Origin of the sequence: Bacillus sp. AR13-1 (assembly GCF_008042285.1) — a bacterium.
GTDB classification, from domain to species: domain Bacteria; phylum Bacillota; class Bacilli; order Bacillales; family Bacillaceae_G; genus Bacillus_A; species Bacillus_A mycoides.
The window spans coordinates 1-57,671 of record NZ_QNUA01000062.1; the positions used below are offsets into that span (position 1 = coordinate 1).

A 57,671-nucleotide genomic window follows, 5' to 3' on the forward strand; every position below is an offset into this window, starting at 1 on the left:
ATAACCAATGTATCTCATGATTTACGCACACCGTTAACATCTATTATTGGCTATATAGATTTATTAAAAAGAGGGCAATACAACAGTAAAACACAATTACAGGAATACCTTGAAACCACGTATTCAAAGTCACAGAGACTGAAATATTTAATTGATGAGTTGTTTGAATATACTCGTTTATCAGGCATAGATGCTAAGTTAAATCTTAATGAAGTTGATTTATCAAGTTTGTTGGAGCAAATAGTTGGAGCAAATAGTTGGAAAGCTTAATCGTTCAAAAATCAATCACACAAGAAACAATACCTATCTTCATAGATGTAGAAAAAATGGTACGTGTATATGAAAATCTCTTTATGAATGCGATAAAGTACAGCATAAAACCATCCGAATTATCCGTATGTCTTGAATTAATGGATAACAAAGCAATTTTGAAAGTGTCAAATACAGTCGAGAAACCGCCTGTTAGCGATCCAAATAAATTGTTTGAAAGGTTTTTCAGGGGGGACAAGGCAAGAAAAGATGACCAGGGAAATGGTCTGGGGCTTGCTATCTCAAAAAGAATCGTTGAGCTTCATAATGGTAATATACATGCAGAATATAAAGACGACTGGATGTCCTTTATTGTTGAACATCCAATTAAATAGAATGGCTTATGGAATTATAGGTTCCATAAGCTTTTTTTATAAAACTTAAGAATTCTTAAGAATTTTACGGGGTGTTTCCTAATTTTCATAGTTTATCATGTATGTATTGAAAGCGATGAGGAGAGTGAAGAAATTAAAAAAGAAAATTTTCTTTGTAGCTTTCAGGTGGATACATAGTGACAATCTCATTGAAAAGGTGATAAATAGATGAAGAAGAAAAATAAAGTGTTAATTACTAGTGTAGTAGCAATTGGAATTGCTGCTGGATCATATTTTGCATTTGCTGGCGGCGGTTCGGAAGTAGCAATGGAATATAGCGGTTATAAAGTTATAGAAAAACAAATTGAAAATGCACAAAAATTTGGCGGTGAAGTTATTCCAAATGGAATTGAAACAATTTCATTCGATCCAACAAAAGGTACGTATGAATCAGCTGTTAAAAAAGGCGATGAAGTGAAAAAAGGTCAGCTTCTGTTTAAATATAATGCCCCTACTGCTAAACAAGGTGTAACGGAAGCAGAAATGCAAAAGAAAATCGCACAAAAAGAAGTAACATTGTATCAAAAACAACTTGATGCAGCGAAACAAAAATTACAAAAAGATAAAAATGCTGGTCTTCCTCAGGAAGCATTAAAAGCATCGGAAATCGAAGTGCAACAATTAGAATCACAACTTGAAATGAAAAAATTTGAAGTTGAAAAATCTGATGAAATGATTAAAGAAGCAAAAGAGAAAGTAAACACACTTTCTGTAACGAGTCCTGCTGATGGTGTAATTGATGATATCGTAAAAACTGCTGATGAAAAAACAGGTATGAGTGGCATTACACTTCGTCACGCTGGTCCATTTAAAGTAAAAGGTCAACTTTCTGAACATGAACTTGCTAGCATGAAAGTTGGGCAAGAAGTAACTGTCTCATCAAAAACTGTCACTGGTAAGAATTGGATAGGAAAAGTAACAGAAATCGGTTCTACACCATTAAAGAGTATGGACGAAAATAAAACTGTTTCTAATTATCAATTCACTGTCACATTAGATAATAGTGAAGAATTACAAAACGGCTTCCATGTATACGTAACGAGTAAATCTGGCGAAGCAACTGGTACGATTGTTCCGAAAAGCAGCATTGTGAAAAAAGGTGACAAAAATGTTGTCTTCGTTGTAAAAGACAGTAAAGCGAAAGAACAAGCGATTACTGTTGAATTCGAGACAGATAGCGAAGCAAAAGTTTCTGGAGTGAAAAAAGGAGAACAAATTATCTCTAAACCTGAAAAAGATTTAAAAGATGGTATGGAGGTTGTCGTTGAATGATTAATTTAAAAGGCATCACGAAATCCTTCCAAAATGGTGCAGAAGCCGTTCAAATATTACACGGAATTGACGTAACTCTGAACCAAGGAGAATTCACTTCTATTATGGGACCGTCTGGTTCTGGTAAATCAACATTAATGAACATTATCGGTTGCTTAGATAAACCAACGACAGGTACGTACGAACTAGCTGGTCAAAATATTTCAAACATGTCTGAAACAGAACTTGCACATGTTCGTAATAAAGAAATCGGATTCGTATTCCAAAACTTCATGTTACTACCAAGACTTACAGCACTACAAAATATTGAATTACCTCTTATTTACGCTGGAGTCGATAAAAAAGAAAGACGTGAGCGCTCATTAGCTGCTTTAACAAAAGTAAGTTTAGCTGATCGTGCTACTCACCTGCCAAATGAATTATCAGGTGGACAAAAACAGCGTGTTGCGGTTGCTCGTGCAATCGTAAATAACCCGAAATTTATTTTAGCCGATGAACCGACAGGTGCACTTGATACGAAAACAAGTACACAAATTATGGACCTCTTTTATGAATTAAACAAGCAAGGCTCAACAATCATTATGATTACCCACGATCGTGAAATCGGTGAAGCGGCTGCCCGCCAAATTGTAATTCGTGACGGAAATATCGTCCAAGATTGGAGAGGTTAATTTTGAACACGAGTGAAACTATACGCATGGCCCTTTCCTCTATCTTTGCTCATAAAATGCGTTCTATCTTAACGATGCTAGGAATTATTATCAGTATTAGCGCCATCATTACCATCATTTCAATGGGTGATGGTACAAACGCAAAGTTTAAAAAAGAATTAGGGCAAGGAAAAGATACGGAAGTAACCATTTACTATAACAACCCCGATTATGGAACAGATAGTGCCAAAATCACAACTGATATGCTCAAACGTCTTCAAACTGTGCCAGGCGTTAAAGATGTTGATCCAGATGTGAGTATGAAAGTAAAAGCATCTTCTGGTTCAAAAGATGTCTCTCTTAATCTAAAAGGTGGAACAGTCGCCTTTATGACAGATGCGAAAATAAAATTAGTTCACGGTCGGGAATTAAACGATAGTGAACTAAAACAAGCAATCTCTGCAGTTATTTTAAATGAAGAAACTTTCAACAAATTATTTAATGGTTGGGAACCAAATCTATATACAGACATAAAAGGAAAACCGTATAAAGTAGTCGGTGTTTATGAAGCAAAAAATGATTCCGGAATGGCTATGTCAGCAGGTTATACATCACTTGAAAATGCTCCTGTCATTTCAGGAGTAACTGAGTATGACTCTGTAAAATTAACACTAACTTCACCAACAGAACGTAAAAGTGTAGAAAAACAAGCTGTTTCTATTTTGAACGAGATGAAAGCTCCTAAATTTGAGCATAAATTTAAAGCTCAAGATATGGGTGAATTTACGAAGCAATTAGACGAATCAATCGGTATGATGAAAATGGTATTCGGTGGTATCGCTGCTATCTCCTTACTTGTTGGTGGTATCGGTGTAATGAATATTATGCTTGTATCCGTAACAGAACGTACACGTGAGATCGGTATTCGTAAAGCACTTGGTGCAACACGCGGTAAAGTATTAACACAATTCTTAATTGAATCTTGTATTTTGACTGGACTAGGTGGTTTCATCGGATTCATGCTCGGTATTTTCTTCGCTTGGATCGTCTCAATCTTTGCCGGATGGCCTCTCGTTGTCTCAACAGAACTTGGACTTCTTGCAGTAGGCATTTCAATGCTAATCGGTATTGCATTTGGTTTACTACCAGCTAACAAAGCTGCAAAACTTGATCCAATTGAATGTTTACGATATGAGTAAAAAAACGTAGGAGTGTAAACTCCTGCATTTTTTCTGTTGAAGCCGAGAAATTTTAACAGTTTTTTTAAATCTTAAGGATTCTTAAGGATTTTCACTCCAGTTTCTTCATGTTTGGATTTTAAACTATGGTTGTAAAGTTAATCTATTGGAGTGACTAAATATGAAGCATTTGTCTTTTTTATCTCAATGTATAACTAATCCAAGAAACGTTGGTGCAGTACTTCCAAGTTCAAAGTTTCTCGCAGAAAAAATGATGGAAAACATTAATTTTGAGAACGCTAAATATATTATTGAATATGGGCCAGGTACGGGTGTATTCACTGAGAAATTACTTAAAAAACGAAATTCGAATACCACTCTTATGCTAGTGGAAAATAATAGAGAGTTTTATTTAATGTTGAAAGAAAAATTTAAAAAAGAGAAAAATTTATTCATTGTATGGGGGTCTGCGGAAAATATCGACAAGTATCTAAAAAACTTCTCTATTCCTTATGCAGACTATATTGTTTCTGGTCTTCCTTTTGCTAGTTTGCCCCAAAATGTTTCAGATGAAATTTTATTAACTACCACAAAAATTTTAAAGAAAGATGGGGTATTTATTACTTTTCAATATACAAAATTTAAAAAGAAGTTCCTTAATCAGTTTTTTGATACAATAGATGAGAAATGGGAGCTTAGAAACGTACCACCTGCTTTTGTTTTTAGCTGTTCAACACCAAAAAATAAGGGAGAAAAATATGGAAGCTAAAATTCTTATTGTTGATGATGATAAAGAAATCAGAAATCTTATTTCTATTTATTTGGAAAATGAAGGTTTGCAAACTCAAAAGGTTGAAGATGCTATTGAGGCCTTAAAACAGTTGGAAGAAAAAGAGTTTGATCTCATTATTTTGGATATTATGATGCCTAACATGGATGGAATTAAAGCATGTATGAAGATTAGGGAAGAACGAACTATTCCCATTATCATGCTTTCTGCAAAATCCGAAGATATGGATAAAATTCAGGGGCTTACTTCTGGTGCCGATGATTATTTGTCAAAACCGTTTAACCCATTAGAATTAATTGCTAGAGTAAAATCTCAATTAAGAAGATATACAAAATATAATACTGAAACGAACAAGAATAAAAATATTATTGAAATTGGTAATTTGACCTTGAATACAGATGCACGTCAAGTATGGGTAAGGGGAAAGGAAACCAGGCTTACTCCTAAAGAATTCGATATACTTGAACTTCTTGCTCGTAACAAAGGGATGGTCTTAAGCATTGAAAAAATATATGAAGCTGTTTGGAAGGAGAATTTTTACAAATCGGATAATAATGTAATGGTACACATTACAAGAATTAGAGATAAAATAGAAGAAGATTCCAAACATCCCATCTACATTAAAACAGTATGGGGAGTAGGATATAAAATATGAGGATGTTTAAACTTAGAAATAAGTTAGTTGCAAAACTTCTTATTGCGGTAGCAATTAGTTTTTTTGTTTCACTTGGTGCGATATTTCTCTTCAGTAAATTGCTTTATCATCTATCCGTAAAAAATTATCTGCCCGAAGTTACTCTAGTTACAGGTTATATTTATACGCTAATTTTGTTTTCAATCATAATCTTTATCTTTATTGCAGTATTTTTGTTAATGGTGCGGAAAAAATTATTATATTTGAAACTTATTACCGAGAGCGTTCACCATATTGCTAATGGAAAACTTGGTTTAACAATCAGAATAGAAAGTAGGGACGAATTGACCCAACTTGCTCAAAATATTAATTATATGTCCAAGGAATTGGAGAATACATTTGAACAGGAAAGACGATTAGAACGTACAAAAAATGAACTCATTACCAACGTATCTCATGACTTACGCACACCGTTGACATCTATTATCGGATATGTAGATTTATTAAAAAGAGGGCAATACGACAGTAAAACACAATTACAGGAATACCTCGAAACCACTTATTTAAAATCACAGAGACTGAAATATCTAATTGATGAACTGTTTGAATATACCCGTTTATCAGACCTCGATGCTAAGTTAAACCTTAATGAAGTTGATTTATCAGGTTTGTTGGAGCAAATAGTTGGAGAATACATACCTATATTTGAAAAGGAAGGTTTAATCGTTCAAAAATCAATAACGGAAGAAACAATACCTATTTTCATGGATGTAGAAAAAATGGTACGTGTTTATGAAAACCTGTTTATGAATGCGATAAAGTACAGCATGAAACCATCCGAATTATCAATAAGTCTTGAACTAATAGGTAACAAAGCAATTTTAAAAGTATCAAATAAAGTCGAGAAGCCACCTGTTAGCGATCCAAATAAATTGTTTGAAAGGTTTTTCAGGGGAGATAAGGCAAGAAAAGATGACCAGGGAAATGGTCTAGGACTTGCTATCTCAAAAAGAATTGTTGAACTTCATCATGGTAATATACATGCAGAGTATAAAGACGGCTGGATGTCCTTTATTGTTGAACATCCGATCATATAGAATGGCTTATGGAATGAAAGGTTCCATAAGCTTTTTTTTTATAAAATCTTAAGAATTCTTAAGGTTTTTACGGGGTGTTTTCTAATTTTCATAGTTTATCATGTATATATTGAAAGCGATGAGGTGAGTGAAGTAGATAAAGAAGAAAGTTTTCATTTTAGCTTTAAGGTGGATGCAACATGAAAATTTTATTAAAAGCAAATAAGAATAGCAGCTTATTTTAAAGAAATGAAAAAACAAACGTAGGAGGATATATATGACAAAACCAGTTGTAGATGTGAAAAACGTCCAAAAAGTGTACGGTAAAAAAGGTGAGAATCACTCACACGCGTTAAAAGGTGTTTCATTCTCAATTCAAGAGGGTGAGTTTGTCGGAATTATGGGACCTTCTGGTTCTGGTAAAACGACATTATTAAATGTAATTTCAACGTTAGATAAAGCAACGGGCGGCGTTGTTGAAATTGCAGGAATAGATATTACGAAAATGAAACAAGGTGAGCTTTCCGATTTCCGTTCACAAATGTTAGGATTCATTTTCCAAGACCTTAACTTATTGGAGAATTTATCTATTTACGAAAACATCGCTCTTCCACTTTCCCTTCAAGGTGTTTCATCACGAAATATCGGATCAAAAGTAGAAAAGGTAGCTGATATGTTAGGCATTTCAGCAATACTTCAAAAGTATCCATCTGAAGTATCTGGTGGACAGAAGCAACGTTCAGCAGCAGCACGTGCGTTAGTTCATGAACCAGCAATTATTTTAGGGGACGAGCCAACTGGAGCTCTTGATTCTAAAAATGCAACGAGTTTACTGGATGCGATGACAAACTTAAATAAAGAGCAAGGGGTATCTATTATGATGGTTACTCATGATCCATATAGTGCAAGTTACTGTCAGCGTATTTTATTCATTCAAGATGGTGAGCTATATAAAGAAATTTATTGCGGTGGTACACGTGAAGAGTTCTATAAAGAAATTTTAGACGTGCTTGCAAACTTAGGTACACAAAAAGCGTAAGGAAGGAAGTTCAATCATGTTATTTAAGCTTTCCATGTCAGGCCTAAAAAGTAAGTTGCAAGATTACATTGTCTTACTTGTTGGTCTTATTGTCTCTATTTCAACTTTTTATATGTTTCAAACATTAGCACTCAATAAGGCGTTCCTTGAATCTAACTCTTCTATTAGGGATATTGTGTCTGTATTTAAAATTGGGTCCTTTTTGTTAGCGTTTATCACATTTTTTTATATTTTATATGCAAACTCTTTCTTATCATCTCTTCGCCAAAAAGAATTTGGTATGTATATGATGTTAGGAGCAAAAAAGAATAAAGTTACCTTACTTATGTTTATCGAAACAATTATATTAGGTGCCGCATCTCTTGTGATTGGAATTACAGTTGGTGTAGGGCTCGCAGAAGGTATCGGTCAGTTACTAATGAAACAATTAGGACTTCCTATTAGTGGTTATCAAGCATTTTACATGCCATCTATGACGGTTACTTGCATCTTTTTCTTTGCATTATTTGTACTATCAGCAAGTATAAGTAGTATTAAGCTAGCGCGTTTTTCTGTATTACAACTTGTACATGCAGATACACAAACAGAACGTGTCGCCATAAAAGGAAAAATGACAGTTGTAGTTGCAATCCTTGGTGTGATTTTATTGGGTATTGGTTATGCATCACTAATCTATATGAAATATGCAAACCCGCTAATTGGTCTGGGATTAATGGCCGTTGGATTAATCACAGCAACCGTTGGTACTTACATGTTATTTGGATCACTTCTCCCAGTTATGATTAACAAGTTAAAGAGTAATAAAAAACGTAGTGAAAAAGGCCTCAATGCTTTTACTTTTGCACAATTAAATTTCCGCATTAATGGCCTAACAAATGTGCTTGCAACAGTAGCAATCTTAGTAGCTCTTGGTGCTGGTGGAATTGCTTGTGGTATGGCATTTAAAAACAACATCCTAAAAATGACAGATCAAATGCGAATTTACGATTCAGTCATTCATAATCCAACAGCGGAAGAAAAGAAAATTTTGGGTGGTATCTTATTTCAAGAAAAACTTGAATATCATTACAAAGTTGATGATAGGTATGTTTATTATCTTAAAGAAGATTTAGAAAAAAATCGCCCTTTCTTGCAAGGTATGAAAACAGAAAAAGTTTCAGAGGGATTACCCATTGGTGCATTTTCAATAAAATGGGTTAAAGGAGAGACCGACACAAAACAATGGATCCAGGCTTTCAGAACGATCCAGCCAAATTATTTATATCCTGATTATGAAATGAAAATTGTAGATCAAAACATATACGATGGGTTGAAGGGTAAAGAAAGTACTGTGTTTATGGGGAAAACAGATGATTTTGGATCATACATAAAAGAATGGAAAAAACTTGATGAATTACAGATATCAAAATATAAAAATGTGAAAGCGGAAGAATTGGATAGTAAGTATCAAGCGTATATTGTGAGTCATGATTTTGCCAGCGGACTAATGTTTATGGGTTTTTTCGTTGGAGTTGCATTTTTAGCAATGATGGCAAGCTGCTTAATGTTTAAAATTCTATCCGGTGCATCCAAAGATAGTACACGTTATCAAATGCTTCGTAAAATCGGTGTTCGCCGAGAGTTATTAGCACAATTAATTTATAAGGAGTTATTCTTTGTATTCTTAGTCCCAGCAATTGTGGGTATTGTTCACGTATTAGTTGGTATGAACATGTTCAGAGTTCTTTTGCCTGATCCGTACAATCGTATTTGGGTACCAATTATTATTTTCGTAGTGATTTACTCGATTTACTATTTTATTACAGTTCAATTGTATAAAAGAATTGTACTTCCGAAAGAAAATTAATGTAATGATATTATTTATACGAAATATCAACATAATCTGCCCCATTTATTGATCATTCTAAATGGGTTTGGAAATAATAAATGGACTAGCACTACAATCCATAAACGGTGTTTAATGTTCCGTATGATACTGTGTTTTTAGTAATGAGTTTTGGAATTTCCGGAAAGTATTGTTGATAGTGCCATTAGAGAAGTTAAAGAGGAAACTGATCTTGAAGTTAGCAACCTTGTTTATAAAGGACTTTATGAATATGTTAATCCGATCGTCAAAGACGGATATATGATATTTAACTATTTTACAAAAGACTTTAAGGGGGATTTACTAAAAGATTAACCAGAAGGAAAAGCTGTTTGGGTGAATATCAATGAAGCTTACAATCTTCCTATGTAGAAATCCATTCGTAGAAGATTCCCTTTGTTCTTTGAAGAAGTAACATTCGAAATTTAAGTGGAATGGGATCACGAAAAAAATCAAGAGGGACTAGTTACTATAAAGAGAACATAGACAAAACAATGCTGGCCTACACATATTAGTAATATCTAATATGTGTAGGCCTTTTAATTTTAAGCATTTATTAATTTAGGTCTTGATAATATACGAAATTCGCGTTTTGTTGCCGTACTCCCTTATGATAAGGATTCTTTTTGTATCAAAAATCCACAAATAAAAAAAGATAGGGAGTTAGATTGTCAAAAAAAATTAGAGATTATCCTAAACTTGCAAAGGATATTTTAGAAGCTGTCGGCGGAGAAACGAATGTTATTAATGCTACACGATGTGCTACAAGGCTTAGGTTGGTACTTAAGAGATCTAATCCAAAAGCCAAAGAAAAAGTTGCAAGTTTACCCGGGATTATTGCGGCTGTAGAAAATGGTGGGCAATTTCAAGTTATTATTGGGCAACATGTAGGAGAAGTCTATGAAGAATTTGCAGGTTTAATAAACACCGATATTCCTAGTGAAACAAAAGCAGAAAAAAGAATAGTGTTAAACCGTATAATCGTAACCATTTCAGCGGTTTTTGCCCCATTTGTTTATATTTTAGCCGCAGCTGGCATTTTACAAGGTTTACTAATATTAATAAAATTACTCTCTGATAACTTTGTAGAAACTGGAACTTATCAAGTTCTAAACTTTATTTCTTGGGCGCCATTTACTTTTTTACCGATTTTTATCGCAATTACAGCATCAAAGCACTTTAAAACAAACATGTACATAGCAGTGGCGTGTTGTGCTGCATTAGTAAGTCCCTTATGGACAGAAATGGCGGCGCAAATTGTATTACTTTTTTAGGTATTTCCTTAACTGAAACAGTGTATACATCTTCAGTGTTACCACCACTATTTTTAGTGTGGACTTTGTCCTATCTTGAAAGATTTTTAAATAAGCGAATCAATGAGGTAATTAGGCCGTTATTTGTACCGCTTTTATGTATGGTAATAATGGTTCCGCTTACATTGTTGCTGATTGGACCTCTTACAACAATGGGAGCAACAGGAATTGCAAATGGTTATAATTTCTTAGCGGAAAATGTACCCGCATTAGCTGGAGCTATTATAGGAGGGTTCTGGCAAGTAATAGTTATTTTCGGTATTCATTGGGGGACTACTCCTATGGTGTTAGCAAATTTTGATTTGTATGGTAGAGATTCATTCCAAGCCTATCAAACAATTGCAGTGGTTGCACAAGTTGGTGCCGTACTGGGTGTTGTTTTAAAAGGGAAAAGTCAAGAAGTGCGCAAAGTTGGAGTTTCAGCGGGTATTACTGGACTTTTTGGTATTACAGAACCATCTATTTATGGCGTGAATTTAAGATTTAAAAAGCCATTTATATTCGGATGTATTTCAGGCACTATAGGTGCAATTACAGCTAGCTTTTTTAATCCATACTACTTTGCCTATGCGGGGTTACCAGGTCCATTAACGATTGTAAATGGTATAAATGCTGACTACCCAATGTCTATCTGGGGAATTTTATTAGGTTCTGGGGTTGCGATTATTTTACCTATCATTTTAGTTCAAATATTTGGATTCGGTGAAGATACAGCAGAAAAAATAGAAGGTGAAAACTTAACAGCAAAACAAGAACGCGAGACAAATATCCAACAGAATAATGAAGAAACAATCGGTGCTCCATTTAGTGGTAATGTTATCACACTTTCAAAAGTACCTGATGAAGTATTTAGCTCAGGTGCTATGGGGACAGGTTTAGCTGTAGATCCGTCAGATCATAAATTATATGCCCCATTTGATGGAGCAGTTGTCATGATTGCACCTACCAAACATGCGATTGGGTTACGCTCAGAATCTGATATTGAATTGCTTGTACATATTGGTTTAGATACAGTTAAATTAGCTGGAAAGCCTTTCACTATACATGTAGAAGATGGTAGAAAAATCAAAAAAGGGGATTTATTAATTGAATTTGATAAAGAATTAATTCAAACACATGGGTTAAAAACAATTACACCTATTATCATAACAAATTTGAATACTTATAAAGAAATTATTGTAGAAGATATTTCTGAAACCAAACTATATCAGAAATTATTTACAGTAGTAAAATAAGGAGGAATAAACAATGAAAACAATGCCAAAGAAATTCTTATGGGGTGGTGCTTTAGCTGCCCACCAATTCGAAGGTGGATGGAATCAAGGGAATAAAGGACCTAGTGTAGTTGATGTACTAACTGCAGGTGAACATGGAGTGCCAAGACAAATAACAGATACAGTTGAACCTAATACGTTTTATCCTAACCATGAAGCAATTGATTTTTATCATAGATATAAAGAAGATATCGCTTTATTTGGTGAAATGGGATTAAAGTGTTTAAGAACTTCTATCGGATGGAGCAGAATCTTTCCAAATGGTGATGAAACAGAGCCTAACGAAGAAGGACTACAATTCTATGATAATGTATTTGATGAATTACTTAAATATGGTATTGAGCCTATCATCACATTATCTCATTTTGAAATGCCATTGCATCTAGCCAAAGAATATGGTGGATTTAGAAACCGAAAAGTAATAGACTTCTTTGTAAAATTTGCTGAAGTTTGTTTTAAACGATATAAAAATAAAGTGAAATACTGGATGACTTTTAATGAAATCAATAACCAAATGGATGTAAATAACCCTCTATTTTTATGGACAAACTCAGGAGTGGTTGTAAAAGAAGGAGAAAATGCTAAAGAAGTAATGTATCAAGTAGGACATCATGAATTAATTGCAAGTGCATTAGCTGTAGCAAAAGGAAAAGAAATTAATTCTGATTTCCAAATTGGGGCAATGATTTCGTATATACCTATTTACCCTTATTCATCAAACCCGGAAGATGTTATGCTAGCCGAAGAATCACTAAGACTAAAATACTTCTTCCCTGATGTTCAAATTCGTGGTTACTATCCTAAATATGCGTTGAAAGAATTTGAAAGGGAAGGGTACGTTATTAATTTCGAAGAAGGTGATGAAGAGACATTAAAAAATGGTACAGTAGATTACCTAGGATTTAGTTATTATATGTCCACGACAGTAAAAAATGATGTGGAAATTAGTAGTGCAAAAGATATTGTAAACGGTGGTTTAGCTAAAAGTGTGGAAAATCCATATATTAAATCTACTGATTGGGGATGGGCAATTGATCCAACTGGATTAAGATATACATTAAATCGATTGTATGACAGATATCAAATTCCATTATTTATCGTAGAGAATGGATTTGGAGATGCGGATATTCTAGAAAAAGATGGGGCAATCCATGACCAGAAGAGAATAGAATATTTAAAATCACATATTGAAGCATTAGAAAAAGCAGTAACCTACGATGGTGTCGATTTAATTGGTTATACACCTTGGGGAATTATAGATATTGTCTCATTTACTACAGGCGAAATGAAAAAACGCTATGGGATGATTTATGTGGATCGTGATAATGAAGGTAATGGATCCATGAAACGATACAAAAAAGATTCGTTTCATTGGTATAAATATGTAATTCAAACGAATGGTGAAATTAATGTTCGATAAAAATTATTTTAGACTATTAAAGGTTCTTTTGTAAGCGTTGCTTTTTCAACGTACAATGAATTACTGCAATTACTTACAATTGCATAAAATTTAAATATACTTCCCCTAGCTTTCTATCTGATTAAAGAAATTATGGGTTTGGATTATTTGAGCAGTGTTGTTTATAATGATATGTAGTTGTATATTTGATTATTTACAAAAGATTCGAGACCGAAGAGATGAGGGGAAATAGTTATTGGAAAATATAAGAACTTAATTATAAGATTTCCCGTTCTCGTGAAAAAACACTAGTAAATTCAATTTTGAAGTTTGTTAAGCTATCATTGCTTTTCATTGATGTATAAGTTGCGAGATATAATTAATTTCTTTACGTAAAGAGCAAAACCACTCGCTGTGCCTCGTGAGTGGTTTTGTTTTATTTGGGATTTATATAAAAAAGGGGGTTGTATATTGATAGTCGCCGAGATTGTGATTTTAAGGTAATTATCTTTTCCGTAATGTATAATCCACTGTTAAGTTGAATTTTAAACCACAGCAAAAAAGCATTGATTGGATTATTTAAGGAAGAATAAAAATGAAAACTACTGGTATAAATCGTAAAATTGATGAATTAGGATTTCAGTTCCAACAATAAAAATTGGTGACTATGTACAATTTTCAAATCGTAAGAATCCTTCTTTAAAATTAAATGGTTATGTAGTAAATATTTTAACTAACACAATTATCGTAGATGTTTCAGAAACTATCCAAAATAAGGGTTATAAAGAATTAGACGTTCGTCATGTTGTAAAACATGGTCGCTATAAAAAAATTCGTTCTTATAAAAAACAGGCTTCCTAAAAACTTAAACAATTGCTAATGGAAGTGTGAATCTCATGAAAGAATACATGAGCAATCATAAAAATAGAGTCCTAATAATAAGGGACTCTATTTCTTATGTATATCTTATATCTGTTATATAATTTACTTTTAGGGGTAGCACCACATCGCTATCAAGCTAATATTTTAAAGTACCTCCAAAACGAAAAAACGGTATTCTTTCTATCTAAGATGTAGGAGGAGTATCGTTTATTTTTATAAATGTAAAAAACTTTTGACATTTATAACAGAATTATATAAACTAAGAATGTAAAAAGTTTTTGACAAAATCAGGGGTGATGTTCATAAAAATGGAGAACATAATTCGTATTTTACGTAAAGAGAAAAAGCTTTCCCAAGACGATTTAGCTAAATTATGTCATGTTTCAAGACAAACGATTAATGCGATTGAGAATAACAAATATGATCCTACATTGGAACTTGCTTTTAATTTAGCTAAATCCCTTGGTGTAACGGTTGATCAATTATTTATTTATAAAATCTAGATATGGAGTAGAGGCAAATGAAAAATGGAATTAATATCTTATTTACTTGTTTATACATTGTGATTATGGGGTTACTTGCTTTTGAATGGTATGAGAAACAACAGATTTCTATAACCTCGTTATTTGTAGCAACAATCATTTTGCAATCATTATTTATGAAGAGAATTTTGAAAGGTAAAAAAGAGGGCGAAAATTTTATTGATGAAATGTTTTTACATATCAGACAGAAAAGCTTATCAATTTGTTGTTTTGTAATGTATGTATTAACTTTAGGTACTTTATTTTTATCAGAAGGAACATGGAATTTTAGCCATATGCATAATAAACCGTTAATTTTTCTGGTTTTCTTATATCCTATCGTTTACCAAATAAGTCATATATTCGTTTCAAGAAACAACTCTTAATAGACTATTTAAAAGTGGGGAAAAACGCTATTCTTTCGGTATAAGTTCAAAACGAGAGGATGGCGTTTTTGTATGTCTATTTCTGTATCAGATGAATTACAACTATTTGCTCAAGAAATTCAAAATTTCTTATCTCCAAATTTCTTACGAAATCTTGCTAGAGATGTTGGTTTTGTACAACGAACCAGTAAGTATCAAGCACAAGATTTAGTAGCTTTATGTGTATGGATTAGTCAAAATGTTGCTAAAACCTCTTTAACTCAGTTATGTAGCTGTTTAGAAGCGTCAACGGAAGTGCTCATCAGTCCTGAAGGACTGAATCAACGATTTAATGCCACAGCTGTGCAATTTCTACAACAAGTGTTAGCCGAACTTCTCAACCAAAAGTTATTTTCAACTAAGCTGCCCTCTTCTCCATACACTTCTATGTTCAAGCGTATTCGTAACCTAGATTCAACTGCGTTTCAAATTCCCGATGTATTTTCATCTGTTTATCCAGGTGCAGGAGGATGCAGTCATACAGCAGGGTTGAAGATTCAGCTTGAATATGATCTATTAAGTGGACAGTTCCTACATATCCATACAGGTCCAGGTAAACAACATGATCGAACCTATGGTTCTCTGTGTGTCCCGACTGTGAAAGCGAATGATTTATGTATTCGAGATTTAGGTTATTTTCACTTGAAAGATCTTCAACATATACAAGATAAAAAGGCTTACTATATCTCTCGTATTAAATCAAATACACGTATTTATTAAAAAAATCCCACCCCTGATTATTTTCAAGATGGAAGGATCAAGAAAGGTACAGAGTATATACAGATAGATCTGGAGGTCTTAATGAACTCTCTTCAACCAGGACAAACATGTGAAATATCCGACGCTTATGTAGGAATGACTGATAAAGTACCAACTCGTGTAATTGTTCATCGGTTAACAAAAGAACAACAACAAAAACGATTACAAGATCAAGCTGTAAGAGAAAAAAAGAAAGGAATGAAGTATTCTCCACGTAGTAAACGACTCAGTGGCATCAATGTATATATGACAAACACCCCCTACAGATATTGTCCCAATGGGACAGGTACATGACTGGTATTCTTTGCGTTGGCAAATCGAAATTTTATTTAAAACGTGGAAGTCATTCTTTCAAATTCATCATTGTAAAAAGATAAAACCAGAACGATTGGAGTGCCATTTATATGTTCAATTGATTGCCATTCTACTCTGTTTTTCTATCATGTTTCAAATGCGCCAATTGCTCCTCATGAAGAAAAAAAGAGAGCTTAGTGAGTATAAAGCCATATATATGATTAAAGACTATTTTCTTCTTTTATTCCAAACTATACAAAAAAACGCCCAAGAGCTATCAAAGGTGTTACTTCGCTTGTTCAAACTCCTACAGCAAAACGGGCGGAAATCTCATCGATATGAGAAAAAAACGGTCTTTGATATACTAGGTGTCATTTACAATTGTACCATGTCAGATAATCAAGCCGCTTAATTCAAAAAAGTGAAACTCGTTAGGGTTTATTTCGTATGCAAATCTTTCAATCAACTACACTTGCCCTTTAGAAAAAAGAAACAATCTCGCCTAAAATTGACTTTGCATAAGCTTACCTTGATAGCGATGGGGTAGCACCACATGCCCATCAACTTAAGAATTTTATAACGCCCCAAAAACAAAAAAATTGTACATTTTCACCTAAAGATGCCAATTTTCTCGTTTTAGAGTATTTGTTTTTTTGGGGGGTTGATGGGCATGGGGGATAACAACGATTCGTTCTTTTTCGGACCACTTGTAAAAAACTTTGAAAGGTATGATAAAACAATGACTTTAAGGTAATTAAATTTGAAGTTTTCAAGAAGATTTTCTTTAAATGTATTCCGTCCACTTATTTTCCAGCAATATTTACAGGTGTTCTGTAAACAAATTTTGTTAAATTCATTCCAAAAGTTAACGGAACTCTAATTCTGTTACTTAAAATAATGAGTGGCCCAAAAAATAGTAATCGTTGCCGTGCCCCGAATACGGAAAAATGATTATATCTTGAGTACCATCTACACAATATTTTCCTTTCGGGCCCTTTTTATTGCTTCTTCGCGGTTGTTGACGCTGAGCTTAGAGTAGAGAGTCGAGCAATAATTGCGGATCGTTCCCTCCGATAAAAATAATTTGGCGGCGATCGACTTATAACGCAGTCCACCTGACAGATGCTCCAGAATCTCCATTTCACGTTTCGTAAGCCCGTACGGGAAGTTTTCCTGACTTGAACCGATCTTCTCCAATTGCTCGCGTTGACTTTTCATCTCTTCGAAAATTCGCGTAGCGACCGATTGATCGATCCAGATTCCTCCGTTATAAATTAGTTTCAAGGCTTCCTTCATCTCTCGCGGATGAATCGACTTCAGCATGTAGCCCTCCGCCCCGTGCTCCAATGCAGTTGCTGCCTGCAAGGAATCCTCAAACGTTGTCATGAACACAACCTTCATATCAGGCCATCGTTGTTTCATCTCAAGTAAAGTTTCAATCCCGCTCATTCCCTGCATACTAATATCCATTAGCACGATATCCGGTTGGGACCGCTCACAATGTTCTAATGCTTCGCCACCGTCCCTGGCTGTACCAACTACGTTAAAATCAGTATGCTGATCCAAAATTTGCTTCAAACTGTCGGTAATGATCACCTGGTCGTTAACGAGCAGCAGGCGGATTGTATCATGTGCAGGCTCTGTCTGCAACGGAATATTACATATGACGAAAGTTCCTTGTTCTGGCTCGGAATGCACGGACACCGTGCCGTGAAATAGCTTAAGTCGTTCCTTCATCCCATTAAGTTCAAATCCAAATTGGATTTCTTCCATTCCGATGCCGTTATCTTCGATCTGTAACCTGAGCTGCTGACTCTCGAAATACAACTGAACGGATATCAAGCTCGCCGAACCGTGCCGAACCGCGTTGTTCAGAGACTCTTGAAGGCAACGATATAGACAAAAGTTTATTTTTTGCATAACGAGAGTCTCGCTGCCGATCACACGGAATTTGACCATTATACCTGTTGACTTCATAAAATCTTCGGTAAATTGCCGTAGAGATTCACTTAACGAATGGTTCAATGGAGTATGAGAGAGCTGATGCAGATGTTTTCGGATATCAACCAGACTGTGTTGGGCGATTCCGACAAGCGAATCGATCCTCTCTATCTGTGAATTCGGTACGGACGATCGCAGCGATTCGACGCCGACGATGAGTGAGGTAAGCGTATGGCCAATCGTGTCATGCAGCTCATGTGACAGCCGGCTGCGCTCCTCCATCAGCGTAAGTTCCTCAATCCGCTCAATATGCTGCTCCAGCAATAGCTTTTGCTCATGAATAATTAGGGCTTGCTTATGGGACTGAATTAATATATTAAACGTGAAGCCGATGGCGAATCCAAAACCGTTGCTAACGATAAATTCATACGGGAGACGACCAGCGATCCAACCGTTCAATGCCGGCAATATGATTCCACAGAGGATACCTGTCCATACATAGGTTCTTCGATTGCTGGCCAAGCCGATATTCATCACAAGTAAAACGAAAGACCAAAGTAACTCCGGTGCTGTATAGGCTAAATAAAGATGAAAACCCCCCGCTGCCATGACGTCGACTGCAAGATACCAATCTGCATTTCTACACCAGGCGATTAATGGAACGAGATAAACGACGAAAGCAAAAGAAAATAAGACCCAAAAAGAAGCATCGATTAATGACGGTTTGATAAAACTAGCGCTTATGATAATGACCATCCAAAGCGTTCGTATGGCCACAAATATCCAATCATACCAGAACCGTTTTTTTATTATAGAGAACACGGATTATGCACACCTACTTGTATTTTTTAAAATAAATTCTGAATAAATCAAACCTATCATGCACCATAAACTTCTGATCCGTCAAGCGAAAAAGAGGGTAAACAGTTAGAATTTACTGTAACAAGCACGTCACATGAGATATTTGACAGTTTGTCATATGGTATATGTGACAAGTCCAATTCCGAGTGTCAACAAAAGTTTGGCGGTTTCATCACTATCCGATTTAACAATTTTGGGGATAAGGTGAGGATGTAAAGCAACACAACATTCCAAAATAATAGGAGCGATACGTTATGAAATTACTCAAGATTCAAAAAGGAGCTGTACTTGCATTAACAGCTATATCGGCGAGTACACTGGTATTTTCTGCTTATGGGTCTGTAAACCCGGTACAGATTGAAGGCGCGGTACAAGTGGAGACAGAGAAGGAAAAGAAAAGCAAGCATCGGGATGAAGTCAAACGCGTCATTGATGAGGTGGTAACCATCAAAGGAGTCCCAAGTGTCATAGCTGGCGGGTTACAGAACGGGAAACGCTGGTCTTACGCTACAGGTACAGCCAGTTATGAAGTACCACACACGGTGGAGTCCAATTTTTCATTCCGGATTGGAAGTATTTCAAAGACTTTCACAGCGTCCGTTGTATTACAGTTGGCTGACGAGAAAAAATTGAATCTGGATGATTCGATTGAAAAATGGCTGCCAGGTGTCATAAAAGGTGAAGGGTATGATGGCAACAAAATTACGATCCGTCAGTTATTGAATCATACAAGTGGGCTTGCTAGCTATACAGATTTGGATTTCCGAGATATTACTTTGCCTCAAAATCCATACCGTTACTATTCCGTCGATGAGCTTATCGACCTTGGACTTTCAAAGCCACCTGTATTTGCACCAGGGAAGGGCTGGAATTATTCCAATATGAATACTGTACTAGCCGGTCAAATTATTCAAAAGGTAACAGGAGAAACGTATGCGGAGCAGATCAGGAAACGGTTTATCATACCGCTTGGAATGAAAGGGACATTTGTGATGGGAAATAGTCACGAAATTCCGGGTAAGCATGCCACAGGATATAATATGGATAGATCGGGTCATTTGTATGATTTAACAGAAATGAATCAATCATGGGCAAATGCGGCGGGAGATATAGTCTCAACAGTTAATGATTTGACTACCTTCTTCAGTGCGTTGTTGGGCGGGAAGCTTCTGACTCAAGAGATGATGGACCAGATGCACACAACAGTAGATGGACCTTTTGGTAAAGTCGGACTAGGGATTTATGAATTTAAAACAGCGGACGGGCAATCTTACTGGGGGCATGCCGGAGGTACTTTCGGATATGAATCGAGAGCCGTCGGATCTCTAGACGGGAAGCATATTCTGGTAACGTGCATCAACTCGGTAGGTCCACAAGTAGCGCCAGCTCACGATAAAATAATCAATAAGGAATTTAGCCATTACGCAAGTCTAAACAGACAGTGAATTATATATGTTTGACCTGCTTGGAAAACGAAAACATACCGATCTATACATGGTTACGAGTGCCGGATCATATCTATCACTCCTCATGGGATTTATACACAAAAGGACCGTCAAGATGTTTTCCTAGCGGTTTTTCTTATGAGATGGATGTATATTGTATTCATAGAAGTTAACATAAAGTCCTATTATGGGTAGAAAGAAAAAGGTGGATCCCTACTTTCACAAGGGAACCTCCTTTTTTTGTTCTACGGATCTATGCATTTTTTTATACATTCCTATCCTGGCGCGGTTTTAGGGTTCTTGTTTGTTACTGGATTAGCCGAAAAACTGTATAAAACCTTGCATGCTCTTAGCATGGTTTTTTTCCGAAATGCTGGCGGTGGCCAAGCGCTAAATAATCTGCGAATCAGCACAATTTCTCCTAAATGGTAGGAGTTGTGAGATGCAATATTGCGTAGCACACCGCCCGGGGTTTCACCAGGCCATTCCTCCAATGTTTTGTTCAATTGAACAGTTTGGGCAATCGTGCATGCCTGTTCAATCCCCTAAAGAAAATACTGAATAATCTGTTTCCACTTGAATAGGTTTTGCTTTTCCATACTAATCACGTCCTTTTTTAGAGTACTAGTATCAGTATGTCCAAGTTTCAGAGATTAGTTACATAAGTCATATAGTTTTTGCACCAGAACCATAAAAGTAAGTCTATGACCTATTTTTACACGTATCTCGGCTGTTCCCTATAAGAGGCCAAGTAAATAGAAGACAAAAAAGCGACCAATTTCAATTAGTTGCTTTTTTGTCTGTATTGTTCCACCAATCCCTATTCTTCAATTCGATTGGATCAGTGTAAAATATTCCTATTTTATCATCAGTATGTTTTGTTTCAACCTTCAAACGATAAATGCTAGGAGTTACAATCTGTCCAAATATCAAAATCTTTATAATTGTTAACTGAAAAATTTGAATGATATCATTTTTTTATTATTAGCCTAATAGAGATGTGGTGGTATTCCTATTAAATGATTTTCACAGCAGAACTGGATTTGAAATACATTTACCTGAAAAATCAGATAAATAATGATAAATAGAAAGAACATTTAATTATAGATATAGTTTTTCAGTGAGTGAAATATAATTTGTGTTATCAAATATTTACATAGGAGGCAAATATATGAATTAAAATCCCCCCTTAAGTTTTATTAAAAAATAAAATAATAGTTATTATTCTAGTTGTTATAGAAAGGACGAAGAGAATGTCAATAGTTCAGCGTTATACAACGACTACAAATGGTGCGATGACGTTTACAGGTAATACGCTAGGATTTGGTTCGAATAATCCTAGCTATAATGACATTGGAGCATTCATTACGTTGGATCTTACCCAACAAGTCCCAAGTTATCCAATAGGTAGTACATTGAATTGGAAATTGAATGCTTCTCAAGCATTTCTGAAATTTCCTGTAGCTAGTGAAGTGCTGTATGCAGAGTTGATTTGGGGAGGTACCTCAAAATTTAATGCAGTGGATGTTACAGGAGATATTAACGTTCCCATTTCCTTAACTAACCCACAAGGTTCAATACAAACAATATCTCCTGATGCTACAACGGCCCAAGTAGTAGTGCATGAAAATCACACATTTTATATTCGTACAGCTGATGTTACTAAACTAATAAAGGCGAGTGGGGCAGGTTCTTATACTGTAAGTGGGGTACCAGCCACAATCCAACGGCCAAGTAAAAGTAATGCAGCAGGATGGACGCTTGCTGTTATATATAAAAATCCTTCTTTACCTTCACGAAATATGAACTTATATGTTGGTGTGGCATCTGTTGAAAGAGGGAATGTAGTGGATCAAAAAATTAAAGGTTTTGGGACACCTGAATCCAAACCGTTTCAGGCAAGAGCTTTATTGAATGCTATCGAAGGCGATAGTTTCATTTCTAAGGACCAATTTTTATTTGGTCCATCCCCAGGCCAATTACAAGCCATTTCTGGACCGAATAACTTAGTGGATAACTTTTTCGCTTCACAGATTAATGATGATGGTGGAAATTTAGATACTAGTGGGACAGCGGGAAATAGTAATGTAACCCCAGGGCAAAAACAGTCTACACAGCGCTATGGCTGGGATATTACGAATGTGGATATTTCAAACGCCATGGAAATCTCACAAACTGAAGCGATTGCTCGGTTCAAAACAGATATGGATGGATTCATCCTTTCTGGATTAGGGATTCAAATTGATGTGAATAGTCCGGAACTTAAGATAGACAAACAAGTGGATAAAGATATAGCAATAGTCGGAGACGAGTTAACTTACACAATTTTAGTAGAAAATAGTGGACTAGTAGAAGCACAGAATTCCATTTTTAAAGATATTCTTCCAGATGAGTTAGAATTTGTGCAGAACAGCTTAACTATCGATGGGCAAGCCAAACCCGGAGAAAATCCAGCTAAAGGAGTCAATATCGGATCTGTAAGCATAGAAGGACCAGTCGAGATCATATTTAAAGTGAAAGTGATTGCAGTCCCTACAGATGGAAAGGTGACTAATACGGGTGAGCTGGATTACGAGTTCCAAAGTGCAGCGGGTTTACCTCTCACATCAGGATCTAGTAGCTCAAATGAAGTAAATACTATCATTAAGCATGTACAAGTCGATCTCGTGAAAAGTGAAGATCGTTCGGTTTACGATAAAAGGGGAGGTATTATCACCTACACGCTCGATATTACCAATAATGGAGATACTTCAGTAAATGCACTTTCTATTAAAGATGTCATACCTACAGGAACGGTACTCGTTCCAGGGAGTTTAAAAGTAAATGGTGCACCGGTGCTTGATGATTTAACAACAGGAATTCCTCTTGGTACATTAATTCCTGACCAAACAGCTGTGATTACATTTCAAGTAGCGTTACAAAGTCCGTTGCCAGTGAAAGTAGATAACCAAGCAGAGGCAATTTATCAATTTCAGCTGAAACCAGGTAGCAATGTGCGTGAGGAAATAGTAACAAGTAACCTAATTACGGCGTGGTTGGAGACCGATTGTCAAAAAGCACAAAATCAGATTTTTGAATCAGTAGCACAACAAGAGCTCGGTTTGATGAAAATCCTTCAAGCAGAAAGTGTAAAGGTACAAGAAGCGGTAAAGGCATTTGAAGAAGGAAGAATCTCTGCCCAAGAACTTGCTAGGATTAATCAGAGTGTCGAAAAAGTAGTCCAAAAAGCTACACAGTTGGAGAAATTATTAAAAGATAAATTAGAAATTGCTAAGCAGATTTGTTGTTAGTAGATTAATGAGAAAGAAGCACAAGAATTTATAGCTTTATTTAGATTGAAAAGGGGGAAGAATATGCCATTTATTCATCGTTTCACCCAAACAACCAATGGTGCGATTACATTCACAGGAAATACATTAGGTTATGCAGATGGAAGTACAGATATCGGGGCTTTTTTGACAACAGATAGTTCTAAACAAGTGTCAGGCTATCCAGCTGGAAGTACAATGAACTGGCAAGAAAATTCCTCTTTGGCTATGCTGAGAATCCCTGCAGACAGTGAAATATTGTATGCCGAGTTGATCTGGGGTGGATCGACTAAAGATCAATATACTGATGTTCGTTCAGCTATCAATACTTCGATTACTTTTACCACCCCAGCTGCTACTGTATCCATCGCACCAGATGCCTTCACTGCACGAGAAGAGTCCGTCTTTGGCGGTCAAGTTTTCTATGTTCGCTCTGCGAATGTAACTGAATTTGTACAAAAAGGTGGAGCTGGAACTTATATAGTAGGTGGTATTCCCGGAACGGTAAGAGATTGTACTTTTTTTCTAGCTTCTACCAATACAGTGGGATGGACGTTGGCTGTCGCTTATAAACATCCATTACTTAAAATTCGAAATATGAATATTTATGTTGGGTCTCAAGTGATTTCTATGTCTAATCCTCCAGTGGATGAGTTGATTTATAATTTTAAAACCCCAGAAGGTGGGGATATCCAGGGACGTGTCATGCTTACGGCACTGGAAGGAAACTCTAATCTTCCTGGCGATCGCTTTGAATTTGGTCCCAATCGTTCGTCGCTTTCGGTGATATCTGGGCCGAATAATCCTGGAAATAATTTTTTTGCGTCGCAGATTAACGATGATCTAGGAAATTTAGATACTAGTGGAACTGCTGGAACGCTCAATAAGCCTCTTGGATCAGACGGATTTGGCGTACGATCGGGTTGGGATATCACGAATGTAGATATTTCTCACACGTTGCATCATAGTCAAACCGAGGCAATCGCCCGTATTGCGACGGCGCAAGATACCTATTTGGTGAGTGGATATGGAGTACAGATTGACGCCAATAGCCCAATCGTAAAAATGAATAAGTCGGGGGATAAAAAACAAGCTGTAGTAGGTGAAATAGTAACTTACACTTTGGAAGTAAAAAATGATGGCTATGTAGATGCGACTAATGTGATTTTTCAGGACTACTTAGATCCAGAACTTGAATATTTACCAGATAGTTTACGAATCAGAGGTGCGGCATGGCCAGGACAAGATATTGCTAAGGGTGTGAACATTGGTACTTTGGATGTAGGAGAAACAGTCCTCATCACGTATCAAGCGAAAATCATGAAAGAGCCTGATGATAAAGTGGTGCATAATCAAGCATCGATGATCTTTGATTTTCAGAGTAGACCAGATTTACCTATTTCGACAGCGACGAGTATTAGTAACAAACCTGGGATTGAAGTGATTGAGCCACCTACCTGTGAAGAAGGGAAAAATCAGATTATCCAAACGATTGCTGAGGCGGAACAAAGCATTGCTAGGATTATGCGGGCAGAAGCAGAAAAAATTGAAGTAGCTGCTCGTGCGTTTGGAGATAAGAAAATAGGAGTCCAAGATCTCATCGCTGTCAATGAAAGTGTGGAGGATATGTTAGACAGCCTAATCGTACTAGAATCAGTGCTTAAAGATAAACTCGCTGTTACCCAAGAAATTTGTGATTTTTGCTCATAACATCCATATATAATTTGATTCGATGATGGAAAGGGTGATGAAATATGTCTCAAAGTCGGGGGTATGTAAATATGAAAACTGAGGCGAATAGATTAATGGAGGATAGTCTGAAGATGGAAATAAATAAAAAAGTAAACAAAAATGAGGCAAAAGTAAAAGATATTTTGACTTATACCGTTCTTGTAACAAATATGGATCCGGTTGACGCACAAAACACTCTTTTGAAAGATATCCTTCCAAAAGAGTTGAAGTTTGTTCCAGGTAGTGTTTTTGTGGATGGTGTGCCTCAACCTAGTGTGAATGTAAATAATGGGATTAAGCTAGGAATGGTAGGAACAGGAGAACTGATTGAAGTGACATTTCAAGCGAAAGTAATCAATATTCCTCCAGATGAGCTAGTGAAAAATAAAGCCACCTTAAATTATGAATTTGAAAGTGCTTCTGGATCGCCTATCAAAAAAGGAGAAGCAGCCAGTAATATAACAGAGACAAAAGTGATTGTGCGTCCTCCTACTAACTGTGAGAACAATCAAAGTACCATTGAATTTTCAATTAAACAGGAAGAGAAGGCCATTCAGGAGTTACTGGATGCAGAAGCAGAAAAAATAAAGACGGCAAATCAAGCCTTTAATAGTGGCAGGATTACAAAAAATGAACAGAATTTGATTATTCAGAGTGAAAATAGTGTTTCTCAAACATTATCTACATTGAAACAAGAACTACAGAACAAGAGAAATACGATTCAGGATTTATGTAGTGGTTGTAAGTAGAGAAGAAGAGGATGTCTTACTTTTCCTCAGATGCTTTTGAAAAATAGGGAATCTGATTCATCACTAATAAGGTATGAATTACAGAAAAGAAAGGGAGAGGCACATGTCTAATTTTCCGAAAGTGAGTATAGAAAAGGAAGTAGACAAAATTGATGCGGTGGTAGGAGATATTCTAACATATACGTTTACCATTTCCAATGATAGTCTAATTGATGTTACTAATTGTCATTTTAAGGATTTTCTATCAGAAGAGGTGCAGTTTGTCCCGAATAGTGTGGAAATTGACGGTGAATCAAAACCTGGTGAAGATCCAACGAAAACGATTGTACTTGATAGACTATCCATTGAAGGGCCTATCATCATTACATTTAAAGTTGAAGTGATTAAACCCCATCCTAGTGGAGTGATTAGGAATAAAGCTTACATGGGCTCTCAGTATTCAGGTGGTTATGTAGATGCGGTCAGTAACGAAGTACAAACCAATGTGCCAGCAGGACGAACAACCTGTGAATGGTCACGTGACTTAATCATTCATTCCATCGCACAAGAGGAAAAAGGCCTAGCCACGATTCTTTACATGGAAGGCGAAAAGATTCAAGCAGCAATTAATTCATTCCGAGGTGGCCGGATTAAAGTGACGGATTTGCTAGCAATTAACAAGAGTGCAAAGGAAGCAGTTCAGCAAATTGCTAATCTGGAAAAAGAGTTGAAGAAAAAGTTAGATCAAGTTAAAGACCTATGTTGTGGTTGTAAGTAGGGATAGGAATAGATAAATAGAGAAAGGGTGAGAATCATGGCGTTTATTCAGCGATATTCAACCACGACTAACGGGGCGGTTACTTTTACTGGCAACACACTGGGTCTAAGTAATATAAATATCAGTTATACAGATATTGGTGCATTTATCACATTAGATTTGTCTAAGCAGGTACCAGGATATCCTGCAGGTACCACACTAGATTGGAAAGAAAATGCTTCTGCTGCACAGCTTCGCTTACCAACGGGAAGCATAGTATTATATGCAGAGCTAATTTGGGGTGGATCAACAAAAACGAGTACCGAGGATGTGACGAGTGAAATAGATCGGGCCATAACGTTAATCTCACCAAAAGGGAGCACCCTCATTACGCCAGATCCGACTACGAGTCAGCAAGTAGCTCAGGCGAACCAAATATTTTATGTTCGCTCTGCCAATGTTACTAGTTTTATAGATGCAGGTGGGGCTGGTAATTATACTGTCAGTGGTGTACCAGCGACAGTACAAAGATATAAAGGGAACAACGTGGGGGGATGGACTTTATCTGTGGTTTATAAAGATCCTACACTGCCTCTTCGAAATATGAACATTCATGTCGGAACTGCATCGATTGAGAAAACGGGATCAGTAAGCCAGAAAATTTCTGGCTTCTCTACGCCTGAACTTGGTGATGTCAAAGCAAGATTGTTGCTAACCGCAATGGAAGGAGATTCAAAGATTCCAGGAGATCAGTTACTTTTTGGAAAAGATGCCTCTTCTTTAAAGCCCATTTCAGGTCCCAATAATCCGATTGACAACTTCTTTGCTTCACAAATTAATGATGATGCAGGGAATCTAGATACGAGTGGTACCTATGGGAATGTAAATGTCATACCAGGAAGTGCCGGACCAGCAGTTCGTTATAATTGGGATATTACCAATGTGGACGCTTCTACAGCTATGGAGAATTCACAAACGGAGGCATTAGTTCAACTGACTTCGAAATCAGATGGTTATATAGTGACAGGTCTGGGTGTCCAAATTGATGTGAATAGTCCAGAAATCAAAATTAATAAAGAAGTAGATAAAGAAGCAGCTATCGTGGGTGAAATCCTTACTTACACTCTATTAATTGAAAACAGTGGAATGACCGAAGCACAAAAAACTATTTTAAAAGACACTCTTCCACCAGAATTAAAGTTTGTTGAAGACAGCTTACAGATCGATGGCGTTCCTATACCTGGTGGAGATCCGACAAAAGGAGTAGACATTGGTTCCATATCTATCGAAGGCCCGACGGAAGTTACCTTTCAAACCTTAGTATTAAAAGTGCCACCAGACAATAGAGCGGTGAATAAAGCTACTGTCGTGTATGATTTCCAAAGTGCCCCAGGCTTACCGGTCTCTTCAGGTACAGCAGATAGTAATGAAGCCATTACGGTCATTCGAAAAGTAGAGGTAGAGGTAGTGAAACGGCAAGACATGTCAGTTTATGTCAAGGCAGGTAACATTATAACCTATACCATTGAAGTTGCTAATACAGGTGATACACAACTGACCGATGTCGTAATTGAGGATCAAATTCCAAATGGAACGAAGTTGGTTCCAGGCAGTTTGCAGATAGATGGGCGCCCTCTCTCAGGCAATATAGAAAGTGGCGTGAATATTGGTACGGTAGAGCCCGGGACGACGACAAGAGTCACCTTCCAAGTGTTGATTGATAACCCAGTGCCTAAGAAAGTGACAAACAAAGCAAAAGTTGATTATAAATATAAGCTTATTCCTGATGGACAAATTTATCGTAAAGTAGAAATGACGAATGAAGTGACAGCTATTCACGAAAGCAATTGTAAAGAAGCACAGAAGAAAATCGTGACAGGTATTGGAGAAGCTGAGTTAGCGGCTGCAGGAGTAATCGTAGCAGAAAAATTAAAAATACAAGATGCAATTCGGGCCTTCAACGAAGGGAAGCAGAGTGCAGAAGAATTACTCAATGAGAATGAACAGTTGACCCACAAACTAACAAAAACAATTTTAGACGAAAAATTGCAACAAGATACATTGCAAAAAGCAAAAATACTTTGTTGCGATGGTATTGAAGGGATTGACTACAGTGGTGTCTATATCATCAAAAATAAAGGAAGTCAAAAAGTATTAGATATATCTAGCGCCTCAAAGGATAATGGTGTAAACGTCCAACAATGGGATTATAACGGCGGAGATCATCAAAAATGGGAACTAGAGAAGATGGCAGATGGGTATTATAAAATCAAAGCAGTTCATAGTGGAAAATTGCTTACTGTGTCCGGAGCTTCAAACAGTGATGGTGCGAATGTAGAACAATGGGAAGACATTGGTGGAGATCATCAAAAATGGAAAATCGAAAAAAATTCGGATGGAACGCTTAAATTGATAGCTAAGCATAGCGGCCAATTACTTGATCTGAAGAGTAGTATACAAAACAATGGTGCTAATATTCAACAATGGCCAGACAATGGTACAGATGCTCAATGTTGGGAATTGACAAAATTAAAATAATACTTTTTATAAAATAAAGTATGTGTTTCGATATAGTAGCACAAAGTAGAAGTATTTGCTTTTAATAAAAACGGTAGAATAAACTTTAAAAAGAAAAGACATGAGTCATTGAGAAGTATAGACTCATGTCTTTTTTGTGTTATGGTGTAAAAAAATATTTAATAGAAGCAATTGAAAATACATTTGATGAGGTAATCTTTTTAAAAGACGGAAATATTGTATTACATGAAAACGTAGAGGAAATTCGTTTTCATCAAGGTAAAGCAGTACATGAGTTGTTTAGGGAGGTTTTTGAGTAATGAATTCACTTTTATAGAGGTATCGTGGATTCTTTAGATGTATGAAAATAAAAACTGTTCGAAAATGTATTAATAATGGAATGTAAAGCCAATCATCCCTAAAGTGATTCCAAAAGAAAAACTTAAGACTATTCAAATTCCAACCCTCTTATTGATGGGCGTAATGATTGGTACCATGATACCTCAAACCGGATTATATATCATTGTAATACTATTAATGATATTGTTTACAACCACTTGGGTTACCATGAATCGACAAATTCACAGTCAACCTATAGAGTAGAATCTGCTCCCTTATTTTTGGGTGTGAGGTAAAGCATGGAGAGCAGAGTATTTCCTAAAAAAGTGCTCCTAGATAAATCTAGGGGTACTTTTTTGGATGTAGTTACTGGTTTTATTGGATGGTGAACACCAGCAGTTAGATAATAACTTATGAATGTGAACTACTCACCACTTAGCAAAGTTTGAAGAGGGAGCTTCTTAGTTCCACGACGAAAGTAACCTTTCGTCTCCCTGAGCTTTACTTCGAGGTGTTCCACCCCTAGATGTCCAACGCTTGAGGAAGGAGAATTCTTTCGGGGAATTCGTTAAAACATACTCCAGCCTTCTTGTGCGGAAAGTAGTTCTAGCATTTTAAAACCAGCTATACTATTTCCGTTAGCATCTAAAGCGGGTCCAAAAATACCAATTCCCATTTCTCCTTTTACGCATCCGAATATCCCACCGGCAACCCCACTCTTGGCGGGTATTCCGACGCGAATTGCAAATTCACCAGATTCGTTGTACATGCCGCATGTGACCATAAATGTTTTACAAATTTTTGTTATATGTTCCGGAACGATTTGTTTTTTTCTATATGGATCATATCCATCCATTGCAAAAATCAAACCAATCCGTGCTAAATCAATGCAGTTTACCTCAATTGCACATTGACGTGTGTATAAGTCCATTAACGCCTCTACATCGCCATTGATAATGTCATTTTGTTTCATATAGTAGCAAAGAGAACGATTTAAGTAAGCTGTTTCTAATTCAGAGCCGGCTACTTTTGAAGAGTAATTAATTGTAGGATTGACCGTAATATCACGCACAAAGGAAAGAATCCGTTCCATCTTCTCGTCATTACTATCCCCTGTTAATATACTTGTAATCGCTAGTGCTCCTGCGTTAATCATTGGATTGAGTGGTTTAGAAGGGTTAGCTGTTTCTAGTTTAATAATAGAATTAAATGGGTCACCAGTTGGCTCCATTCCAACTTTAGAAAATACATACTCTTCGCCACGCTCTAAAAGTGCAAGTGCAAGCGTAATTACTTTTGAAATACTTTGAAGGGTCAAAAGCGTTTGGGAGTTCCCGGCATGGATATAATCTGTTTCTTTATGATAAATTGCAATCCCTAAATCATCTGGATTTGCATTTCTTAGTTCTGGGATATAAGTAGCCAGTTTACCTTTTTTTGTATATGATTGTACTTGGTCTAGTAACTGTTCTAGGTTATTTGTTTGAATACAGTGCATAACTAATACGTCCTTTTCCTTTTTATCTTTTTCCGCCAGAAGACTTCCTCCTCAATTTGTGTGAAGGTGTGATAGCACTAGCAGATAGGTGGCAGATGAATGTCGGATGGCGTAAGTCAAAATGTTTGCTAGCATATACTTGTACAGATTGCTCTTTGAAAACTGAAGAAATGAGGTTGGTTGCAGAAAAATCGTTGCAATCGTAAAATCTTCAACGTTCCATCGTCCCACGCTTGCTGAAGTTGCGAAAACCAAGCTAAAGTAGGAAGCGTGATGAGTCAACGTACAAGACACTTCAGTTCTTACCGTAGGAACTACGGGCAGAGCCTGCTAAGATAACTGGTGGATACATCGGTGTTCGCAGGAATCCCCCACTTCAAACATCTCGTAAGAGTGTTAAGTGGGGGGAGTTCAAAGAAGCTAACATAATGTTATTACCAGGAAAAATCCAATCCCGATACTATTTTCGTTTATATATTTTCTTTTTGTACACGAATCAGACGCCCCTTTAGAGTTACATTGTTCCAATGATTACAATTGCCTTAATGATTTTACGTAGTAGAACACTGTTTAGTTCTTCCTGAAATCATCAAACCAATCAAACTGCCAAGTAAGGCTATTAAAATCCATCCCATTCCTTCGTTATATAGAGGAACGTATTGCATGAAAGTAAGCAACGAGTCACTAGCAAGTTCTGCTGTTTCTAATCCTTGTACTATACTAATCAGTAATGCTCCTAAAACTGATCCAACATAGACAGCCTGCTTATCTTTTATAAATCGATCAAAAAAAGCGAGGATAATTAGCACAATTGCTACAGGATAGATAACAATTAGGATAGGTAGGGAAAGTTTAATTAGCATAGACAAACCAAGGTTTGATACTCCAAAGCTAAATAAGCAAATAATTAAAATGATTTTGTTATAAGAAATCTTTGGAAATAGTGTTGTGAAAAATCTCCCACATGCTGAAACGAGTCCTACAGATGTAGTTAAACATGCGAATAACATTGTAATTCCTAATAAGGAAAGACCATATTGCCCAAATAAATGTTGTACTAAATTTGTTAATAACACACTTCCGTTTTCAAATGTGCCAAATGTTTGAGAAGTAGCTCCAATATAAGCAAGTGATATATATATGATAGATAATCCAAGTGCGGCTATAAGCCCTGCTACTATAGTAGATTTAGCAATGGATTTTTTATTTGTAACACCTTTTTCTTTTATAGCGTTAATTACGATAATTCCAAATACGAGAGCAGCAAGGGCATCCATTGTTAAAAACCCTTCAATAAATCCTTTGAAAAAAGGAGCTTCCTGATATGAATCAGAGGGTGTTGAAATAGATCCAACTGGTGAAGAAATTGCTTTAACAATAATAATACTAATCATGATTAGTAACAGCGGGGTTAAATATTTTCCAATTCTATCTACTAATTTAGAGGGATTTAAAGATAGATAATACGTTATAGCGAAATATGCAAATGTGTATAGGAGTAATATATACCATTGATTTTGCATGGTGTTACTTAAAAAGGGGGCAACTGCCATTTCATATGAAACAGTGCCTGTACGAGGAATGGCGAAAAAAGGGCCAATTGCTAAATAAATGATAAGAGGGATAATAACACCACAGGCGGGGTGAATCCTACTAGCAAGGGTACTAACATTTCCACCAAAAAGGGAAATAGCAGCGATGGCTAGTAATGGAAGTCCAATACTACTCACAACAAATCCCGAAATCGATATCCAAATATTCGTTCCAGATGAATATCCTAATAATGGAGGGAATATCATATTACCTGCACCGAAAAATATTGCAAACAGCATAAGTCCAATAGGGATTGTTTCTTTAAAAGTTAACGATTGTTTCATAGAGCACTCTCCTTTTTTGACGAAAAATGTCGAAATTTAAGTTTTTTTCATTATAACATATGAAATTAGAAAATACAGAAAAATAAAAATGAAAAAAATCCCTTATTTTACTTGAAATACTATTTGAAATAAATAAAATGATATAAATACTCAAATTTATTGTGCTGTCTTACTCTAAATATAGAAATATCTTTATACCAAAAATTATTATATTGAAATTTAAAAGAGAATGAAGGGATCAGCAGCTATTTGTATAAGCGTCTCTTGATTAATTATTATGAATTGATTTTGCTGCGAAGTGTAATTTATTTTAGTTTTTATAATGAGGTTCACCATATCAATTAAATAGACCCGGTATAAATTCAATCGTAAATAAGTCATCCTTTCCTATGATTCTACAGATAGTAGAATCAAAGAAAAAAGAAAAGGGACATGAACAGGAACAGGCACCGATGGAACGTGCTGTTTATTGGTGTCCGTGAGAAAACAGACCTGTTTTGAATAAGTTAATTTTATTTCGAATATATAATTACTATAGATAAATATTTGAATTCAAATAACGGACATAATTTCCCCATATTCACTGCATAAAATTTTGTTAAACTCTGAAATTCAAGAGGTAAATTATTCTTTATCATTGTAGTTCTTTTTTTATAGGCTACTCTAAAATGCGTGTAATTATTAGAAATATGAATATCATGTGGTTAAACATCAAAATTGGAGCGGGAAAATTTGTCCATCAAAAATGATTAAAAGAGATGCTTGGAATGATTTCTTAGTTGGTACAAAAAACTATTATAACGCTAACAATAAAGATGATATTACCGGTGGTTGGTATGAAAAAGATATTCGTGAATTAGCATCGCAAGGGATTATGGTAGGAGATGGACAAGGTTCATATTGGCCGGATCGTCTTGTTACTCGAGCAGAATTTGCAACATTTATTACTAGAGCCTTAAAGTTGCCTGAGGGCACTTCAAAATTTACTGATCTTAATACGGCACACCCCTCATTAATAGATGGGATTAATCGTGCAGCAGCAGCTGGAATCATTAGTGGTAGGGGAGATAATATTTTTGCTCCAAATGACACAATTAAGCGTGATGAAGTGGTCATTATGATTGATCGAGCGTTACAGTATAAAAATATTATTGGAAAGCTAGTAGACTTGCCTTTTACTGATCAGAACTTAGCGTATGATAAACAGGCTGTACAACGTGTTTATGGACTAGGGATTGTAAAAGGAAATGAAAAAAACGAATTTATGCCCAAAGGTACAGCCACTCGCGGAGAAGCTGCTGCCTTTCTGAATAGAATGCTACATGTATTAAATAATGATAACAATAATTCAATAGGTGTTGTTACCATAACTGGTTCTGGTGTAAATCTGCGCAAGGGACCTGGGACGACTTATGAAGTAATTCGTAAACTAAATAAAAATGAATCATATTCTGTATATAAGGAACAAAATGGATGGTTAAGTATTGGTGATAATCAATGGTTATTTTATGACCCTAGTTATATCTTTTTTAATAAAAATAAATAAATACTAGAAAAATCGTGTAAAACAGAAAGCATTTTTGTTAGCAAGAATGCTTTCTACTTTTTTATATTTAAATTTCAAATATTTCGAGAGATTTATATAAGGAAATCTATAAATCATTTCATTTGTATAAATCTTGTTTGAAATAAAATACAGTGAACCACTCGCCATTTAGCAATGCTTGAAGTGGAAGCTTCTCAGTTCCACGAAGAAAGCAATCATTCATCTCCGACCTACCGTTGGGCTAGCGCCCTTCACACGCTTGAGGAAGGAGCATTCTTTCGGATAATACGTTAAATATTTTATTTTTACACCATTCTTCAATTATAAAGCGTCAGGACACGTGTAATAATAAAAAAAATTAATTTAATAGTTTATAGTTTAGAAAATTTAGCGCATAAATTGTAAAGTTCGTTGTATAAATATAAATCAGTATACAGCTGTTTATATCTATGAGTTGGGAATGGTATGATATCAAAAAATGAAGAAATAAGTTTTATTATTACTTGACAAGCTCAAAAATAGTGGATATGCTTTAACACGAAACGAATAAAAAATTTAAAATATTTATAACCTGTTAGGTGAGGCTCCTATACAAACACAGGCTATTGCCCAAAAATATCGAAAGATGCCAATGGGTAGAACAGGAATTGTCGGATTAAGGCTCTTCTTAAGATAGCTAAGTGATGAAAGATTCATCCTTTACGTTGTATAGTGCCAAAACTCAACTAGGGGGAATGAGCTTTATTTAGCTATGTCTTTTTTAAATCAACCTCCTTTAGTTGAATCACTAGGGGAGGTTTTTTATATGCAAAATTTTATTTGTAATAAATCTCTTATAAAAGGGGGGGAAATTAATGATTGATGATATTGATCCCATATTTATTAAGAAATTTGTTTTCCCAGAAGTGGGAAAATGATAACAAGTGCCATTGTCCTTAAGGAGGAATTACGATGAAAAAATGTTTGCAACAATTATTAAAGACACAAGACATACATTTAGTGCGAGAGCTTATAAAAAATCAATCCTATGATATTGCAATGGAAATGAAAGATTTTCATCATAAAGATCAGATATCTTTAATGAAATATTTTCCTACTGAAAAAGGTGCGAAAATTCTTAGTTACCTTACTCCAGAGGAGCAATATAATATTTGTACCAATTTGCCTTTGGATAAAGGTGAAGAGCTATTAGCAAGGCAATCTATCGATGACCTTGTTGATGTAATTCTTTCAATTCATGCACTTCAGGCTAAAAAGCTGATACAACTTATGTCTGAAGAATCTCAACAAAGAATTAGAAGTCTGCTGGCTTTTCAATCTGGAACAGCGGGCAGTCTGATGACAATTGACTATATTGCCGCCAGGGAAAATTGGAAAGTGAAAGATACGCTGTCGCATATTAGAAAAATTGGGGCAGGGGTAGAATCAATTTCGTATATTTATGTTCTTGATACGCGTGGTCAGCTTAATGGAATTGTTTCTATTCGTGAATTATTGCTAGCTTCAGATGATAAGACTTTATCATCAATAATGGCATCAGATGTCATTTCAGTTTCAGTGGATCTAGACCAACAGGAAGCTGTACAAAAGCTAATGGATTATGATTTATCTGCTATACCTGTAACAACGATGGATAATCGGATGATAGGTATCATAACCTTTGATGATGCAATGGATGTTTTCGAAGAAGAAGCAACTGAAGATATTCAAAAATTAGGAGGGAGCACCCCATTAGATAAGCCATATTTCGAAACCTCTATTTGGCAAATATACCGTAAACGTATAGGTTGGTTATTACTTCTGTTTGTAGCGGAAGCATATACTGGTTCTGTACTTCGACATTATGAAGAAACTTTGACTCATGTAGTAGCACTGGCTTTCTTTATTCCATTGTTAATTGGAACTGGTGGAAATACAGGTACACAGGTCGTAACTACATTGGTTCGTGCTGTAGCTCTAAATGAGGTGAAATTTAAAGATATATTTCGTGTTATGAAAAAAGAAGCATTAGTAGGTATTTTACTTGGGCTTACATTAGCCGTGGCGGCATTAATTCGTGCGTACACTTTAGGCGTAGGTACAGAAGTCGCACAAGTTGTAGCTATAACTGGATTATTCATTGTTATTTGGTCGTCTATTGTTTCATCTGTATTACCCTTGATTCTAAATAAGTTAAAGTTGGATCCAGCTGTTATTTCAGGTCCGTTCATTACGACATTAGTCGATGGGACGGGGTTAATTCTGTACTTTACCATTGCAAAAATGTTATTAGGCTTATAAAAAATTTATACTAAGTTTTTATACCTAGTTTCGTTCCCGTAAAGTTTGTAGACAAGATTCTTGGAAGCATGGAGAAAGAGAGAATAGAAATGAAAAAAATATTCAAGTTACTGGATTATCCGTTGGTGTTTTCGCTTATCGTTACAATTATATTTGGAATTTTGATGATGTATAGTGCTAGCTCAATTGTTGCAGTAAAAAATTATGGTTATAGTGGTGATTTCTTTTTTCGCTCTCAATTAAATAAACTTTTTTAGGAGTAATAGGGTTAATAATTTGTATAGGACTACCTTTACATATATGGAAAAAACGCATCGTTTCCGTGTGTATTGTAATTGTAAGTATTATATTACTATTTTTAGTTTTATGGAAAGGGAAAGTTGTTAATAATGCACAATCTTGGATATTTGGAATACAGCCTGCAGAATTTATTAAACTGGGTGTGATTATTGTACTAGCAGTTTTTTTTTCAAAGCGTCAAGAGGTGCAAAAATCATATTGGTAAGGCAGTGGTAAAGTTATTTTGTTTTTAATGTTTACGTTCTTTTTGATATACAAACAACCCAATCTAGGATCTGCATTATTAATTTCAGGAATAGGGGTAAGTATGTTTATATGTTTTGGAATAAACATTTCTATTTTAATGAAATGGATAACTGTTACTTCAATTGTTTGGGTACCGACTTTATACTTTCTTTTTAGGTTTGGTTTATCTGATGTTCAAATGGCACGTATTACAACGGTGTTCAATCCATTTCTTGATGCAAAAGGGGATGGTTACCAACTTGTAAATTCATTTATTGCCATAGGATCTGGTGGAGTTAGTGGACGTGGGTATGGAAATAGTATTCAACAGGAAGGTTTTTTACCTGAGCCTCATACTGATTTTATTATGTCAATTGTATCTGAGGAGCTTGGAATTATAGGGGTACTAATCATATTAACTGGTTTATTAACTATAGTACTTCGCTCTTTTAAGATTGCTCAAGAGTGTAAAAGTCAATTTGGAGGTCTAATATCAATAGGAATCGGGAGTATGATAGGTCTTCAATCTATTGTTAATTTAGGAGGTGTCACGGGAATGTTCTCTCTTACAGGCACCCCGCCTTCTATTTATTGGTTATGGTGGAAGCTCTTTAATGGCTAATTTAATAGTAATGGGACTTTTAATAAATATCTCAATTTTCAATAAAAAAAGATAATATATTTGCTTATGGAGGAGAAATGTTAAATTTAATAAACAATCTAGATTATAATGGATTTCGGTATATAAATGAGCATGTGAAAGGAAATGTATACATCGATTATTTAATGATCTTTTTTGCTGAATATGCTCAGTATATGTTCATACTATTATTTATGATTCTTTGGTTAAATAAAAAATATAAAAATAGAACCTGTGTAATTCAAGCTATTATAGCATGCTGTTTTGCTTTTGTGTTGAATAGAATTATTGGATTGTTTTTTTATAGAGAACGACCATTTGTTTCTCAGTTGAATATAAAACAACTTGTTGAGCATACCGCTAATGCCTCTTTTCCTAGTGATCATGCTACAAGTGCCTTCGCAATAGCTATAACTTTATGCTTATATGAAAAACGTTTAGGGAAAGCATTTTTATTGTTAGCTTTTTTAATTGCTTTTTCAAGGGTCTGGGTAGGAGTACATTATCCGCTGGATGTATTAATAGGAGCTGTTTTAGGATTTTTATGGGCCTTCATAATCCATTATATAGTTAAAACTAACTTCAAAAATAATAAATAAAGCATCTACACTATTATACTTGCGACAGACCACATTATATTCAAAATTTTTGCTGCTAATAAGAGGAAACCTATAAATAAAAATTACTTTTTACGGTGAGAATAATACTATTTAAGTGCGATTGCACTTCTAAATTTGATTAAAAATTCAGGGTGATTATAAAAATATAGCTTTAAAATTATATTTTGAAAAAACAGGGGGATTTTATTTAATGGGTAGGAGGTTAAGTTGTTGCGATCTAATAAAAAAAAATCTTTTTATAATCAGGAAGTACTAGGAAAAAATTATAAAATGCTAAGTGAAATTGCAAAAAGTGATGTTGAGTCGACGTTAGCTTTTTTTAAAACATCGTCTCATGGACTTTCTCAGGAAGAAGCTACTAAGCGGCTTGAAGTATATGGGGAAAATAAAGTGATTTATCAAAAAAGAATAAAATGGTATATAACATTATTTAATTCTTTTAGAAGTCCGTTTATTTCTCTTCTAATCATATTAGGGATGTTATCTTTTCTTACTAATGATATAAAGGGTACTATTATTGTAGGGATTATGGTGGCTGTAAGTGTGTTAATTCGGTTCATACAAGAAATTCGTTCTCAGAAGTCTATAGAAAAATTAAAAAATCTTGTATATGGAAAGGTAACTGCTCTCAGGGGGGGAGATGTTTTATATAAGGAAAATAAGAGGGCGGTATTAGAAGAAAGTGGAAAGGTACAAGTTGCTCTTGAGAATCTTGTACCAGGGGATATTATAGAATTATCTGCCGGGAATATTGTACCTGCAGATGTACGAATCATCTCATCGGAAAATTTACTTGTAAATCAATCATCACTAACAGGGGAAGCATTACCCATTGTTAAAACAAATCAGTATTTCCATATGTACAAAAAACGTAAAATTAGAAAAATCCAAAATTTGATCGAATTGGAAAATCTCTGTTTTATGGGAACTCATATTATAAGTGGTACCGCAAAAGCAATAGTTGTGGGTACTGGAACAGATACTTACTTTGGTTCAATAGCAAAGAATCAGTTTAAACTGAACAAGAAATCTGATTCTAGATTCGATAAAGGGGTAAGCAAAGTTAGCTGGCTATTAATTAAATTTATGATTATCATGACACCTATTGTTATGATAATACATGGATTTATAAATGGGAATTGGTATGAGGCATTTTTATTCGCTTTAGCTGTAGCGATTGGACTTACTCCAGAGATGCTTCCAATGATTGTGACCGCTAATTTGGCTAAAGGTTCTATTAATATGAGTAAAAAGAAGGTACTTGTAAAACAACTATCTTCTATCCATAATCTTGGAGCTATGGATATTCTCTGTACCGATAAAACAGGCACATTGACAGAAGATAAAATGGACCTGGTATGCCATACAGATACTAATGGAGAGAAGTCGGATGAGGTTTTGAAATTAGCGTATTTAAATGGCTACTTTCATACAGCATATAAAAATGAAATTGATCTATCGGTTATGCGTTATGTAAGAGATAGTAGTGAATATAATATATCTCAATACTCACAAATAGATGAATGCCCATTTGATTTTAATCGAAGACGAGTTTCAGTTGTTGTAGAAACAAATGCTAACGAACGAATAATGCTATGTAAAGGTGCTGTTAGAGAAGTTATATCAATTTGTAGTTATATAAAAGAAAATAATAAGATAATTCCTATTACAGATGAAATCCAACGTAAAAATAAACACTTAATTGAACTCTGGCAGGAACGGGGGATGCGTGTTGTTGCAGTTGCATATAAGCAGTTAAAGAGTGATAAAGTGGGGAGTTACTCTATTGATGATGAATCAGATATGATACTTGTTGGATATGTTGGTTTTTCAAATCCACCCAAACAATCGGCTATGGCTGCACTTCATACTCTACAAAAGAAAGGGGTACAAGTGAAAATTTTAACTGGCGATAATGAGTCCGTGACAAGAAATGTATGTAGGAAAATGGGCTTGTATATAGGAGAACCAGTACTGGGTTATGAAATTGATAGTCTTCCTGATAAAGCATTAGTAAAACTTGCAAGTAAAACAAGTGTGTTCGCAAAATTAAATCCTAGTCAAAAATTTCGTATTATTAAGGCACTTCAAATGAATGGCCATACAGTTGGATTTATGGGGGATGGAATTAACGATGTGTTTGCTTTAAAACAGTCTGACGTTGGTGTATCTATCCATACAGCAGATGATATCGTTAAAGAGTGTTCAGATATTATACTTATAGAAAAGAATTTACATGTATTAGAAGATGCTATTGTGGAAGGGCGGACAACGTTTGGAAATATACTGAAGTATATTAAGATGACAGCAAGTTCAAATTTTGGAAATGTATTAAGTTTATTAATTGCTAGCGCATTTCTTCCTTTTCTTCCAATGTTACCAATTCAAATATTATGTCAAAACTTACTATATAATCTATCCCAACTTTCAATTCCATGGGATAAAGTAGACAATGAATTTTTAGTGAAACCAAGAAGTTGGGATACAAAAGATTTATTTCGTTTTATCATTTTTATTGGGCCGGTAAGTAGTGTTTTTGATATAATCATTTTCATTGTAATGTGGAATATATTTGGTGCAAATATTCCTGAAATGCAATCCTTATTTCAAACGGGTTGGTTCGTAGTAGGGTTACTAACACAATTATTAATTGTGCATATGATTCGTACTCAACATATTCCTTTTCTACAAAGTACGGCTGCTAGACCTGTTTTGATACTTACAGGTTTAGTTATGATTATAGGGATTTCCCTTCCATTTACCAGGTTAAGTACCCAAATTGGCTTAACTCCACTTCCGTTGTATTATTTCCCGTGGTTATTTGGAATTTTAACAATATATGCTCTAGTTACTGAAATTATAAAGAAAATATACATCAGGAAGTTTAATCGATGGCTGTGAACTACTCGCCACTTAGCAAAGCTTGAAGTGGGAGCTTCTCAGTTCCACGATGAAAGCAACCTTTCGTCTCCCTGAGCGTTACTTCGGGGTGTTCCATCCCTAGATGTCCAACGCTTGGACGCTCTTTTGGTACGGTTGATATTTTACGCAGGAACCGAATGGCTTGGTTTTCGCACTCTATCTTCTTCCTGCAACCTCATATATCAAGTTATCAAAGAACTTCATATAGCTAGTTTATCAAAAGCTTTTGGCTATGCCAAACCGAAATTCATCTCCCACCTACCGTTGGGCTACGCCCTTCACACGCTTGAGGAAGGAGAATTATTTCGGGGAATTCGTTAAAACTAAAACATTTTGTTGAAGTTCATTGTACGTTGAAAAGGCGGAGTCTCTTTGGAGACTTCGCCTTTTCAGTATATCATGAATTACAGGAATTACTAGTAGCCTCATAATATTTCCTCATATATTCATGCCTCTGTTTATCTCTTGAGAAACTTTGCACCAGAACCATATATACCCTAGAAACACATGTTTCCCTACAGGAAAGGTGAATTCATCTTCCACTTAACTTATTGGTGCTATGCACCTTCACACAAATTGAGGGGGAAGGTTTCTTGGCTAAAAATAATCTAGATAGTTTAATTTCTAATTGTTCCTGTATCTTTTATTTTAACGTGTGTATTCACACGTATTTTAGCTTTTGAAAAAGCGCGCAACCAATCTTCTTTTACCTTTTTCCATTCTTTATATTGAAAAGCTCTAGCGTGTAATGATAAACCAATTGGATCTATTTTATTTCTCTGCATATCCTGTAACATGCCTTGTAATTTTTTATTGAACTCTTCCTGGATTTCATGTTCCAATCTACCTATATTCTTATTACCATGTAAACGAGTTTTAGTTAAGTTTCCGTTGGTTTTTTCAATTAAGGATACATTCATACTTACATCTATATTAAAAATAAATTTACCTTTTTGGAAATCAACACTAATTTTTCTCTTTGCATTTTGTACGAAAACAGACGCATTTGGCTTTTTATCAGATTTTTTTGGAGAAAGAACAAGGTGTAGTATCATCCGACCTGTATTTTTTGACTTATTAATAAGGTTGAAAAACTTCACATCGGTTTTAGGAATCTTCGTTAAGTACTTTCCTTGATGATTTAAAAATGCAATTCCTACCGTATCAATTTCATTATTTGTTTTCTTGATAATGGGAACAGTTTGCGTCATTCCCTGTTCATTTTTTTCTCTCATTAATTGTTGAATTGTAGAAGAGACGGATTGATTATTTTGAATTGAAGACTCGATTACACCATTTATATAAGATGGAAGTGATGGCTTATCAGGCCTATTAACTTTAAACATATCTTCTGCCGGTCCATCAACAAGCACCACTTTAGCATTAATGGTAGCGTAAGGATCACGGTAAGAGGAATCGAGCGCCTGTATCCAATTTTCTTCTTGTGCTAATTTATCCCCAATTAAAATAACTTCAGCTTTGGATGATGTCACATACCCTGTTAATTTCGTATCCATTTTGCTAAATCCATCATATATGGTTGACGCCTGAACCCAATGCTCTACAGTACTGCTTTGCTGTTTATGATGAAAGAGTGGTATGCTTGTGCCCACTTTTATGTTTCCATTAGAAGTACTATCTAAGCCGATTAAAAGGATTAAAGAAACTTTTTCAAGAGGAATTCTCTGACCACAACCAATTAAACATACACAACAGATTACAATCCATATCCATTTTCGAATCAAAGCTGTTTCCTCCTAGTAAACCAAGTAAAAACAATGCTGTAAGCGAAAAAGAAGATTGGTAATAGAATAAAGAAAATGATATTTAAGATATCCATAAGAGAATATATAAATAAATATTGATCCACATCGGGATTTAGAAAAACGAATAAGCCGACTATTAAAAGCATAAAACCAACCAGCACCCAATTGCGAACGGTTTTTTGAAATAAAATGGTCACAGATTCGAAACTGAAAAATAAATACGGATATATTGTAGTGGAAAATACAATCAAATAGTAAGCGATATATAAAATTTCTAATCGTTCTATGAAAGAAAAACGAACTCCTTTTAACAGATGAAATACTGGCCAAATTACGTCTTTTATCCCCTCCGGACTAAAGTATATATAAGAAAGAATAGTCACATATAGATAGAAAAACATGGTTCCAGTATTCGCTATTAGTATTCCTTTTATGGCTTTTTGTTTTTTTTGTAAGAACGGATAAATAAAATATGCAATTTCTAAGCCCGCATAAGGAGTAATGGTTTCTTTTGTTGCCTTTACAATAGGGTATAAGCCATCTTTAAAAATAGGTAGTAGGTGTAAAGGATTGTAGTTACTCTTTAGTGAAAAAAGAAGAAATAGTGGCATCCAAGTAGTGAAGAAGAAAACAAGCATAGAATAACTAGTAAGAGCCCTTAACCCACTCAGGGCTAAAATAATAAAAGGCAATAGTAATAATATGGAGATTTGATAAGCAGGAGTGGAGGGGAATATCCACACTTTTACAATATCAGTTGCCTTTAATAAAGTATTAAAACCAGCAAAAAATAGATAAAAGGCATATAAAAGAAGAAAAATTGTTCCTAGCCATTTACCAAAGTATGCATTTAAGATCTGAGAGAAATTTTTGTTAGGATTTTTTTGTAACATTAATATAATAATTACGCCAATTATAGAAGTAATTATCCATCCCAGAATGATAGAAATCCAGCCGTCTGTACCAGCGGTAGTGGCAAGAGGGCTTGGCATAATTAGCATACCTGATGCTAGTTGCAGTGAATGAATGAAAACAATATATTCGAATGAAGTTATGTTTTGGAATTTAAGATTCCCCATGTGAACCACCTTCTTTTTTCTTTCTTTGTTTCGGCTGTCCTGTACTCGAGCGGGTGGTGATCATAGAAATTGGAAATCTTACAAAAGAATCTTTTAACTCTTGGAGACGAAATGGTGCAATTGGCAATCCATAAGGTGAACCATAGGAAGTTAGTGAAACAAAATGAGCAAATAAGAGCATTAATCCACTAACAATACCTACAATTCCAAAAAAGTAGGCAAATAACATCATTGGAAAACGAATAAGCCGAATACAACTTGATAAATCATAATTAGAAACAACAAATGATGCAATGGCAGTAATAGACACGATAATAACCATAACATTACTCACAAGCCCTGCTTGAACAGCTGCTTGTCCAATTACAATACCTCCAACAATTCCAATGGTTTGTCCAATTGGTTGTGGTAGACGAATACCAGCTTCACGAAGCATTTCTAATGTGATTTCCATAATAAATGCTTCTAGTAAAGGCGAGAAAGGGACTTTAATTCTTGACGTTGCAATAGAAGTATATAGATCTAAAGGAATGATTTCAAAGTGGAATGAAACCATTGCAATATATATTGCGGGTAAAAATATAGCTATAATAAATCCTAAAAATCGTAATAAGCGAAAAGATGATGCAATCAGCCAATGTACATTATAATCATCGGGAGTCTGAAAAAATCCAATTAAATTCATTGGAACGATCATTGCACCAGGAGATCTATCAATTAACACTGCTACTTTACCATCAAGAATATGATTAGAAATAGCATCTGGGCGTTCACTTAAATAAGCCTGTGGAAAGGGAGTCCAATTTTGATCTTTTGTAAAGTTGGACAATTCTCCTACGCTCAATACTGTATCAGTTTTAATTTTACAGATTCTTGTCTCCACTTCCTGTACCACATCTTCGTTAGCTACATCGCCTAAGTAAAGTAAATATACAAAAGTAGTGGCCCGTTCTCCGATTGTCATTTTTTTAATTTTCAATTCAGTAGAAGGAATATATCGACGAATCAGACCTATGTTTTTAGTGACATTCTCAATAAACCCATCATGAGAACCTTTAATGGTAACTTCTGAAATAGGTTCCTGAATTGATCTTTCTGCCCATCCCTTTGTATTAATGAGAAGGGCTTTCTTTTCTCCTTCCATAAACAGTACACATTGTCCCTCAAGTAATCCTTCTTTAATTTCATTCCACGTATATACTATTTTGGTATGAGTAGCAATAATATTAGAATTAAATATTTGACTGTCTTCATTCACTTCTTGTAATAATGGTGTAACAACATTTCCTTTTAATGCAACACCATCTGTAAGGCCTTCAAAATAATATAGTAAAATATTCGTGTTTGTTTTTAATTGCAAAGGATGTTCAATCAAATCTGCACTAATATCAAAGATGTTATCTAATGTATTTTTAAGTTCTTTTAAGTTATTTGTTTGGATTTTTTCAATGGTTTTATCTGTCTTTGTTTCTAGGGTCTTTTCATTTAAGGACAAAATTGACACCTCTTTAATATATAACGATTAGTTGTAGTTATTATTTTTATATGTTTGAATTTTATTCACTAATTTAAACGGATTGAGATCAAGAATAACTAAAATTGAAGTACTATATTATAAATTCAATAATTGAGAGTAAAAAAGTAGATGTAATTTGTGTAGAAATCTAAGTATCAAGATAGAAGTGAAATTTGAATGATTATAATAAAAAAGAACCCTTGATAGGTTCTTTTTAATAGTTGGTAAATATGTTGTCAACAATAGATGGCGATAAAGGTAGTAATTTAGATGTCTTTATGTTACTCAGCTGAATTTTGTAGGAAGAATTATTTTTTCATACCTCAATGCTCAATAAAAAAGGACATTTCATTTATTTGGGTGTTTTAGTGTATTTGAATTTTGCACGCTAACAAATTTTGTTTAGGGACAAAATGTGAAGTTTTATTCTGAAATAACAGAAAGTTAATGCGGCAAAATTCCTATTGGTAATTTGGATAGGTATCAAATATTTCTTTGGCCTTATTTTCTTGATATGACCGTACGTTTATATGTTTCTAAGGGAAAGAAATATTTTCATTTTTATTACCATCTATTGTTTGATTAAGATGGTAACACGAAAATGAAACGTTTACAACCAGAAAATAAAGAAAAAATATTAAAATGCGACTTTTTTCGACAAATATTCCTATAAACCGTTTTGTGTTTTGTAGAAATTAGAAATAACTAAATTAGTAATAATAGCTTAATATATTAAAGTGAAATTCAATGAATAAGAGTCCAAAGGCATGAATTTAAATGATAAAGTTATAATTTTCTTTTTTGAACTGTAAGTGTTTTACAAGTATAGTTAAACTTTAATCCAACTAGCATTTCTTCCTTTTGTCACTAGCTTAATATGGCCAAACAATTGCAAGGAATTTAAAGCCTTACTGATTGTACTCTCTGCTATGTCTGGATATGTGTTACGAATACACTCCTTAGTAAAGGGTTGTTTTTGTTTAAGGATAAAATCCTGAATTCTCTCCACTTTAGTATGCTTACATATAGAATCTAGAACTGTATTATGAAGATCTTTGTACGCCTCTAATATAATAGTTAAAAACGTTTTTAACCAAAAGCTACTATTATGTTCCTCGCAGTACCAATTTACCGAAGATTTATAAATCGAATTGTAATATTCAGATTCATTTTTCTTAATGTATTTATCCAGACATACATATTTTACAAATGTATTTCCACTCTTAATTAATAGCAATTGCATTAACATAAGTGCCAATCTGCCGTTACCCTGATTAAAAGGGACTATGCAATAAAAATTAAATATAAAACGAGCTATTAATAAAAGTGAATGATGGCCCTTACTAGAATTTAATGAGTTATATTGATCACATAATTGTTCCATTACTTGTGGAATAAGCTCATGTGGAAGAATGCGGTAACTATTTAAGTGCATTCCGTTTTCAGGAATACCTGGAATAGTAAACGGTTTTTCGCGCCATTTGGCACTGTCAGAGGTAATGTAATGTATTAATTGAAAATGTAATTCCTGTATAGTCTCTGGATTGATTAATAAATCACAGGAATTCTTATGTACAAAAGTAAGTGTTTGATAAAAACAAAAGATAGCATCTTCCGAAATATTTTGAGGTACTATATCATCTAAAATAAGTTCTTTTAATCTTTTATTTGGGACTTTTATATCTTCATAGGTAGTAGTAAAGTTTTTTATGTAATGAAGTGGTATGGTTTTTTCTAAGCTAGTAAATATATCAGGATTTTGTTCCTGATAAGCAGCTAATTTTCCTTTTAATTCACTAATTTCACTGATTATATTTAATAGTCTCCTTTTTAATTCAATATTTTTATACTTATCATCGAAAAAATTTCTCATTTTTATTCCCCCTGTAACCCCTTAACATGCTGTTACATAAATCTTTCCATTCTAAAGATAGTTTACAACATTATTTTGAAATAACAATATATTTATTTTGATTTTGAACTTATTTTAGAATCAAAATTGTTATTTAAATTTGATTAACGAGTTAGAACTTATGATTAATCATGTTTGAATAAAGAATGAATATACACAGATAGAAAATATAGTTTGACGTAAATTCCTTTTTATGAATTTACGAGATGAAAATATAATTTTAGAATTATTATTAGTGTAGTTTGCTGTATTATTGCTGGGAATTTACTAGAAAGTAACTAATTTTCACAAATAAAATAAAGAAATCTTAAAGAGGAATCAATAGGATCTAATTTGAATAGGCATAATCCTAACACTAAATGTGCAAATGTACAATAATTAAATGAAAAAAATATGAAAATATCGACTTTTTTCGACAAAATAAATTAAATAGAAAAACAATCTAATGTAAGAAAATTGTTGCTTTAGATGGTCTCTGCATTTCATAAATTAATATTGAAGGAATTATCAAATGATTTTTACGAGTAATAAAAGAGTAGATATATATATTAAATTGTGACAATTATAAAGTTAGTATTCTCCATTTTCATTATTTAATTTAACAAATTTAATAATAGTAAGGTGACTTTTCTATATTTAATATAAGTATTTGAGGGGGTATGGTGATAAAAAGTGTCATTTTCTATATATCCATGTAGCATTTAGCACTTGTATTGCGAAATATTTTGACATAAGTTAATTTAAATATTAGGTACAGAAACATTTTAAGGAAAAGAGTCAGTATAAAAGTACCCTGAAAAACGTTTCACCCTAAAAACGTTTTTCCTCAAGAGATTTTTTCTCAGGAGCACTAAAGTTTTTTAATTTGTTTCTGTGCCTTATTAGATAAAAATAATATAATAAGTTGTTTAGAAACGGTGAAAATTTCCCCCATTATAAAATGAACTCATATCACTTAACGTCCGTATGGTCTAGTTAAAGTGGGAATTTAAAGAAAAGGAAAGGGCTAGCTCTAGTTATAATTAGTGCAATAAATAGGGGGCTACTCAAATTTTTTTGTTAGATTTGGTAGGAGTAATATTTACGTTTGTTGGACTAGGTGTATTAAAGTGCATACCCTTTTTGATTCAACCGATGAGGCGCTAATCAAGGATTTAATCATCTAGAATTTAGAAAGGTTAAATGTGGAACTGAATTTTCTGCTAAATTAGTAGAGACTAAAACAATCCCCTTAAATTGAATTATTCACTACTTAACGTCCTGATAGATTGTTTGAAGTGTTAGTAGGCAAATCTAAAAATAAAAAAGGATATTCTACTCTTCTTTTATGTATATAAAACAAAGTGTAAGGTAAGTTCCAGATCCAAAGTGTTTTATTTAATATTCATTCAATCTCATGCGTACTACTTTTATTTTCTTAAGAGCATGTATTTGCGTGGATGCTCTTAAGAGAATAAAATGCCTAAAAAAATAAGTATAAGCATACATTTTAAAAATTGATATATCGTATATTATAAAAAACTCCTTGTTCTTCAAATAACGAACAATACAATGTGAATGAAACTCTCAGAAGAATTTACATATAGAATTCACCTTAACTCAAAAAAACACATTTTATGCAAAATTATATTTGCTGCTATAGAAGGGTGGGGGTTAACATGACCAAAACTTGGTGTAGGTTCGTATTCCTTGTAAAATAAGTGATTCTTTACTGTTTTCTCTAGTTGTATCTATTAATGATTCATCAGGTTTCCTTCCAGTGGAAGGGACATAAGTTGTTACTACCCTTGGAAATATATTAATAAACACCCATTCAAATTTTTCGATATTTCTATTTCCAAATTCTAATGTTTCAATTGGCTTAATTGTATTTTCTCTATCAAAAAATTTTATTATGTAAAACCTTTTTGAGAGGTCACTACTATGTTCAATAGTCCAAATTAAATTTTCCATTTTCTTGATTTGCAACAAGTCCATTTCCGAAAATCCTTTCATACATAAATATAGCGAATGTTCCTATTCTATACTATATATTTTGAAATTTAAATAGTTATCTTATACGATGAGATAAAAAGAAGTTAATACTCTAAAATTTATCTTAGAAAAGGACACACCTACGCATACATATGCTATAGGTGTGTCCTTTTTTAGTTGTTTATAAGTTTCCTACAGAGTTATTGAAGTAAAGTTTCAACAGTGTCTCCATAGTGAAGTGAGATTCATTATATAAGATTCATTTAAACCGTATATTAAGTTCATATGAATCATATATTGGAATTTTACAATATGTGTGTAAGGCGTTTCTAGAATTATATTATTTTGAAAATATAAATTTCAATATACCAAAAAGTAAGAATATTAAACCGTAATAATTTTAGAATGTACTTCTAATTAAAAGACGTGCGGAAATGCACGGATAATAAAGGAGAATTTCTTATGACAATGTATAAAAGTGAAATGAAAAAGAGTGTAATAACTGAAGAGGATGTAGATATGTTAAAAATAATGGCACATCCAATTCGATTGCAAATTATAAACGAGTTAATTCAGTATAAAAAATGTAATGTTACACAATTGACGAAGCTTTTAAAAATTCCACAATCCACTGTTTCCCAACATTTATCGAAAATGAGGGGGAAGGTGCTAAAGGCTGAAAAAAAGGGTTTAGAGATGTACTATTATATTACTAATCTAAAGGCGAGTCAGATTGTTGGAATTTTAGGTTTGTAAATAAACAAAACTTCACATATTTCATTATAAGTAAAACGCAGAATAATCCCCCACAAATACGTGGGGGATTTCTTTTATGAAAATAATATCTGTCTTTTTGAGGAGTGACACGATGGTCACCATGAACACTATAAGAAGGGCAAGAATGTCACCATGTTCTAATGTGCTAATAAAAGAAAAATTTTGAAAGTGCTAAAACGCTTCATATTTCTCAATATAATTTATGTCGCAAAAATCTTTTAATTTCATCAAAAGCTAAGTGACGATGACCAGCCTGACAATGTTGTTCACCACCAGTTTTCTTAGTGAAAACTACAGAAGTGATGGAGGCTGCATTACATAGCTCCGATTCGATTTGCGGTAATCGGCTAATTGGAACGTACTGATCGTCTTCACCAGCCAGGAGCAATACTTCTTGATTTATGAACTGACCGATTCCTGCCATCGTATGTTTTTCAAAGTTTTTAAGTAAGTTAAATGGCGTTTTTTCACCTGTATTTTCCATACCTTTTTTAACTTTCCAGTTCAGGTCGATGCTGGTGGCCATCATTTGTTTAAACATGGTATTAATTTTGTCAGCTTCATTAGTAGCCAGAAGCGTGGTCAATTTATTCCAGATATTATCCGGCATGCGCATCTTGAGTGCATCAAGGCCACTATAAAAAATATTAAAGGCGATGACTTTGTCGATTCGTTTTTCAAAAGCGGCGGCACGCATTGCCAAGTAGCCGCCCCAAGAAGCTCCGAGAATACTAACACGGTCAAGTTTGAAATAGTCAATGACTGTGGAAACGGGCTTCTCCCAGTTGTGGATGAATTTTAAGCCGTTTTTCAGTGCTGTTCCTTGTCCAGGTCCATCAAAAACTATAATATTATAATTGATTCCTATGAGGTAGTTCATCATCTTCATCATTTCCTCCATGTAGGAATCGTAGCCTCCAAAGAAAAGTAGTGTATTACATGCGCCTGGTGTCATGAATTTGATTGCAGGAAGATAGGAATCTTCATAAGGAATTTGATAGGTTTCATACTCAAAGTCATGAAAGCCCTTATAAAAAGTTTCACGGTATTTTTGGTACACTTTTTCTTTTTTTGGATCGGATGATTCCATATAAAACTCGGCAGCCTGATAATAAACCGAAGCTAGATCGAAGTCTTTCTGATGCTCCCGCATTGCTGCATATTCTATCCAAGTGTTATACCAGCTGTCCGTGTCTGTAAGTCTTGGGATGATGGCTTGCAAATCCTGATTTGCCCGCTCATCGTCTTGATAGAAATCGTTGAAAAAACGGTTAATTTGCAAATTGAACTGTTCGTTGTTTACATACTGTTTAAACATAAAATCCCTCCTTATATTTGACTACAAGGTAAGGATAAGAGAAGTATATTAAAGAAACAACAAGCAGGAAAGGGTAAGAAGTACGAAATCGAACCATAAGGATATAAATGGTTTGATAAGCAACTTTGGGAAGGAGATTGATTATTAATGGGAGAGGATGTTCGCGTTTATAAAACGAAGAAAAATATTTCTAATACACTTATTACCCTCTTGAAAGAAAAAGAGTTTGGGCGAATTACAACTAAAGATATTTGCATACATGCTATGGTGAGTAAGTCCACATTTTACAGCCATTTTGCAGATAAATATGATCTTTTGGAAAAATTAGTGCAAAATTATGTCTGCTGGTTCAAGGAAGAAATTAAATTTCGTTTCGCATTAATAGAGAATGGAAATGTGGCTCAAGCTATTAATATGATAACCGATAAGATCTCAGCGCGAAAAAAAGAGGTTGCAACTTTACTCCATGTACGTGTTCCCTCAGCGGATTTACGTTTAGAATTAGAATCCATTTTATATAATGCCTGCTATTCCTATTTGAAAGAGCAGCAGGTTGAAGTAAGTGTGCCGATTGACTTTGTAGCTCAGTTGTATACAGCAAACGCAATGGTGTCAATCAATTGGTCGCTGAGCAATGATAAAAATCCAGATGTGGTTGAACTAATCGATAATATGCAGGAATATGTTTTTGATCTGATTTTATCAGGGGCGAGAGAATGTAATAAATCATGAAACCTGCTTAATAATGTAGTTATCGTGTGGGGGTGTGGTTGTAAAAAATTAAGTAATCGATATTTGGATTTTTTGTGAATCTTTATTGGTTTTTTATAAACTCTTTACTACATAATGTTACAAAATAGAATTAATTTGCTTAATTTATCCCCATATCAGGTTAATAAATAAACTAAATGTGTTTATGTTATTGAACTATTAATATATTAGTAGGTGATTTGTTCGTTTATCCCTATATTGCTATTATATTAGCATAAACAATATATTGGGGGGACAAGTATGAATTTGAAATTAACATCTAAGTTAGAAAGATTAAGAAAAAGTAAAAAAGGAATTGGTGCTTGTGTTTTAGCTGCAGGGGTGACGGCAATTACAATGATTCCTCAAAGTGCATATGCACATGGGTTTGTTGAAAAGCCGAGTAGTCGTGCTGCTTTATGTAGTCAGAATTATGGAGCATTAAATTTAAATTGTGGAAATGTAATGTACGAACCTCAAAGTCTAGAAGCACCTAAAGGATTCCCAGATGGTGGACCGATTGATGGGAAAATCGCTTCGGCAGGAGGACTGTTTGGAGGGATTCTTGACCAACAAACATCAAATCGCTGGTTCAAAAACACAATAAAGGGGGGAGCAAATACATTTACATGGAAATACACAGCGGCACATTCTACAAGTAAATGGCATTATTACATTACCAAAAAGGGATGGGATCCTAATAAACCATTAACACGTGCTGAATTAGAACCAATTGGAACTGTGAAACATGACGGTTCGGCAGCATCAAATAATTTAACACATACAATTAATGTACCAACTGATCGCAATGGTTATCATGTTATTTTAGCTGTATGGGATGTAGCAGATACGTCAAATGCGTTTTATAATGTAATTGATGTAAATCTAGTAAATAATGAAGCTCCCGATACAGTAGCTCCAAGTCAACCAACTGGATTAAATGCGTCTAAAGTTTCTGCCAATAGTGTTGAACTAACATGGAAGGCCTCTACTGATAATATAGGTGTAAAAGAATATCAAGTGTTACGCAATGGAGAAGTAATTGATACGGTACCAGGTACAACTTTTATTGATAAAAAACTAAAAGCAAATACGGAATATACCTATACAATAAAGGCATTAGACTCTGCTGGAAATATATCAAAAGAAAGTGAAAAACTAAAGGTTAAGACAACAAATGCAATCCCAGATATAGAGGCTCCGACTCAACCTAAAGGATTACATAGTATGGGTACAACAGCGACAACTGTTGATTTGATGTGGAGTCCGTCTGAAGATAATGTAGGTGTTGACCATTATGTTGTATATAGAGAAAACGCAGGGGTTATGAATAAAATTGGGACAACGGATAATACATCCTTTGTGGATAAAAATTTAAAGGCAAATACATCGTACAAATATGTAGTGACAGCGGTTGATTTAGCTAGAAATGAGTCTAGTAGAAGTGATGTTTTAACTGTAGCAACAAAACTAGATGGCTCTACTTATGAAAAATGGGATGCAAGAAAAGCATACAATAAAGGTGATAAAGTAGTACATGAGGGAAAAGTGTATGAAGCGGTTCAAAGTTATCAAGGGAACGGCGATCCAAATTGGATTTTTGCACTATCGATTTGGAAGCCAGTTTTAAATAAATGATAAGTGGAAAAGGGTAGTTATCACTTATTCTATGTGCAATACCGGAACAGGGGTGCAATTTTTACTCTTCATCCCAATATATACGAAATGAAATTATTAAAGAACCCCAATGGTAGTCCATCAAAAAGGAATTCCATTGGGGTTCTTTATTTTTTAATTTGTAATAGCGTATATTTTCACTGTAAATTTGTTAGTGGCACCAAGTGGGCTTGCAATATAATATTTAGTATTCGTATAAGCTTCAGTCCTAGATCCATGTGAAATATTTTTCCAACGAATAGAATCTGTACCTAGGGAAACATCAATCATTACATTGAAAGAAATAGTAGAAGGATGATCTTTTTCTGAAGGCTCAATAATCCATTTTAATTCCTTAGTACCTACAGGTAAACTATCAATTTTAAAGTTTTGACTGGATCGATTTTTTTGACCGGATAAAGGACTAGATTCGGAAGAAATTTGCGAAATTAATATTTCTTTTTCATTCGAATGTATACCATTTAATTTAATGATACTATCAATTAAACCTGGTCCAGGAAAATCAGCTGCAATGATACCAGTATGTTTCATTCCACCTTGTTGTAAGAACTCAGTTCCAAGTGTATTCATTCCACCATAAAATACTTGACCATTTATATCACGAGGGAAATCTTCCCACGCATTAGTTGTAGCTTTTTGAATCATCTTGGGGTTACTATCAGTATTTCTGCTCTCTTTACCACTTGCAACAAACCAAGGATAAACATTATTTAATAATGCAGCAGCACCACCTGTGCCACTAAAATGGTTAAGATAGATTTTATCATTATTAAAATTATTATTTGCATTTTGAAGGTGGGTTTTCACCGCATTCCATTTTTCATACATTCCGTCGGGTCCGTTTTCAATTTCAAATGTATCTTGTATATTTAAGCTATCGTAATTAATACCATATTGCTGAGAGGCTGTAAAGTTTTGTAAGATTACAATTTTCCCTCGGATGTCTCCTAGAGTAGGATTATTTCTTTTTGAAGTTGGTACAGAACTCGGATCCCAAAAATAGGAAGAATTAAGGTCTTTGTATTTATTAAGTATTTCCTCGAATGATAGTGAGCCACTTTCAGGAGTAGTTTCTTCTTTTAAGCGCATTAAAATTGTTTCTGTAGGATGATCTTTTAAAAATTGAATTGCCTCTTTTAATACATCTTCAAACATTGCTTTTTGATTTACAATCCCATGGTACATTGCAAAAGAATCTTTTACACGTTTAACACGCATATCTACATATCGAATTCCGGAATTTAATTGTTGTGGTAGACTCATAGTTTGATTTCTTGTCAAATTTTCATCAAGAAAACTTGCTCCATGTAAAGCCATTGTACCGTGAGTCCCTGGAATAGATATTTCACTCAATTTTGTTGAATCTGCTACTTTCGACATCCATGCTGGGTTTTGATAGCCTATATTGGATTCATAGGAATAACCTGGATGACTATCAGCAAAAATAGTAGATGGTGTACTTAAACTTGCTAGTGTGAAACAAGTAAGGATACTAATTTTAAAAAAATTCCTCATTTTTATTTTGTTCATTTTATCTCTCCTGACTTTTAAACAATAGATATAATAAAACAAGATGATTTTTTACTACATCTATTGTTTTCATTCTTAAAGTAATGAATTTTTGTGTTTGAAAAAATCAAAATAGGGTAGGAAGTTATTTGAGATTTTAATAGTTTGTTGTAATAAATTGTATCTAATAGTCAAACGGATTCTTAAAGAATTGAAGCATAGATAGGTAAAAAACAAACTTTCCGCTGTACTGTATACAAACAAAACAGAAGTCTTAAAAAAGACTTCTATTTTGTGACATATAATGAATGATAAGGTGGTTAACAAATCAAGATAATGTGACTGAGTGGTAAAAATCTATTTATAGCTGTTTCAGAATTTCTTATAACAAGGCTACTTAGGAAAAGTGGATCTCTACAATGCTAATAAAAATTTAAAAATTCTATTCATTAAAACTTAAACTAACTACAGTTGCGATAGATTGGGCTGCATGTTCCCAGCTTCCATCTATAACTTTCCCAATTTGTTGACCAAGTGCATTTAAATCATTTGGATTTACTGGAATCCCATTATACGCAGCAAGAATTGATAAAAGTGGAGCAGTAAATGGTGTCCAACCACCTCTATCAATATTAAATACAGGCTTATCTATTACCTTTCCATCTTGCACTGTAAACTCATAATAAAATTGATCATCTGGACGAAAACTTAAATGATGAGAAATTTGTCCCTTAACATATGTTTTACCGCCACCTAAATTTACTACTTCAATTGGTTTTACATTAAATTCATGCTCAAATACTTTAATTTTTTTAACTTCTGGACCATTTAAGGCAGCTTTAACTGCTGTTTCCAAATTATTTTGTGCAAATGGTTGAATACTCATCTGTGTCTCTTCTTGTTGGATAGGAGCCTCTTTTTCAGCAGCAAACACCGATGTACTTGGTAGTGCACCTGTAGCCAATGTAGCTGCAAGTGCTGTCGTCATCATGATTTTTCTTTTCATCTTCATAGTTTTCTTCCTCCCTTAAAGTTATGATATATAATTTTTTAAAGACTGACATGGGGCAATATTTTATTTCATAATGCACGCAAAAAAATAGTTCAAGAATTATGTGAAATTATGTCAGAAAATTAAAGTTAATTATATATGCACTTACAATGATAGCTATCTACACATGTTTTTTCAATTTTCTAATAAATAATACAGTAATACCTTTTCATAAGGCAATTTAGTGTTTCAATTCTCTCTTTGTACGTTTTAAACAAATTAAAATCGTAGTGGTAATAATATATTTGTAATCAAATGTCGTATATACTTCAAGAAAAGTACACAATATTTTTATAAAAAACTATAGGAATTATCATGATATAGTTATCAAACTAAGTAAGATAAATGTTAATATTATGAAGAGATTCCAGTGATCTGCTATAAAATTACTGAGCAATGAGCATGACATCATACACGCATGCGATTGAAAAATTTTATAAGTGGCGTATAAAACTATAACAAATACTACAAATCAATTAAAAAATTTCAGTTATTCTGAATGCGAAGGGCACGTAATATTTATTGTGAACTGTAGTACTGATTAAGATTTTAGGAGGAAGTTATGAACAAGAAGATTAAAAGAATCATATTAATTATTGGTATATTAGTAGGCATTAGTATCTTTTTATATTTACAAAACAATTTAATAAGTATAACTGAGGTTAAAATAACCTCTAGTAAAATTCCCTCTTCTTTTAAAGGATATAAAATACTACAAATTTCAGATTTACATAATAAAAAATTTGGTGATAAT

General features: G+C 34.4%; 36 protein-coding genes, 8 pseudogenes and 1 riboswitch (1 of these 45 running past the window's edge). Of the genes and pseudogenes, 32 read left to right on the top strand and 12 right to left on the bottom strand.

All coding sequences use genetic code 11. From position 1 onward, the window contains the following. The 16 genes and pseudogenes from DN408_RS30435 to DN408_RS30510 all read left to right on the top strand — a co-directional run. A pseudogene (locus DN408_RS30435) lies at positions 1-644 on the top strand (sensor histidine kinase); the annotation flags it as partial. A gap of 207 nt (positions 645-851) precedes the next feature. After that, positions 852-1,955 (top strand): efflux RND transporter periplasmic adaptor subunit, encoded by a 1,104-nt coding sequence (locus DN408_RS30440; protein WP_016126975.1) that lies wholly within the window; start codon positions 852-854, stop codon positions 1,953-1,955. After that, on the top strand, positions 1,952-2,626 hold the full coding sequence (locus tag DN408_RS30445) for an ABC transporter ATP-binding protein (RefSeq protein WP_016126976.1): 675 nt from the start codon (positions 1,952-1,954) through the stop codon (positions 2,624-2,626). Before DN408_RS30440 ends, DN408_RS30445 begins: the two co-directional genes overlap by 4 nt. A gap of 26 nt (positions 2,627-2,652) precedes the next feature. Then, on the top strand, positions 2,653-3,804 hold the full coding sequence (locus DN408_RS30450) for an ABC transporter permease (protein WP_003193210.1): 1,152 nt from the start codon (positions 2,653-2,655) through the stop codon (positions 3,802-3,804). Positions 3,805-3,964: 160 nt separating this feature from the next. Then, positions 3,965-4,552 (top strand): class I SAM-dependent methyltransferase, encoded by a 588-nt coding sequence (locus DN408_RS30455; RefSeq protein WP_078179150.1) that lies wholly within the window; start codon positions 3,965-3,967, stop codon positions 4,550-4,552. After that, the gene (locus DN408_RS30460; RefSeq protein WP_016126979.1) at positions 4,542-5,228 is read left to right on the top strand and encodes a response regulator transcription factor; all 687 of its coding nucleotides are present in this window, start codon (positions 4,542-4,544) and stop codon (positions 5,226-5,228) included. Before DN408_RS30455 ends, DN408_RS30460 begins: the two co-directional genes overlap by 11 nt. Next, positions 5,225-6,304, top strand: coding sequence for a HAMP domain-containing sensor histidine kinase (locus DN408_RS30465; protein WP_050001526.1), 1,080 nt, complete (start codon positions 5,225-5,227; stop codon positions 6,302-6,304). The genes DN408_RS30460 and DN408_RS30465 overlap by 4 nt, the downstream gene beginning before the upstream one ends. A 256-nt stretch (positions 6,305-6,560) precedes the next feature. Then, entirely contained in the window at positions 6,561-7,322 is a 762-nt protein-coding gene (locus DN408_RS30470; RefSeq protein ID WP_003193219.1) for an ABC transporter ATP-binding protein, read from the top strand. A 16-nt stretch (positions 7,323-7,338) separates the two neighbouring features. Then, positions 7,339-9,168 (top strand): FtsX-like permease family protein, encoded by a 1,830-nt coding sequence (locus DN408_RS30475; protein WP_147740510.1) that lies wholly within the window; start codon positions 7,339-7,341, stop codon positions 9,166-9,168. A 150-nt stretch (positions 9,169-9,318) separates the two neighbouring features. Then, positions 9,319-9,615: pseudogene (locus DN408_RS32280) on the top strand (NUDIX domain-containing protein); the annotation flags it as partial. 239 nt (positions 9,616-9,854) lie between these two features. Beyond that, positions 9,855-11,734: pseudogene (locus DN408_RS30485) on the top strand (beta-glucoside-specific PTS transporter subunit IIABC). A gap of 13 nt (positions 11,735-11,747) precedes the next feature. Next, complete coding sequence (gene bglA, locus DN408_RS30490) at positions 11,748-13,193, top strand: 6-phospho-beta-glucosidase BglA (RefSeq protein ID WP_016126986.1); 1,446 nt, start codon at positions 11,748-11,750, stop codon at positions 13,191-13,193. A 609-nt stretch (positions 13,194-13,802) separates the two neighbouring features. Next, positions 13,803-14,033 carry a DUF2187 family protein gene (locus tag DN408_RS30495; protein ID WP_087944776.1) on the top strand — a complete coding sequence of 77 codons (231 nt, stop codon included), beginning with the start codon at positions 13,803-13,805 and terminating at the stop codon, positions 14,031-14,033. Positions 14,034-14,362: 329 nt separating this feature from the next. Continuing rightward, the gene (locus DN408_RS30500) at positions 14,363-14,557 is read left to right on the top strand and encodes a helix-turn-helix transcriptional regulator (RefSeq protein ID WP_002204176.1); all 195 of its coding nucleotides are present in this window, start codon (positions 14,363-14,365) and stop codon (positions 14,555-14,557) included. A gap of 17 nt (positions 14,558-14,574) precedes the next feature. Further along, complete coding sequence (locus DN408_RS30505) at positions 14,575-14,961, top strand: hypothetical protein (protein ID WP_016120510.1); 387 nt, start codon at positions 14,575-14,577, stop codon at positions 14,959-14,961. 72 nt (positions 14,962-15,033) lie between these two features. Further along, positions 15,034-16,465: pseudogene (locus tag DN408_RS30510) on the top strand (IS4 family transposase). A 557-nt stretch (positions 16,466-17,022) separates the two neighbouring features. On the opposite strand, the gene DN408_RS30515 reads toward DN408_RS30510, so the two are convergent. Continuing rightward, positions 17,023-18,816, bottom strand: coding sequence for a helix-turn-helix transcriptional regulator (locus DN408_RS30515; protein ID WP_033729461.1), 1,794 nt, complete (start codon positions 18,814-18,816; stop codon positions 17,023-17,025). A 293-nt stretch (positions 18,817-19,109) separates the two neighbouring features. On the opposite strand from DN408_RS30515, the gene DN408_RS30520 reads away from it, so the two are divergent. Further along, positions 19,110-20,300 (top strand): serine hydrolase domain-containing protein, encoded by a 1,191-nt coding sequence (locus tag DN408_RS30520; RefSeq protein WP_078178614.1) that lies wholly within the window; start codon positions 19,110-19,112, stop codon positions 20,298-20,300. Between the two features lie 275 nt (positions 20,301-20,575). Here the strand turns inward: DN408_RS30520 and DN408_RS30525 are convergent. Continuing rightward, positions 20,576-20,878, bottom strand: a pseudogene (locus tag DN408_RS30525) (hypothetical protein); the annotation flags it as partial. Between the two features lie 675 nt (positions 20,879-21,553). On the opposite strand from DN408_RS30525, the gene DN408_RS30530 reads away from it, so the two are divergent. From DN408_RS30530 to DN408_RS30555, 6 genes and pseudogenes are all read left to right on the top strand, one after another. Further along, the gene (locus DN408_RS30530; protein WP_078178615.1) at positions 21,554-23,590 is read left to right on the top strand and encodes an alpha-helical endospore appendage domain-containing protein; all 2,037 of its coding nucleotides are present in this window, start codon (positions 21,554-21,556) and stop codon (positions 23,588-23,590) included. Between the two features lie 63 nt (positions 23,591-23,653). After that, positions 23,654-25,318, top strand: coding sequence for an alpha-helical endospore appendage domain-containing protein (locus DN408_RS30535; RefSeq protein WP_016126990.1), 1,665 nt, complete (start codon positions 23,654-23,656; stop codon positions 25,316-25,318). Between the two features lie 44 nt (positions 25,319-25,362). After that, positions 25,363-26,088: a DUF11 domain-containing protein gene (locus DN408_RS30540; protein WP_016126991.1), complete on the top strand. Its 726-nt coding sequence runs from the start codon at positions 25,363-25,365 to the stop codon at positions 26,086-26,088. A gap of 103 nt (positions 26,089-26,191) precedes the next feature. After that, a complete protein-coding gene (locus DN408_RS30545; RefSeq protein ID WP_016126992.1) occupies positions 26,192-26,845 on the top strand; it encodes a DUF11 domain-containing protein in 654 nt (217 codons plus the stop codon). A gap of 36 nt (positions 26,846-26,881) precedes the next feature. Beyond that, positions 26,882-29,362, top strand: coding sequence for an RICIN domain-containing protein (locus tag DN408_RS30550; protein WP_016126993.1), 2,481 nt, complete (start codon positions 26,882-26,884; stop codon positions 29,360-29,362). Positions 29,363-29,520: 158 nt separating this feature from the next. Further along, a pseudogene (locus DN408_RS30555) lies at positions 29,521-29,661 on the top strand (ABC transporter ATP-binding protein); the annotation flags it as partial. 587 nt (positions 29,662-30,248) lie between these two features. Here the strand turns inward: DN408_RS30555 and glsA are convergent. Continuing rightward, positions 30,249-31,178 carry a glutaminase A gene (gene glsA / locus DN408_RS30565; protein WP_078214540.1) on the bottom strand — a complete coding sequence of 310 codons (930 nt, stop codon included), beginning with the start codon at positions 31,176-31,178 and terminating at the stop codon, positions 30,249-30,251. A gap of 551 nt (positions 31,179-31,729) precedes the next feature. Next, entirely contained in the window at positions 31,730-33,055 is a 1,326-nt protein-coding gene (gene brnQ, locus DN408_RS30570) for a branched-chain amino acid transport system II carrier protein (protein WP_003189324.1), read from the bottom strand. Positions 33,056-33,752: 697 nt separating this feature from the next. Here brnQ and DN408_RS30575 point away from each other — a divergent pair. From DN408_RS30575 to mgtA, 5 genes and pseudogenes are all read left to right on the top strand, one after another. Then, positions 33,753-34,601 (top strand): annotated as a pseudogene (locus DN408_RS30575) (S-layer homology domain-containing protein); the annotation flags it as partial. A 563-nt stretch (positions 34,602-35,164) separates the two neighbouring features. Beyond that, positions 35,165-35,341: riboswitch (M-box (ykoK) riboswitch) on the top strand. A gap of 211 nt (positions 35,342-35,552) precedes the next feature. Beyond that, positions 35,553-36,881 carry a magnesium transporter gene (mgtE, locus tag DN408_RS30580; RefSeq protein WP_078179241.1) on the top strand — a complete coding sequence of 443 codons (1,329 nt, stop codon included), beginning with the start codon at positions 35,553-35,555 and terminating at the stop codon, positions 36,879-36,881. Between the two features lie 89 nt (positions 36,882-36,970). Next, a pseudogene (locus tag DN408_RS30585) lies at positions 36,971-38,083 on the top strand (FtsW/RodA/SpoVE family cell cycle protein). Positions 38,084-38,105: 22 nt separating this feature from the next. After that, the gene (locus DN408_RS30590; RefSeq protein WP_016126998.1) at positions 38,106-38,645 is read left to right on the top strand and encodes an undecaprenyl-diphosphatase; all 540 of its coding nucleotides are present in this window, start codon (positions 38,106-38,108) and stop codon (positions 38,643-38,645) included. Between the two features lie 228 nt (positions 38,646-38,873). Next, a complete protein-coding gene (mgtA, locus tag DN408_RS30595; protein WP_078179151.1) occupies positions 38,874-41,567 on the top strand; it encodes a magnesium-translocating P-type ATPase in 2,694 nt (897 codons plus the stop codon). Between the two features lie 638 nt (positions 41,568-42,205). Here mgtA and DN408_RS30605 read toward each other — a convergent pair. The 5 genes from DN408_RS30605 to DN408_RS30625 form a co-directional block, all read right to left on the bottom strand. After that, positions 42,206-43,333 (bottom strand): Ger(x)C family spore germination protein, encoded by a 1,128-nt coding sequence (locus DN408_RS30605; RefSeq protein ID WP_002185803.1) that lies wholly within the window; start codon positions 43,331-43,333, stop codon positions 42,206-42,208. Further along, entirely contained in the window at positions 43,330-44,433 is a 1,104-nt protein-coding gene (locus DN408_RS30610; protein ID WP_002185802.1) for a GerAB/ArcD/ProY family transporter, read from the bottom strand. The genes DN408_RS30605 and DN408_RS30610 overlap by 4 nt, the downstream gene beginning before the upstream one ends. Then, entirely contained in the window at positions 44,420-45,928 is a 1,509-nt protein-coding gene (locus DN408_RS30615) for a spore germination protein (protein ID WP_078179288.1), read from the bottom strand. The genes DN408_RS30610 and DN408_RS30615 overlap by 14 nt, the downstream gene beginning before the upstream one ends. 850 nt (positions 45,929-46,778) lie before the next feature. Beyond that, positions 46,779-47,822 (bottom strand): Fic family protein, encoded by a 1,044-nt coding sequence (locus DN408_RS30620; RefSeq protein ID WP_002016992.1) that lies wholly within the window; start codon positions 47,820-47,822, stop codon positions 46,779-46,781. 1,692 nt (positions 47,823-49,514) lie between these two features. Then, entirely contained in the window at positions 49,515-49,838 is a 324-nt protein-coding gene (locus tag DN408_RS30625; protein ID WP_002085464.1) for a hypothetical protein, read from the bottom strand. A gap of 459 nt (positions 49,839-50,297) precedes the next feature. Here DN408_RS30625 and DN408_RS30630 point away from each other — a divergent pair, with 459 nt between their 5' ends. Beyond that, positions 50,298-50,591 carry an ArsR/SmtB family transcription factor gene (locus tag DN408_RS30630; RefSeq protein ID WP_078179149.1) on the top strand — a complete coding sequence of 98 codons (294 nt, stop codon included), beginning with the start codon at positions 50,298-50,300 and terminating at the stop codon, positions 50,589-50,591. 211 nt (positions 50,592-50,802) lie between these two features. On the opposite strand, the gene DN408_RS30635 is transcribed toward DN408_RS30630, so the two are convergent. After that, the gene (locus DN408_RS30635; RefSeq protein ID WP_050000495.1) at positions 50,803-51,930 is read right to left on the bottom strand and encodes an alpha/beta fold hydrolase; all 1,128 of its coding nucleotides are present in this window, start codon (positions 51,928-51,930) and stop codon (positions 50,803-50,805) included. Positions 51,931-52,077: 147 nt separating this feature from the next. Here DN408_RS30635 and DN408_RS30640 point away from each other — a divergent pair, with 147 nt between their 5' ends. After that, positions 52,078-52,662: a TetR/AcrR family transcriptional regulator gene (locus DN408_RS30640; protein WP_147740511.1), complete on the top strand. Its 585-nt coding sequence runs from the start codon at positions 52,078-52,080 to the stop codon at positions 52,660-52,662. Between the two features lie 279 nt (positions 52,663-52,941). Next, positions 52,942-54,318, top strand: coding sequence for a lytic polysaccharide monooxygenase (locus DN408_RS30645; protein ID WP_002168344.1), 1,377 nt, complete (start codon positions 52,942-52,944; stop codon positions 54,316-54,318). Positions 54,319-54,471: 153 nt separating this feature from the next. Here DN408_RS30645 and DN408_RS30650 read toward each other — a convergent pair whose 3' ends face one another. Both DN408_RS30650 and DN408_RS30655 read right to left on the bottom strand, forming a co-directional pair. Then, positions 54,472-55,887, bottom strand: a complete 1,416-nt coding sequence (locus tag DN408_RS30650; RefSeq protein WP_002127484.1) for a phosphatidylinositol-specific phospholipase C — start codon at positions 55,885-55,887, stop codon at positions 54,472-54,474. A 421-nt stretch (positions 55,888-56,308) separates the two neighbouring features. Continuing rightward, on the bottom strand, positions 56,309-56,878 hold the full coding sequence (locus DN408_RS30655; RefSeq protein ID WP_002127485.1) for a hypothetical protein: 570 nt from the start codon (positions 56,876-56,878) through the stop codon (positions 56,309-56,311). A 601-nt stretch (positions 56,879-57,479) separates the two neighbouring features. On the opposite strand from DN408_RS30655, the gene DN408_RS30660 reads away from it, so the two are divergent. Then, a protein-coding gene (locus DN408_RS30660; protein WP_002032218.1) for a metallophosphoesterase crosses the window boundary here: on the top strand, positions 57,480-57,671 show its start. The gene runs 651 nt beyond the window's last position; the window shows 192 of its 843 coding nt (coding positions 1-192); the start codon lies at positions 57,480-57,482; the stop codon falls past the right edge of the window.

Excerpts from the sequence above, each read along its gene's own strand:
- DN408_RS30455 (WP_078179150.1), top strand. The coding sequence starts at position 3,965 with ATGAAGCATTTGTCTTTTTTATCTCAATGTATAACTAATCCAAGAAAC.
- DN408_RS30650 (WP_002127484.1), bottom strand. The coding sequence starts at position 55,887 with ATGAACAAAATAAAAATGAGGAATTTTTTTAAAATTAGTATCCTTACT.
- DN408_RS30475 (WP_147740510.1), top strand. The coding sequence starts at position 7,339 with ATGTTATTTAAGCTTTCCATGTCAGGCCTAAAAAGTAAGTTGCAAGAT.
- DN408_RS30635 (WP_050000495.1), bottom strand. The coding sequence starts at position 51,930 with ATGTTTAAACAGTATGTAAACAACGAACAGTTCAATTTGCAAATTAAC.
- DN408_RS30550 (WP_016126993.1), top strand. The coding sequence starts at position 26,882 with ATGGCGTTTATTCAGCGATATTCAACCACGACTAACGGGGCGGTTACT.
- bglA (WP_016126986.1), top strand. The coding sequence starts at position 11,748 with ATGAAAACAATGCCAAAGAAATTCTTATGGGGTGGTGCTTTAGCTGCC.
- DN408_RS30445 (WP_016126976.1), top strand. The coding sequence starts at position 1,952 with ATGATTAATTTAAAAGGCATCACGAAATCCTTCCAAAATGGTGCAGAA.
- DN408_RS30620 (WP_002016992.1), bottom strand. The coding sequence starts at position 47,822 with ATGAGAAATTTTTTCGATGATAAGTATAAAAATATTGAATTAAAAAGG.
- DN408_RS30460 (WP_016126979.1), top strand. The coding sequence starts at position 4,542 with ATGGAAGCTAAAATTCTTATTGTTGATGATGATAAAGAAATCAGAAAT.
- DN408_RS30465 (WP_050001526.1), top strand. The coding sequence starts at position 5,225 with ATGAGGATGTTTAAACTTAGAAATAAGTTAGTTGCAAAACTTCTTATT.
- DN408_RS30470 (WP_003193219.1), top strand. The coding sequence starts at position 6,561 with ATGACAAAACCAGTTGTAGATGTGAAAAACGTCCAAAAAGTGTACGGT.
- DN408_RS30640 (WP_147740511.1), top strand. The coding sequence starts at position 52,078 with ATGGGAGAGGATGTTCGCGTTTATAAAACGAAGAAAAATATTTCTAAT.
- DN408_RS30590 (WP_016126998.1), top strand. The coding sequence starts at position 38,106 with ATGTTAAATTTAATAAACAATCTAGATTATAATGGATTTCGGTATATA.
- DN408_RS30520 (WP_078178614.1), top strand. The coding sequence starts at position 19,110 with ATGAAATTACTCAAGATTCAAAAAGGAGCTGTACTTGCATTAACAGCT.
- DN408_RS30500 (WP_002204176.1), top strand. The coding sequence starts at position 14,363 with ATGGAGAACATAATTCGTATTTTACGTAAAGAGAAAAAGCTTTCCCAA.
- DN408_RS30540 (WP_016126991.1), top strand. The coding sequence starts at position 25,363 with ATGTCTCAAAGTCGGGGGTATGTAAATATGAAAACTGAGGCGAATAGA.
- DN408_RS30440 (WP_016126975.1), top strand. The coding sequence starts at position 852 with ATGAAGAAGAAAAATAAAGTGTTAATTACTAGTGTAGTAGCAATTGGA.
- brnQ (WP_003189324.1), bottom strand. The coding sequence starts at position 33,055 with ATGAAACAATCGTTAACTTTTAAAGAAACAATCCCTATTGGACTTATG.
- glsA (WP_078214540.1), bottom strand. The coding sequence starts at position 31,178 with ATGCACTGTATTCAAACAAATAACCTAGAACAGTTACTAGACCAAGTA.
- mgtE (WP_078179241.1), top strand. The coding sequence starts at position 35,553 with ATGAAAAAATGTTTGCAACAATTATTAAAGACACAAGACATACATTTA.
- DN408_RS30630 (WP_078179149.1), top strand. The coding sequence starts at position 50,298 with ATGACAATGTATAAAAGTGAAATGAAAAAGAGTGTAATAACTGAAGAG.
- DN408_RS30545 (WP_016126992.1), top strand. The coding sequence starts at position 26,192 with ATGTCTAATTTTCCGAAAGTGAGTATAGAAAAGGAAGTAGACAAAATT.
- DN408_RS30505 (WP_016120510.1), top strand. The coding sequence starts at position 14,575 with ATGAAAAATGGAATTAATATCTTATTTACTTGTTTATACATTGTGATT.
- DN408_RS30450 (WP_003193210.1), top strand. The coding sequence starts at position 2,653 with ATGGCCCTTTCCTCTATCTTTGCTCATAAAATGCGTTCTATCTTAACG.
- DN408_RS30655 (WP_002127485.1), bottom strand. The coding sequence starts at position 56,878 with ATGAAGATGAAAAGAAAAATCATGATGACGACAGCACTTGCAGCTACA.
- DN408_RS30645 (WP_002168344.1), top strand. The coding sequence starts at position 52,942 with ATGAATTTGAAATTAACATCTAAGTTAGAAAGATTAAGAAAAAGTAAA.
- DN408_RS30535 (WP_016126990.1), top strand. The coding sequence starts at position 23,654 with ATGCCATTTATTCATCGTTTCACCCAAACAACCAATGGTGCGATTACA.
- DN408_RS30530 (WP_078178615.1), top strand. The coding sequence starts at position 21,554 with ATGTCAATAGTTCAGCGTTATACAACGACTACAAATGGTGCGATGACG.
- DN408_RS30610 (WP_002185802.1), bottom strand. The coding sequence starts at position 44,433 with ATGGGGAATCTTAAATTCCAAAACATAACTTCATTCGAATATATTGTT.
- DN408_RS30625 (WP_002085464.1), bottom strand. The coding sequence starts at position 49,838 with ATGGACTTGTTGCAAATCAAGAAAATGGAAAATTTAATTTGGACTATT.